A 57,671-nucleotide genomic window follows, 5' to 3' on the forward strand; every position below is an offset into this window, starting at 1 on the left:
TCCGCAGTTGCGCTTCACTTCGCTCGCCGTGATCAGCTTACGATGGGACTTGCACCCACAAGAGAACGCCCATGCTGGGCGCACCAAGCGAAAACGGGCCGCGATCTGGTCGCGGCCCGTTTTCAGCCCGTCGGAGCGGGGATGGCGGTCGCCTTGGCTTACTCGCGGACCAGGGCCGGCAGGCCCATGGCGGACCGGGCGATGTCCTGGCGGCGCAGGCCGCGGGCGGCGAGCTGGGTGTTGCTCTTGGTGGAGAGCGCGCTGTAGGCGGCGTAAGCAGCCGAGGCTTCCATCCAGGCGCTCACGAATTCGCTGATCGTCTTCAGGAGGCCCGAGGAGGTGCTGTCCGTGTCGAAGTGCGAAGAAGTGATGTAGGCCATGATGTCTCTCCAGCGTGTGTCCGTCGTTCGTTGGAGAGAATATAATTTGGTATACATGATACCAGATACGCAAACTACGCGAGGCCGCATGGCAGAAACGCATGGCTGCGCTCCTTATGGTTGCGGATTTTCAGCATGCTGGATTGTCAGCCACACCAACAGAAGCGCATCATCCAAGAATGAACCAGCCAGCCGTCACGGCCTCCCGGCTGACCCCGGCGAGGGTCACGGCATCGTTCGCGGAGAAGACGATCACCGCCTCGCCCACCCCGTTGGCGGCCACCGTGTAGCCCAGGCCCGCTGCAAGGGCGATGCGGTCGCCCGCCGCCGCGTCGAAGTCCGTGATGGTGTCCCGCCCGCCGCCGGCCGCGAAGACGAAGAGGTCAGCACCGCTGCCCCCGGTCAGCCGATCGTTGCCCAGGTCAGCGCTCAGACGGTCGTTGCCCAGGTCGCCTGACAGCCAGTCGTCGCCCTGGCCACCGAACAGCGTGTCGTCGTCGCGCCCGCCGAACAGCGTGTCGAACCCGGCGTTGCCGTACATCCGGTCGGTGCCAACGTTGCCGACCAGCAGATCGTTGCCGATGTCGCCGGCTAGGCTGTCGGCCCCGATATCGCCGTTCAGCAGATCGTCATCACGCCCGCCGTACAGGGCGTCGCTGTCGCGGCCGCCATACAGGCTATCGGCCCCGGCGTTGCCGAACAGCGCGTCAGTGCCGGCGTTGCCGAAGACCAGGTCCGCGCTCCCGTCGCCGCTCAGCGTGTCGGCCCCGTCGGCACCGCTCAGCGTGTCCGCGCCGTCCTCGCCCCACAGCCGGTTGGCGGCCGAGCTTCCGAGCATTCGGTCGTCCCGGGCTCCTCCCACCGCACTGACGATGCCGGGCAGAGCAAGGCTGCCGCCCAAGCTGCTCCAAGCCATGGCGGCGGAAAGATCGACCGTGATCCCGTCGGGCAGTTTCATGCCGCCGCCCATGCGCACCGCCGGCGCGCTCAGCCGGCTGGCCTTGCTGCCGACCGCGTCATTCTGGCCCAGGTCGAAATCGCCCGCAGTTAGGATATAGTTTCCCGCCAAACCCTGCAGTTCCACGGCGAAGTCCGTCGTCAGCTCTGTGCTGACGGTTCCCTCCACCATTATGGATGTTCCCTGCACGCGCCAGCGGACCTGCCCGGGAGCGGTGAAGGCCGCCTGATCGACAAAGGTGAAGCCCTGCTTGCCGGAGACCGTGAGCATGGCGTCAATCTCCGAGAGATCGATGCGATCGTTCTGGGTGTGCGATCCCTCCCCCCGGAAGTCGGCCAGCCCAAGCCCCGGCAGGAGCGTCGCCTGGGTGCTGTACACCGACCGGAACTCGACCGTGCGGCTGGTTCCCGCGGCGCCGTAGACTTCCCTGAGGCGCCCGCGGAAATCGGTGATCACGTCGTGCCGGGCAAGGGTGGAATCTGCGACGTCCGTGAAAGCGAAGCGGTCCGCCCCCGCCCCGCCGGTCAGTGTGTCGGAGCCGGCACCGCCATGCAGCAGGTCGTCGCCACCCCCGCCGGACAGCAGGTCGTCGTTCATGGTTGGGGTAGCAGCCGGTGTGATGGTGCTGTTTGTCGTGATGGAACGGCTGCCATAATAGTCGCCATACAGGGAGTCGTCGCCGAGCCCGCCGAACAGGCTGTCCTGTCCGGGATCACCGAACAGCTGGTCGTTCCCGACCCCGCCATCCAGCCAATCGCTCCCGCCGCCGGCCGTGATTCGGTCATGGCCCTCCTGCCCGAGCAGGATATCCGCTCCGAGCGCGCCGATCGGGTCGCCGCTCAGGGTGTCGTCGCCACTACCGCCGGCAATCAGATCGTGCCCGTCACCGCCGAGCAGGGAATCCGCCCCACCCATTCCAGACAGGACATCGTTGCCGCCGCTGCCGGACAGGGTTTCGTTTGTGTCGTTCCCGAGGATCTGCTGATCCGTGCCGACCGTGGCGGGGATCCAAGCATCGCGCAGAATGGCACGGTCCAGCGGCCCGGCATCGACAGTCCGGCCCATCTCGACGCTGGACGCCAGAACGCCCCGAACCGGCTCCCCGCCGGCTGTGTAGGCATAGAACCCGGTCGACAGCGGCACGGGTCCGCCAGCGACGGCGACGGCGTTCGGTCCGGTGAAATAAGGGGAGCCGTTGATGAAGGTGATGTAGCGGTCAAAGCCGCTGATGGCCGTGCCTGCCATGGCACCCGTGGCGGGAGCCCGGACGCCCTCCATGCCCAGAGCGTTGCCCAAGGCGCCCAGGATGACGGAAAAGGCGTCGTACTGGCCGTTTGGGACGGCTGCCGCCGACGCCGGGTTCGACGGGCCGGGCGTCGGGCTGTACCAGAGCGGGGCCGAGGGGTTGATGGAAAGGAGGATGTCGGCGGTCGCCGCTCCGTTGGCGTCCGTTCCCGTCCGCCATTCATGGGCAGCGCCCGGTTGCGTGACGTCGTAGGCTCCTGGGGCAAGGCCGAGAGCGCCGGCTTCGGCCGCCGTCACGACCCTCTGCCCCACCGTGACCACGGCCGGCGAACGTGCCGACGCCAGGGTGCCCGCGGCGGTCAGGCCGGTGTCGACCGCCACCTCAATGCTCGCTCCGGTCGGCATGAGCTTGTCCCAATATGCGAGCGCCGCCTCGATCGCCAGCCGCTGAGGCTCCGACGCTCCGGTCACGGTCACGACGGTCATCTTCTCATTCCCCTTGCCACCGCCTCTGGTTAGGGAATTATCATTAAGGATCCGCAAACATCGCTGGCCTGTCCTCCGCTGGACAAAGCCTAGGATGGGGTGCATAAGAAAATTTCATGGTCGGAGCTGAGCGGATTTCTCGATGAGAATGGCGTGCCTTTTCTGGTTCTACAGGGATTTCGAAACCTGCAAAAACCGGCTTTCGGCATTACGCGCCAAAAATCCTGGAATCAGTATTTACGGGCTCTATGGTGGTGACTTGGCCGACGCCGCAAACGCCGAAGCGCAGCTGGGTCCCTGGTTCGACGATCTTTACATCTTTTCGGAAGATCAGGACGGCTATTGGAAGTGGCGGCATGGCGACCGGATGATCGCAGCCTGGCACCGCGACCGCGGGCACGCCTTGCCCTGGGACACGATCGTCATCGTCCAATGGGACATGCTGCTTCTGGCGCCGCTGAAGCAGCTGTTCGCCGGCTTAGCGCCGGACCAGCTCCTGCTTTCCGGCCTTCGCTCCGCGCGGGAGGTCGAAAGCTGGTGGGGATGGCTGGAGGGCAGCGACCCCGTCAAGAGGCAGGACCGTGACGCCTTCCGGGCCTATCTGGCGGAGGCGCACGGCTATCGGGACGAGCTGCTGTGCTGCCTGTTCATCGTCGCTTGCCTTCCCCGGCGCTTCCTGGACCTCTATGTCGCCGCCGGCCCGCCGCTTGTGGGTTTCCTGGAATACAAGCTCCCGACCATGGCCCGGGTCTTCGGCATGGAGTTCTGCACGGACCATCCTTACCGGCCATGGTGGGCGAGCAATCCCGCCACGCGGAACGCGCCGCCGCGCGAGCGCCTGCTCAACGCCGTCGGCGAGGACATCGCCTTCGACACGGTGCTCGAGGAGATGGGCCGGCCGGACGGGTTGCGGATCATCCACCCGTACCGGCGTCCCTTCCCGAACCAGCTGCCGACTGGTCCCGCCGCCCGCGCCCTGCGGAAGGCCCGTCGGCTCAGGGAGTGGATAAACGACCGGACATCCTGACGGACGGGCTTTCTGGCGCTGTGTTTTCCAGCAGTTTCTCCACGTGCTGGATCTGGTTCTGATCGCCCGGTCCTGCCTTGGACCGGGCCCGTTCTAGCCATTCCCGCGCCAGGGCAAGGTTCGGTTCACCGAGACGGCCACGGGCGTTCAGCAGAGCAAGGTTGAGGCAGGACGGAACATGGCCTGTGCTGGCGGCCTTTTCGAACCAGAGAGCCGCCTGCTGGTCGTCGCGGACCACACCGAGCCCGCGCGAATAGAGGAGGCCGAGTGCAAACTGAGCTTGGGGAAAGTTCTGCTCCGCCGCCTTGCGGTACCACTCCGACGCCTCGAAGGGATCCTTCTCGACACCCTGCCCGGTTTCATACATGGAGCCGAGCCGCCATTGCGCCTGCGGGAAGTTTCCTACCCTGCAGGCGCGACGGTACAGTTCCGCCGCCTTGCGGAAATCCTGGGAAACGCCCTGGCCACGCAGGTACATGTTCCCGAGATTGAACTGGGCCGGCCCGTGATTCTGCTCGGCCGCCTTCTGGAACCAGCGCACGGCCTCGGCATTGTTCGCCGGCATGTTGGTTCCGCTAGCCAGCATGATTCCCATTTCGCTGGCGGCGTCCGCGTGCCCGTATTCCGCGGCGGCTTTTAGGTGATCGACGGCTGCTGCGGGATCACGTTCCAGCAAAGAGCCTTCGAAGAGAATCCGGGCGAGGACAAGGTGAGCCCTGGCATTCTTCCCTTCCGCTGAAGCCCGCAGGAGCTCAATCGCTCTGTCCTTGTCTCTCTTGTCCTCGGGCCCATACAGGAGATATTCGGCAAGGTCGAATTGCGCCAGGGCATGGCCGGACGCGGCGGCACGCTCAAGCCACAGCAGTCCCTCGGCCTCGTTCCGCTCGACGTTGACGCCGGCCGGGAAGAGGAGGTTGCGGTTGGAGCGCGGGTCGGCATCCTCCGCCGTGTAGAGCCGCAGGGGATCGCTGAAGTCGCGCACCTTGCCGAGGCCCTTGGAGTAGATCTGCCCCAGGAAATGCTGCGCGTCGGCATGCCCCAACTCGGCCGCCCGGCGCATCCAGACCACGGCGTCGGGCATGTTGCGAACCACGCCGCGCCCCTGCGCGTAGCAGCCGCCCAGCTGGAACAAGGCTTCGGGATGGTTGCGGCGGGCGAGGATCCGCAAGATCCTCGCCCCTTCCGCAGGCTGGCCCTTCGCGAAGGCCTCCTCCGATTGCTTGAGCAGCTTCGCGGTGCTCCGCAGCTTCTCGAACAGGCCGCCAAAACGGGACTTCGTTCCCTTCGGCCAGGATTGAAGAGCGTTGCGCTGTCCCCGGAGCAGGGCGCTCCGGGGTGTCTGGGTGGGTTGGCTCATGGCGGGAGGCGGCCTCAGGGCTCGCGCATGCTTTCGTTGAGGCTGCCCAGGAGCGGCTTCAGGAAATATGCGATGATGGTGCGTTCGCCGACCTTGATGTCCGCCGTCAGAGGCAGGCCTGGAACCAGGCGGAAGCCTTCCGGCACGTTGCGCAGGTCGGTCGCCTTCAGTTCGATCTTTGCCCGGTAGAAGAGACCGTCGCGTCCGGTAGCGCCGGGGGTTGCGGTCGCCTTGGAAATCTCGGTCTCATTGTCACGGCTGAAGGAGTCGTCGCTGATGTTCCGGACGATGCCTTCCGCGGTGCCGTGCTCCAGGTAATTGTAGGTGTCGAACTTGATAGCGACCGGATCGCCTTCGCGGATGAAGCCAATTTCCCGCCCGTTGATCTGAACCGTGGCCTCAACCGGCGCGTTGACGGGAACCAGGGTGAAGAGCGGCTCGGCCGCCCGGGCCACCGAGTTGACCGAACGGTTGGCCACCTCCAACACGACGGCGTCGACCGGAGCGGTCAAGGTGACCAGATCTTGGCGCTTCTTGGCCTTGTTCATCTGCTCGACCAGCACGTCGCGCTCGGTGCGCTGCTGGATCAGCTCCTGTGCGACCGTGTTCTTCCATTCCTGGACGAAGGCCTCACGCTGGGCCTTCAGGTCATCCAGCTCATGCCGGCTCTGCTGCTCGGTGCCCTTGGCGGCCGTGAGGTCGTTCTCAATGTCCAGGCGGCTCGCGGCGGAAGACAGGGCATTCAGCTTGCTGCCGATCTGGGCGGCCGCCAACTTGTTCCGGATGTCCTCGATCTCTCTCCACTTCTCGACCTGGGCGGTCAGGGAAACGATCTGGGCCCGGCTGCTGGTGAGGGTCGACTGAGCGCGCGCGATCCGTTCGTTGAAGCTGGAGAGCTGCGCCTTGAACTGGGCCTGGCGGTTGCGCCAGAGGCCGAGCTGGCCGAGCGCGACTTCCGCCGACAGGTTGGCCGGCGGCTTGTAGGTGGCCTCCTCCGACAGTTCGGCTTCCAACCGCGAAATAGCGGCCTCGGCCGTCTGCAGGCGTACGGCGATCTGCCCGCTTTCCGATTCCGCGAAGGTTGAATCGAGGGTCGCCAGGATCTCGCCGGCCTTCACGATGTCGCCGGCCCGGACATTGATGCTCTTCAGGATCGCGGTGTCGAACGGCTGGACGACGATAGGCGTCTCGGTCGAAACCAGCTTGCCGGTCGCCGACACCACGCGGTCGATCTTCGACACCGAGGCCCAGACGACCGCCGTGAGGATCAACGCCGTGGTCACGTAGAGCGTGGCTCTCGTCAGACCCGGTTCCGGACGGTTCTCGATTTCCGCGGTGTCCGACTGGAAATCGACAATCGCCCGATTGGTTTCCGCCTCTTCCTGCGGAGAAAGCTTGAGCTGTACGACGCTCATGACGCGAGCTCCAGATGCCGGTTCTGCTTGTACCAAAGATGCCGGTAGACGTCGCAACGACCGAGCAGGTCGCTGTGGCGGCCGACGTCGGCCACCTTGCCATGATCCAGGACCATGATGGCGTCGCATGGCACCAGCGACGACAGGCGGTGGGAGATGATGATCAGGGTCCGCCCCTTGGCGATGTTCTGCATGTTGGCCTGGATGATGGCCTCGCTCTCGGCGTCGAGCGCACTGGTCGCCTCATCCATGATGAGGATCGGCGGGTTGATCAGCAGCGCGCGCGCGATGGCGAGGCGCTGACGCTGCCCGCCGGAGAGGTTGGCGGAGCCCTCCTCAATCATCGTGTCGAAGCCGCGGGGCAGCCGCTCGATGAACTCGTCCGCACCGGCCAGGCGTGCCGCCTCGATCACCTCCTCCATGGGGGCGCCAGGCTTGGCCGCGCAGATGTTCTCGCGGATCGTGCCGCGGAACAGGAAGTTGTCCTGGAGGACAACGCCGATGTTGGTGCGCAGGTGGTCCAGGTCGATCTCGCGCAGGTCGTGACCGTCGATCTTGATCAGTCCCTCCTGCGGCTGATGCAGGGCCTGCAGGATGCGCGTGACCGTCGTCTTGCCCGATCCGCTGCGCCCCATGACGCCGAACATGTGCCCCTGGGGAATGGTGAAGGACACGTCGTTGAGCGCCGGCGAGGAGGCGCCCGGGTAGGTGAAGCGGACCTTAGAGAATTCCACCGTTCCCTTGATCGGGGCGCGCATGCCGCGGCCGGTCCGGCCTTCCTCGGACTCGTGGTTCATGATCTGCCCAAGCATGCGGATGGACAGGGAGACCTCCTGGAACTGCTGGATCATCTGGGACAGCTGGACCAGGGGGCCCGTCACGCGGCCGGCCACCATCTTGAAGGCGATCAGCGCGCCAACGAGCATGGAGCCATTGAAGATCATGTAGGCGCCGAGCCCCATCACGGCGACCTGGGTGATCTTGTCGATCGGCATGATCAACGACTGGGAAACCAGCGCGAAGCTGCCCAGCCGGAAGCGGTTCTCGATGGCGCGCGCGAGCTTCTGGTCCCAGGACTGGCGCTGACGGGCGTCGAGCGACAGCGACTTGATCGTCCGCATGCCCTGGATGGTTTCCACCATGAATCCCTGCAGGACCGCCTCGGTCTCGTAGAGATCGTTCATGCGGCGCTTCATGGGCGGCATGAACGCGATCATCATGATGCAGAGCAGCAGCGTCGAGCCCAGCACGATCATGGCCAGCGGCACGCTGTACATGAACATCATCGGAATGAAGACGATCAGCCCCACGCAGTCGAGCGCGACCGAGAAAACCTGGCCCGTCAGGAACTGACGGATGCGCTCGGTCTGCTGCATGTTCTTCGTCACCACGCCGGTGGACGAGCGCTCGAAGAAGTCAATCGGCAGGCTGACCAGCTTGGAGAAGGTCCGCATGCTGACCTGCGCGTCGATCTTGTTCGACGCGTACAGCATCAGATAGCGGCGCAGATAGGAGAACAGCGTCTCGAAGAGGATCGCCAGCATCATGCCGCCCATGAGGACGTGCAGCGTGTTGATGCTCTGGTGCACCAGGACGCGGTCGATCACGAGCTGCATGAAGACCGGCATGGCCATGGTCAGCGCGCTGAGCAGGATCGCGGCGACGCCGACGTCGCGGAAGATCCGCTTCTGCTGCTTGATCATGGGGAAGAACCAGGAGAAGCCGAAGGGCGGCTCCTCCTCGGTCGCGGCACCATCCTGCTTCAGCAGGATGGCTTCGCCGGTCCAGGCCTCCATGAAGCGCGCCTCGTCGACCGGCATCGGCGACGGATCGGCGGCCAGGGGGTCCTGCATCAGGATGATTGGAACGCCGTTCGCGACGTTGGCCCCAACGATCAGGACCGAATGGCCGTTGCGCAGGCGGGCGATGACCGGGAAGGCCCGGTCCAGCTTGGCGAAATGCCCCCAGCCCATGCGGACCGAACGTGCCTTCAGGCCGAGGCTGTCTGCGAGGCGAAGCATGAGCTTCGTGGACGGCTCGCGGTTGTCCAGCACATGGTCATGCTGCAGGCGTTCAACAGACGTGTTGACCCCACGCAGACGTGCGGCCTCCACAAGGCATTTCAAGGCGCTGTTCGGCCCAGACACGGGCATCTCCATGCTGCTCCCGAGCTAGTGCTCGGCTCGGACGTATAGGCTATCCCACACATTTACCAAGCAAATTAAAACATTGTAATGCATCCTTTTTAGGGCCTTCCGAGAGTGGAGGATGCCGACCACAAGACGCAAAGTGGCTACGATCAAGCCATTTGCGATTCAGCCAATCTCCCTACATCATGTTTAGGACGAAGAAGTGCTTAATTCCGACGAGACAGCAGCGCTACCGCAATGCGAATCCTAGTGATTGAGGACGATCCCAAGGCCTCTGCGCTGATGCTGAAGGGGCTTCGGGACAATGGACACGAAGTGGACCATGTCGCCGATGGCGAGGAGGGGCTGAAACAGGCGGAAACAGGTCTATACGATGCGCTGATCGTGGACCGCATGCTGCCGTCCCGGGACGGCATGGCCATCATCCGGGCTCTGCGCTCTTCCGGCAACGACACCCCTGCCCTCATCCTCAGCGCGCTGGGCAGCCTAGAAGACCGCCTGCACGGCCTGCGCAACGGCGGGGATGATTACCTGACCAAACCCTGCTCCCTGGGCGAGTTGATCGCGCGCGTGGAGATCCTCGGCCGCCGCCGCTCGGCACCGCCCGCCGAGACGCGCCTCAAGGTCGGCGACCTGGAGATGGACCTGCTAGCCCGGAAGGTGAAACGCGGCGGTCGCAGCATCGAGCTGCACCCCCGGGAGTTCAAGCTCCTGGAATATCTCATGCGCAACGCTGGCAACGTGGTGACTCGCACCATGCTGCTGGAGAATGTCTGGGAGTTCCATTTCGACCCGCAGACGAACGTGATCGAGGTGCATGTGGCCCGGCTGCGGCAGAAGATCGACCGCGACTTCGCAACCGCGCTGATCCACACCGTGCGCGGCGCCGGGTACTGCCTGCGTGCTTGACCGGCTTCGGCTTCGCACCATCACGGCCCGGGTGGGCCTAGTCTATCTCGGGCTCTTCCTGCTGTCCGCGCTGATCGTCTCGGGTGTCATCTACAAAGTGACGAGGGCCTTTCTTGACCGCCAAGCGGAGGAAAGGATCCTGGCCGAGGCCGATGGGCTGGTAAGGCATCATGAACGAGGAGGCCTGCCAAAGGTCATTGCGGTGCTGGAGGACCGCCTTCTGACGGTCCGGCCGGTCGACATCCTGCTGCTGAGCGACCCCAAAGGGATTCCGCTGGTCGGCAACCTGCCCGTCTTCCCGGCCGTGGCGCCGGATACCGAAGGATGGATTACCTTCCAGCCGCGCGGAACGGACGGAGAGCAATCCGGCGGGGAGGCACAGGCCCTGGGTATCGTCCGCGCCCTGCCAGATGGGCACAGGCTCCTGGTCGGGATGGATCTCGGCCGGCGATGGCAGTTCCGCAGCGAGATCACGAGCGCCCTGCTCTGGACCTTCCTCGTCGTGCTCGGCATTTCGCTCGCCGGCAGCGTCATCATCACCCGTCACTTCACGCGCCGCCTGGAGGTCATCAACCGCACCACGCGCAGGATCATGGACGGGGATCTGCACTCCCGCATCCCGCGCTTCCCGCATGAGGACGAACTCGATAGACTGGCGGCGAATCTCAACGGCATGCTCGACCAAATCGAGGATCTGATGGCCGGTCTGCGCCATCTCAGCGAGGACATTGCGCACGATCTGCGGACGCCCCTGAACCGTCTGCGCGGACAGCTCGAACTCGCGGTGATCGAGGCCCAGGACGGGGATCCCGTGCGCGACATGGTCCAGGAGGCGATCGCGGAGGCCGACCGGTTGCTGGACATGTTCGGCGCCCTGCTCAGCATCGCGCAGGCAAGAGCCGGCCATCAGCAGATGCCATTGGCCGACCTGTCCCTAGCCCCCATCGTGCGCCGGGTGGTCGAACTCTATGAGCCGGTGGCCGAGGAGCGGAACATCGGCATTCATGTTGACATCCAGGACCCTGCCCCGGTCCGCGGCCACGAGCAGCTTCTGGCACAAGCCTTGGCGAACCTCGTCGACAACGCGGTCAAATACACGCCCGAAGGCGGCCGCATCGACGTCATGGTGGTTCCCGGGAAGGAGCGGAACGCCACGGAGTTGATCATCGCCGACAACGGCATCGGCATTCCGCCCGAGGAATATGAACGAGTTCTCGGCCGGTTCATACGGCTGGACTGGAGCCGTAGCACGCCAGGCAACGGCCTGGGTCTCAGCCTCGTGGATGCCGTCAGCCGGCTGCATGGAGCAAAGCTCATCATGGAGGACAACCGTCCTGGCTTGAGGGTTAGACTGTGTTTTCCCCAGCATGTTCCTGTGTCCGGGCAGGTCATCGAACGCCTGACTTGATTGCTTCCCGGTTCCCCTTCGAACCCTAGGCGATGCAAGTTCACAAGGACTCTTCGCTGATCCCTACCTGAGTTAGGTCATCGTCAGGCTGCGCCATCCTTCATGGATAGGAGGGAAGGGTGTATCGCCTGGCAGAAATCCCTGAAATCTTTACCCGTCCTCCACAATGAAAACCATGCGATAGGGACTCAATCAAGCTATTTGTTATATAGGTTATTCCTTATTTGTATGTGTCACTACTTGCCAGTGGACGACTCGGAAAACCCCGATTCGAACGTCACTACTTGCCATGAATGCGTCACCACCTGCCACGCGACTCGGTCACCACTTGCCAGGGGAAAAGCCCGCCTGTCACCACTTGCCAGGGGAAAAGGCCTCCGAATCCACCGGATCGGCGGAGGCGTCACCACTTGCCAAACGTTCTGCCGACCGATGCCAGTTACCGGAGTCGCGGGACCAGGGCCGGAGTTTGGAGCCTGCCGCGGTTCCGGGCCCTTCCGGTCCCGCCGCCTAGCGCATCCGCCCCGGGCAAGCCCACCTGTCTGGAGGCAGGGCGACACCAAATGCCAAACTTGGCCTTCGCTTTATACCCCATCCGGGCGGCGTGGCCGGGGCGCTGTCACCAAATGCCAGACGGAAAAGCCGGGCGGCGGCGGGCTTTCCGGGCAGCTGTCACTAAATGCCAAACTCCGGCGACGGACTCGGAACCACGTACCGCCGATGCGGCGCCACGCGTCACCACCTGCCAAATGGCCGAAGATTCCCTCCTGTGCCATGCTTGCGGAAACTCTGAGGGGGCTTGCCGTGGGCGAGGTGCACGAGCTTATCACTCGGTATGGCCATCGGGCCGCGCGCGACATGGTGGCGGCGGAGGACCGCCGCTACGTCGACCTCGCGGCGGCAATCCTGGGGGACGAGCAGGGAGCGCTCGGCTATCTCTATTCCGGCTTCGCGATGACGGCCCTGCCGCACCGGCGCCTGGCGGACGACGGCGAGGCCTGGCAGCGCCAGAACGGGCGCTTCAACCTGATGGTCGAGCCGGGCTTCATCCCCGGCCTCGACGGGCGCCCGAGCCGCCAGGGCGTTCCCTACGGCAGCCGGGCCCGGCTGATCCTTCTCTATCTCCAGACCGAAGCCATCCGGACCAACTCCCCGGAGGTCCGTCTCGGCAACACGATGCATGACTGGCTCGACCGCATGGGCGTCAAGTCAGGCGGCAGCAGCTACAACGCAATCCGCGACCAGTCGCGCCGCTTGAGCGCCTGCCGGCTGACGGTGAGCTGGATTTCGGATGACGGGCGCAGCGGGTTCGAGCGCGCGAACATCGTTGGCGCCATGATGTTCGCCCCGAGCGATACCCGCCAAGGCTCCCTGTGGGACGAGACCGCCTGGCTGTCGACGGAGTTCTTCCAGGCCTTGCGGGACCATCCGCTGCCGGTATCCGAGACGGCTATCAAGGCGATCCAGAACAGCAGCGCCGTGATGGATATCTACATCTGGCTCTGCTACCGCCTGCGCTCGGTGTCCAAGCCGACCCTCGTGCCCTGGCCCGCCCTGCACCAGCAGTTCGGCTCCGAGTACAAGCAGATCCGCCAGTTCCGCGCCAAGTTCCTGCCCGCCCTGAAGGAGGCGCTCGCGGTCTATCCCGACGCCAAGGTCGAGATCGACGGCAACGGCATGCGCCTGCTGCCCTCGCGGCCGGCGGTGCCAGAGCGCCGGGTGTTCATGCTGTCGCCGGGCAGCGGTTCATGACGCGGAGCCCTCTCAGGAAGACTTGAACCGGCGGCAAACATCCCAAAAGGCCAAATGCCCCCTTGGGATGTTGCCCCCTTACCCTCCTGCCCCTCAGAAAAAGCGGCTGCGGAAGTAGTCGATGGTCCGCCTCAGTCCTTCTTCCAGGGGAACGGCCGGTTCCCAGGACAGCAGCTTGCGCGCCTTGCTGATGTCGGGCTGGCGCTGCTTCGGGTCGTCCTGCGGCAGGGGCTGATAGACGATGGACGACCGCGAGCCGGTCAGGCGGATGGTCAGCTCGGCCAGTTCCAGCATGGTGAATTCGCCGGGGTTGCCGAGATTTATGGGGCCGGTGACGGCTTCCGGGGTTTCCATGAAGCGTAGGAAGCCCTCGATCAGGTCGTCCACGAAACAGAAGGAACGCGTCTGCTGCCCGTCGCCGTAGATGGTGATCGGCTCGCCTTTCAGCGCCTGGACGATGAAGTTCGACACCACGCGCCCATCGTTGGGGTGCATGCGCGGACCGTAGGTGTTGAAGATGCGGACCACCTTGATCGGCAGTCCGTGCTGCCGGTTGTAGTCGAAGAACAGCGTCTCGGCGCAGCGCTTGCCCTCGTCGTAGCAGGCGCGCGGGCCGATCGGGTTGACGTTGCCCCAGTACTCCTCGGGCTGGGGATGCACGCTGGGATCGCCGTAGACCTCGCTCGTGGAGGCCTGCAGGATGCGGGCGCCAAGCCGCTTGGCAAGGCCCAGCATGTTGATGGCACCGTGCACACTGGTTTTGGTCGTCTGCACTGGATCGTGCTGATAGTGCACCGGTGAGGCCGGGCAGGCGAGATTGTAGATCTCATCCACCTCGACGTAGAGCGGGAGCGTCACGTCGTGGCGCATCAGTTCGAAGTTCGGATGCTTCAGCAGGTGCACGACGTTGTTGCGCGAACCGGTAAAATAATTGTCCACGCACAGCACTTCGCAGCCGTTTTCGAGCAGCCGCTCACACAGGTGAGATCCGAGGAACCCCGCGCCTCCCGTGACCAGAACGCGTTTGTTGAAGCTGCGTACGTGCATCGTTTCACCTTATCGGAGCTGTGCCGCGGAAATGCGAAAGCCCGCAGCAGAAAAGCAAAAACTCGTTTCAGAAGTACAGAGGTCCGTCGGCTCTGCCCGCAATTGTCCTTACCCCTGACGATGCCTTCCTCGTCCCCGGCTCCGGCCATCCGCAGGGCGAGCCGGGAGGACCGGAGCGATTTTCTTGGTCGAAGCCCCGCTTCCTCTCGCCGGGAGCAGTCCTGCCAGCTATTGGTATGCGGAGGATGCCATGTGCATCAATCTCAAATTTGTTCAGAAAGGCCGTGAACCCTGCTGTTCAGCCGTGGCCTGCCAGGGCTGCCTTGAGCCTCTCCCCGACATCGGCAAGGACGGGTTCCCAGGCGCCGAGCGCGGGCTGCCGGAAAAGATGTGCGGTGGGGTACCAGGGCGAATGGGCACAGCCGCGCATCCACCGCCAGTCGGGATCGGCCGACAGCAGGATCCACACCGGTTTGCCGAGCGCGCCGGCCAGATGAACCACGGCCGTATCGACCCCGATGACCAGATCGAGACCCGCCATAACGGTGGCCGTGTCGGCGAAATCGCCGAAAGATTCTCCATGCCGGATGACGCGCCCTCCCCCCTCAACCCGGTCCAGATCGGCCTCGGCCGCTCCCTTCTGGAGGCTGTGGAATTCCAGCCCCGGCAACGCCAATAGGGGGGCCAGCCGTTCGACGGGTAGGGAGCGGTGAGCGTCATCCGGATCCTCCGCCCGTCCGGCCCAGGCCAGCCCGACGCGGATGGGGCCGCGGGCACCGGACGTCGGAGCGCTTCCCTCCTGCCCTGCCCCCAGGTAGGGCACCCGGTTAGGCACCGTGTCCCTACCCGTCCGAAAGATCCTGGGCAGGCTCATCAGCGGCGCATGCGCCGCGTAGGCTGGGATCCGCTCTCCTTCGGACAGAATACCGTCGACACCATCGAGCCCCGCCACCAGGCGCCGGAGCACGGCCGGAACAGCCAGAACCACGCGCGCGCCGCGTGCCGCGGCCAGGGGCACATAGCGCGAGAACTGGATCGTGTCGCCGAATCCCTGTTCGGCATGGAGCAGCAGGACCCCGCCGTCGAGCGGCCGGCCGTCCCAGAACAGGTCCCAGCGCGGAACCCAAGGCGTCGGTCCCTTCAGGTGCCAACGCTGCTCGTAAAGGCAGAACCCTTCCCTGAGGTCGCCGGCCGCCAGGAGGGCCATGGCGAGATTGTACCCGACGCGCGCGTCCTGCGGGGCGAGCGCGTGGGCCTTGCGGAACTGGGCCAAGGCATCCTCCGGCCGGCCGGCCTTCATCAGGCTGACCGCCAGGTCGCCATGGGCAGCCGGGTGGCCGGAGGATGCGGCGGCGGCGAACAGCCGCGCCGCCGCCACGTAATCGCGCCCGAGATGATGCAGGACGCCCAGCCGGTGCAGGGCCTCTGGGTGCCGGGGGTCCTCCCGCAGCAGGGCGCGGCATAGGGCCGCCGCCTCGGCCAGGCGACCATCCCGGCAACAGGCGTCCACTGCGGCAGACAGGTCCTTGCTGGTGGGCATGCGGCGGGGTTCCCTCAAGCGCCGACGGACTCCAGGGTGGGCTTCGGGCGCACCGCCAGCCCGTCCAGATGGTCGCCGAGCCGCAAGGCGAGGGCGATGATCGTAAAGGTCGGATTCGCCCAGCCGGAGGTCGGGAAGACCGCGCTGCCCGCGACATACAGGTTTTCCACCCCATGCACCTTGCAGTCGCGATCCACTACCCCGCGCGACGGGTCCTCCGCCATGCGCACTGTTCCCATGTGATGGTAACCGCCGATGGAATGAGCGCTGATTAGGGGATCCGTGCGCCAGAGCACCGCCGGATCCTCCAGCCAAGCCGCGGGCACCGCACGGCCTAGCCCGAGCCCCCGCAGCGTCGTGTCCATCGTCTCCACTAGAACCCGCACCGAATGCTTATCGAGTTCCGTCAGGCGCCAGTGCAGGTCCACGCGCGGCATGCCAAGCGCGTCGCGCCCCACCTGCAGGAGGATGCGGCTGTCCGGATTGGGCGCCTGCTCCGCCCGCACGATCATGGCGATCTGCCGCGCGCCGGACTTCGCCAGGAGCCAGGGGCGCAGCGGGTCCGTCCGCTCATGCACCCACAACGCGGCGTCCTTCACGGAGCGCCACAGGCGGCGGTTGCGCGCCGATGGATTCAGCCGGTGCTTCATCGAGTTGTAGGTCCTCATCGCCCAGAACTGCGGGTCCCGCTCTCCCTGCCGGGCGCCGAGCGTGAAGGCCGAGTTGAGCGTGGCGAGGCGCTGCTGCGCCGCATCCTGCAGCCCCAGCAGGGCGGCGTGGCGCGTGCCGCCGATGCGGTGCGTACGGCCGAAGGCGGCCAGCAGCGGCCAGGCGGACGGGGTCTCCAGCCGGCCACCGCGGGCGTGCGGGTGCTCCATGAAGAAGCGCCCCACCAAATCGTTCTGGTTTCCGATCCCGGCAGGGGCGACGTCGTTCGAAACCAGCATCAGGCGTGGGGTCTCGATGCCGCCGAGCGCCAGGACAATCTGGCCGGCCCGGATGACTGCCTGCTGCCCGCCGACGTCCTTGACCGTGACGGACAGGATGCGGCGCCCGTCCTGCGACAGGGTCAGCCCCGTAGCGGTGGCGTGGGTCAGCAGACTCGCCCCCGCGTGGCCGATCACGTCCCCCAAGTTCGGCAGGGTAAACCGGTTCATCCGGTCGTCGAAGCTCCAGCAGCCGACGCGCAGGCTTTCGGTGTCGAGCGCCCGCAGCATGGGGAATCGCTGCATCAGGGCGTCGCGCCCGGCGGACGGAGCGGCGATCTCCAGCACCTCGGCCGCTTCGCGGTAGTAGCGCGCGAGATCCGCCGGCCCGATGGGCCAGCCGCTGTGCGGGACCCAGGGGCGCCGCTCGAAGTCGATGGCGTCCAGTTCGGCGCAGCGGCCGCCCCAGATGGGCGTCGTGCCACCGACCATGCGCAGGTTCACGCTGTCCAGGTCGTAATAGGGATGTCCGCTCGAGGATCCCGCGGCAAGGTCCTGCACCTCGGCCTCGAAATCGGCGCCCCCGCTTTCGACCAGCAGGACCTCGTGGCCCCGCGCCAGCAGCCGGCGCGCCACCGTGATGCCCGCGACCCCTGCACCGACGACGCAGACCGGGACGTCGAAGGTTCGCGGCTCGGCAATCTCCCTCAGGTCATACAGCATTGGTACCTACTGGGTGCGGAACGCTGGTGCGCGTCATGATGGCATGGCGTAGCACCTTACCGTGCGGTCACGCAGCCTGTATACCTTACTGCCCCGGAATAGGAACGGCGTCCGCTCCGCTCCCTTCCCGAGACCGCAGCCCGAGGCTCTCCAGCATCCGGTCGATGCGCACGTCCCAACTCCATTCCGCCCGCATCTGCGCGGCCGCCCGCTCGCCGAGAGCCCGCGCGGCGGTCCGGTCAGCGTAGACGCGCTCCAGAGCCTCCACGATCTCGTCGACCGAGGACTCGCCCCAGCCTTGGGTACCCATGCCGTCCGGGTCGGCCTCGACGGGCGCCTGCACCCGCAGGGGATAGCAGGCCACGTCTGCGATCAGGTCGAGATGCCCGGTGTTGGCGGACAGGATGGTCGGAACGCCGCAGGCCAGGGCCTCCATGGCAACTAGGTTGGTGCCGCCCTCACAGCGGTTGGGGAAGAGGGCGACGTCCGCCTGGCGCAACAGCTTGCCCATCGCTGTGTTGGGAACCGCCGGCACGATCTGGAAGGATCCTTCCGGCAGCCCGTTGTTCCGCAGCCATCCGGCCACATCCACCTGCCCTGCCGCATCCAGTTGGGGAGCGCTGTCCAGAACGGAAGAACGGGCCATAGTCCGAGCCAGGGTTGGCCAGGGACTGACCCAGCCTGTTATGAGCAGGGCATCCGGATGGCGCTCATGAAAGCGTCGGAAAGCGGCGACGGCGATGTCCTGCCCCTTGCGGAATTCAAGCTTGCCGCCGGAATAGACGATGAAGCGGGCCTGGGCATGGGCACGGGGAGGACCGGGGTAAAAAATGGTCTCATCAATGCCCTGCGGGCAGACGTCCACCTGATCGAGTCCGGCCGCGCGCAGCACCTTGGCCGTCCAAGTGGCGCCGGCCGCGATCCGTGCGAAACGCCGGCCGCGGTCCAGGGCTTCCGGCCCCAGATTGGTGTCTTCGAGAAAGACGATGGCAAGGTTGGGTGCTCCGCTGATGGACGCCGTGGCCGGTGCTCCGAATAAGCCGTTGCCCAGGCCGTGCAGCATCGGAAAATTGCCGCGCACCGGGCTGGCCGGGTCCGGACGGTTCTTCAAGGCCTTGGCGGTGGACGCGGCGCTTGTGCTCAGCCGTTCGAGAACGGCGGCATCGAACGCGTTCCGGTCGACGGAGGACAGGGGATAGAACGGCACCGGGTCCAGGTCGCCGCGGGCCAGCATGCGGCGCGCGATGTGAAGACCAAGGACGCCCCATCCGGAAAAACTGCCGAGTTGCCAAAGGAGGCCGACCTTCCGGATCGCCCCCTCGCTGTCCAGCCTCACCTTCGTCGGCAGCATCAGGCCATGTCCTTCACGGGCCTCGGCAGCTCCTTTGCCTCAGGTCCGCCGCTTCCATTGGACTCCGGTTTCTTCACCAACCCCTCATTCCATCGACGATGATGCGTTCTCCTAGCCCATCTCGTTCCGCAATGCGACCATACTCTCTCGCCGGCCTTTCTTGACAGTCCAGCGGGGGAACGATCATGGTCGGCCCACTTCTCATCGACCATCTGATGGCGGCTCCTTTCCATCATGCGCATCCTCATCACGATCCCGCACTATTTCGGGCCGCCGGATCCGGCTTCGAATGACGCTTCCTACGGATCGACCAGCCGTGACCCGGCAGTCCGCATTGCCGCCCTACGGGCCGCCATCATCTCCTGCCATCGGCATTTCGGTTACCAGGGCATGATGTACAGCGAAGGCACGAACCGGATCGTGCGCCCTGCAAACGTTGGTTTCGCCACCTCCGTCGATGTCGTGGTGTTTACGACCCAAGGCCGCCATCTGCTGGAAAATCTCGGCCTGCCGAGCGGTTTCTTCGAGCACCGGTCCGTCGATGCGGATCCCATGATGATCGGGTTCGAATGCCATAAGGAGTTGGCGAACCGGCTTGGGCAGTATGACTACTACGGCTACATAGAGGACGATCTGGTCATCACCGACCAGAATTTTTTCGATAAGATTTCGATGTTCAACAAGTCACACGGAGATTCCTGCGTTTTGTTGCCGAATCGCTATGAAACGGCCATGCCTTCCATGTTCAACAAGCTCTACATCGATCGCGTCACGTTGCCGTATTTGCCGCGCCTCAGCACCGAGCCAGACGACCGCCGAACCATCCAAGGACAATTCCTGAACCGCCCTCTTCTCTTCGAGCGCCCTTCGAACCCCCACTCCGGCTGCTTCTTCCTGGACGAGCATCAAATGAGGATATGGCAGGCGCAACCTTTCTTCTTGGACAGGGACGCGAGCTTCGTCGGACCTTTGGAAAGCGCCGCGACCCTCGGCATTATGCGCAGCTTCAAAATCTATAAGCCGCACGAATCCTGCGCGAATTTCCTAGAAATCCACCACGCCTGCAACCGCTACTTGGAGCGCCAAATCAAGACCGTACCGAATTTCTGAAGCCACGCGGGGAACCGGTCGCGGATCAGGAATCAATTCAAGACGCAGCCGTTCGGGAGGTCGGCCAGGATCGCGTGCCATTGCTCCGCCACTGCGGACGGAGTAAATTGATTGCGGATCAGAGCTTGGCCATCGGCAATGCGCGAGGGGATCTCGGATGAATGCGCCAGAGCCCAGGCGATGCCATCCGCCAACGCTTCGGCCAGCACCGCAGATCCGGCGAAGGTCTCATAGCTCGGCAGCGGAAAAGCCACGGGCAGGCGTCCAGCCCAGAGGGCCGAGGCCACACGGTTTGCCGACTTGGCTTGCTTTTCCTCGGTCGGAAAGCTCGGCACGACCACTAGATGGCAGTCTTGCAGGGCCTCATGCATGGTTTCCGGCGACCAGGGCACGCACCGGATCGGCAGCCCTTCACGTTGCGCAGGAAATCGCGCCCCGACCTGAGCCGACAGCTGGGTAACGACGGTCAGCGAAAGCGGCACCTCGTGATGGAAGCGGTCCAAGCCGGGAAGCGCAGCATCCAAGGCATCGAGATTGGCAGGTTGCCCGAACCACAGAAGCCTCAAGGCACCCCCCTGCGTTCGTCGAAAAGCAGGAGGAAGCGCATCCCCTTCCACACAATCGGGGATGATCGAGACGGGCACATCCGAACCCGCACGCAAGCGGTCGGCCAGAACCATGCTTGGAACCGTGCAGACGTCCGCCAGTTTCAGCAGTCCGGCATAGCTGTGGTTCAGGGGATCCAGCTGGTAATCGTCACACAGGTCGACGATGATTCGTTGCCCCCGTTCCTGCATGATCCGCACCAGAGGGGTGATGTCGGCAAACTGCTTGCCGATGATCACGGCCTCAGCGTCGTGCAGATCCGGTGCGTCCAGCCGGCCGGCCAAGGTTTCCGCCCGTACGATGGCGATACGGTGTCCTTTACGGACAAGGGCCGTAGCCGGCTCGATGCAGCGCAGCCGATGGCTGGCGAGGGGGGAGAAGAGACGCCCGCCTCTCTGTCCCAAGCTGCCTGACAGAATCCAACAGAGACGCATGGAAAGCAGGACGGTTCTCTTGATCAGGGCTTCCTTGCATAAACCATGTCGCGGTCTTATTCCAATCGCGCATGATCATCAAGGCTCCCCCTTTCCCCCAACCTCAAACCGGCCCCTCTCTCCTCGAAACGGCACAAAACCGCCTTCAGGTTGGAGACGTCACACAGGCGGAATATTGCTGCCGGCGCTTCCTGCCGGATGCCCCGGCTAACCCCGAGGCCCTGCATCTGCTTGGGCTGATCGCGTTTCAGGCCGGGGATACGGCGCGTGCCCTACTAGCCTTCGGGCGGGCGGTGGCGGTGCGTCCAGACCATGTGCGGGCTCATGCCAACCGGGCAGGCGCCCTGCAGCGGCTGGGTCATCATGAGGCCGCGCACCAAGCCTGCCTTCGGGCACTGGCCCTCGACCCGGCGCTACCAGCTCTCCAGCAGAACCTCGGCGCGTTGCTGCGGGAACTGGGGCGGGCGGAGCAGGCCTTGAAAGCTTTCCGCAGATCTGCACGGCTTGCCCCCCAGAATGGCGCGGCCTTCCACGCGCTCGGCAACGCCTTGCGGGGAATGGGCCGGCTCGACGAAGCTATGGAAGCCTATCAAAGGCTGATCTCCCTGCATCCCGCCGCCGCTACGGCTCATGGCAATCTCGGAGTCATGCTGCAGTTCCAGGGCCGGCTGGTTGAGGCTTCGGCATGCTATGCCCGTGCGCTCGCTATCGACCCCTCTTACGCCGAGGCGCGCAGCAACCTGGGGCTCGTGCAGCTTCTGACCGGCGATCTGGCGGCTGGCTGGGTGAACCACGCGGCGCGTTGGGAAACCGGCGACCGTGCAGCCAGCCGGCGGGACTTCCCGCTTCCGGCTTGGAACGGCGCTCCCCTAGCCGGCAAAAAGCTTTTGGTCTGGGGGGAGCTAGGCGTCGGCGACGAGATCCTGCTGGCCGGCATGGTCCCGGACTTAGCGGAGCGGGGAATCGGGTGCGTGCTGGAGACGGCACCCCGGCTGGTGCCGCTGTTCGCGCGGTCCTTCCCAGATGTGGAGGTCGTGCCCCGCACCGCACCGCCCGACCCAGCGACCGGACGGGCGGAGCTTGCCGCTCATTGCGCGCTTGGCGATCTCGGGCGTCGGCTGCGCCCAGACTTCGACAGCTTTCCCCGCCGGCCCGCCTACCTCGCCGCCGATCCGGAAAAGGTGCGGGTCCTGCGGGCCCGCTACCGGGCTGAAGCCGGCGACAATCTCCTGGTCGGGATTTCCTGGCACTCGGCCAACCCTGACCATCGCGACTTCAAGAGCGCCCCCCTGGAACTGTGGCAGCCGATCCTGGAGCTGCCAGGTATCACCTTCGTCGATCTGCAGTACGGTGACCGTTCGGCCGAGCTGGGCGCCGTCCGGCGGAAATTCGGGGTCACGATCCTGCGGGACGCCCTGATCGATCCCCTCGCTGATCTCGACGGCTTCGCCGCCCAGGTCGCGACGCTGGATCTGGTGATCTCCATCAGCAACACCACGGTCCATGTGGCCGGCGCGCTCGGTATCCCGGTCTGGACGCTTCTGGCGCGGCAGACAGGGTTCCTGTGGTGCTGGTTCACAGAGCGGGAGGACAGCCCCTGGTATCCGTCCATGCGGCTGTACCGGCAGCGGACGGCAGGCGACTGGACGCCTGTTCTCGAGCGCGTGCGCGGGAACTTGGCTCGGCTGCTGGCCGCGCGATGACTGCCGTCATGCCCGCCCCTTGGCGATGGTGTCTGCCAAGGCCCTGAGCAGCCTGTCCCGGCTCTGGGCCGCATTATGGCGCTCCCGGTAGGTCTGTTGCCCGTTGGCGGCCAGCCGATGCCGCAAGGCCGGATTATCGCGCAAGCGGGCAAGATTCTCGGCCAGCTTTTCGGCATTCCCGACTGGCGACATCAACCCGTTCCAGTCATGGCGGATGGTTTCGGGAATCGGGCCGTAATCGCTGGAAGCGACAGGCAGCCCGACCTGCAAGGCCTCCATTATGGCAAGCGCCACCAGGTCATCGCGTGTTGGGACCGAAAGTGCGTCGCAATGCTGCAGATACGCGGCGACCTGCTCTTCCGTCTTCGGACCAGCGAAGACGATCCGGGTTTTCTCCTCCGCAGTCAGGGAGGGACTGAAGTTCGGATGGCGCGGGCCAACATAGATCAGGCGAACGGCCGGATCCGCTAGCCTGCGCACGGCGGCCAGCGTCAGGTCGGTCCCCTTGCGCAGCTCAACCGCGCCGAGCTGGAGGATGTTGAAAAAGCCCGGAACGACCTCCTGCGGTCGTGGACGGGGGCTCGGGTCGACTGCGGCACCGTTCTCGACGATGGTCCAGTTTTCTCGCGTCAGCCACTCCCGATAGACCTCCGTTGCCTGCCAACGGGTGGGGAACACGATGGTCGTGGCCGCCGCGAAGGCTTCGGGAGAGAAACGGCCGGCGCGAACCATGGCGGCCCCAAACTGCGGTTCATGGATCCACCACAGAACGGGGCGCCGAGCCGCGCACCGCTGGAGCAGGTGCCCCGTCAGGAGGGAATTGCACAGCACGACGTCATAGGAATCGAGAGCGGCTTCCGTCATAACCCTGATCCCGGCCGCCTCATAGGCTCCTTTCAGGGATGGAGGGCCAAGCTGCCCCCACAGTAGATCGGCCGAATGCTCGGGCGTGACGGTTTTTAGGAAGCGGTACAGGCAGAGCGATGAGCCCGAATAGTCCAGATTGCCCGATACGGCCAGCATCCTCATGCTCATCTCCCCCGGCCCAGGAACGGGCTCTCTACCAAATTTGCTCGATCACGTGACCGGAACGCAGGATATGAAAGAACAGCGGAAGCGGAGCCCGCCATGGTCAGAACGCTATCCGAACCGGACCTCAAGCAGGCCACATTTGACGAGCCAACCCACGGTGCGGGCGGCCCGCCTACGCAGGTCGGGGGCGAGTAGGCCGGTCAGCTCCTCTAAGCTGCGCTCCTGCCCCTGGGCGTGCCGCAGAAGGAGTTGGACGCTCTCGGGCGGAAGCAGCGTCCCCGCGCTGAAAGTGTTCATTCCGGCCACGAGAATGTCCGTGAGCGCCTTCTCCGGATCGGCATGCCCGCAGAAAAGACGGGTGTCCAGGCCCATCTGGCGGGTGGCGAAGCCGTGGAAGACCAGGAAGGGATCAGCCCGCAGGGGAAATGGCTCGGCAGCGGGCCGGAGGGGGGCAATTTCCTCGGCACTCGCGCGCAGTTGAGCCAACTCGCCCCACAGCGCCTCGTAAGCGGCGATCACGACGGACCAGTCGAAGAGCGCGCGGGCTCGTTTCCGGCCGGCCTCCCCCATGCGCCGGCGCAGTTCAGGATCCTCGGCCAGCCGCAGGAGCGCATCGCCGGCGGCTGCAGCGTCGACCGCCGTCGCCTGACTGGCGGCACCCATGTAGCGGTCGGAACTGTCCACCTTCATCAAGGCGCGATAAGCCAATTCCTGTCCGCTGCCCGGCAGCGGGAGAAGGGTCGGGATGCGGAATCCGACCTCGCCGTCGCTGATGGTGTCCTGGTATCCGTCCCAGTCCGACACGATCACGGGCAGCCCGGCGGCCATGGCCTCAATGGGAGTGAGGCCGAAGGTCTCCTGTATGTTGTCGGACAGTGACATGAAAACGTCCGCGCCGAACCAGGGAGCCAGACCATGGGCGGGATCGGTCCCATCCAGGATGATGGTGTTGACGGATGGGCAGTAACGCCGGGCGCCCTCCTGGAATTCCCGTTCGATTTCGGCGTTGCTGGCCGAGCCGGTCAGCACGAGATGAAGCTTGCGGTGCATCCGTGCCTGCGTCTGTTCGCAGGCCTGGAACATGGGTAAGGGGTGAGCCTTAGCATGAAATGACAGGCGGCCGTAGAACAGGACCACGACATCGTCCGGGCCGATGCCGTGGCGCCGCCGCAGTTCCGCTCCCAGTGTGCAGTTCTCGGGGGTGCCAGTGAAGCGGTCGCAGTCCACGCCCAAGGGTATGACCGGCATTTGCACGGGAGAGTGGGCTTGGCCGCCGAAGCGCGTCTGCAGGTAGTCGCCCCAGCTCTCCAGCACCGCGCTGATAGCGGTCCGGGCCGGATGCGACGTGACGATGAGCGCGTCCCAGGGCTGGAGCGGCGCAACCATGTAATCGCCCAGCGCGTCCATCACTCCCGGCGTGCAGATGGTGTGCGTCACTCCGCACAGGCTGTAAGCGCGCTGATCGGAAAACCGCCGCTGCCAAGCATACTCGCCAAGAGTCGGCCCCGGAAGAAACAGGCAACCTGGTTCGGCGAGTTTCGCCAGATTGGACGTGGCAATCCATGATACCGGACGGGGACGACCGGCCATCCTTTCAACGGTCTGCGCAAACTCGACGGCCAGCCGCCGCTCCGACGCGTAGCAATGCAGAGGCATGGCGTTGTGATGACGGGACAGGGCCGCAAGAAAACCTGCACCCGCGGAGTGCCGGCCCTTGAGATCCGAACGGGCAATGGAGAAGGCGTCCGGGTGATAGTAGATGGCAGCGGTCGAGGGCATGGGAGCCTTGTTTCGGACAGAAGTTGCACGGAACGGAATGAACAGCCCTCAAGGTGTCCGGATCATGGCCGCAGCTCCGGCACACGCTCGAACAGCCGGGCGTCTAGTTCCGCCTTGCGGTCCAGCAGGGACTCATACCAGGACAGCCGCTTGCGGAAATGCTGGGCCAGCAGACGGTGGCCCAGCACGTAACCGTAGGCGCGGTCGGCAATGCCGCTGCGTGCCGACGGATCGACGACCAGCTGGTTCAGCCGGTCATGGAATTCCTGGGGGGTGCGGAACAGGACACCCGTCACGCCGTCCTCGACCGAGCCACTGTAAACGGTGGGGCTGGCCAGGGCCACGACGCCATGGGCCGCGCATTCGATGAATTTCAGGTCGGACTTGCAACGGTTGAACAGTGTATCGTTGAGCGGCAGAAGCCCGATGTCGCACCGCCGCAGGATCTCGATGTAACCGTCATAGCCGCAGGTCGGCGTAAAGCTCTTGTCGTCGGTCGCGAGCGCGTCGAAGAAGGCGCGGTCATGCACGACCTGCACGTCGATCCAGCCCCGGTGCTCGGCCAGGAGGCGGTTCAGCGGCTCCATCAGGGCGTGCCAGTCACTGCCCCTGTTGAAGGCGCCGAAGAACAGGGTCGTCCGTCCGTTCGGGCGCGGCGGACGAGCTGGCGGAAGGGCGGAGATCTGGTTGGGGAAAACGGCGAGTTCCGGGTTGAAGGGCCGCAGCTCCTCGGCCAGGACCTCGGTCGAGGTCTGCACCGCGTGCACGCCGCGGAAGGTGAGATGCCCGAACTCGGTCATCGCCGGCCAATGGCTCGGGTGATCGTCGAATTCCGAAATTAGGAGATAGCCCTGCCGCAGAGCGGCTTTCAAAGCCGGCACATCCCGTGGACCGTAGATCCTCCGCTGAAGGAGCACGATCCGCCGTTCGCCCGGCAAAGACTCGAGCGAACGAATGTGCTCGACCGAGGATTGGGTCCTCACCCCGGGCACGGTCGCCAGGAAAGCGTTCGGCAGGTCAATGCGCGTGTCGTTGCAGCCTCCGGCCGGCCTCAGCGTCATGGCGTTTAGGAGGAGGCGCCGGAACCCCTCCATCCGCGTGGCCTGAACGATCAGATGCGAAAAGCCGTCCGCACCGCCAGAGGACACCATGAAGCCCTGCGCCACGAGCAGCCCGCTTCCCGCCAGGGCCGCCTGGAGCGCGTCCATCAAGGGCAGGCCTGCCTTGTCGGCACGCAGGCGCTCGCAGGCCGACCGGGGAAGCACGAACAGAACCGAGGCGCCTGGCTTCAGATAGGGCACGAGAGCCCCGACCGCCGCGAAGGGCGCCGGCAGGGCCAGGAAGACCTCGTGCAGCACCAGGCAGTCGAACTGCGGCTGCGCCGGACCCAGCAGGGCTGAAGGCTCGGCAAGCGGCCGGTCCTCCGGCAAGGGCAGGACGGCGAAGCGGATCGCCGGATTACGCCGCCGGACCAGGAGCGCCACGGATTCGCCCGGCCGGCAGAGTTCGAACACAGCGCGGCTGTCCGGCGGGATCAGCCCTGCTAAGCGGCCGGCAACTCTTCTGAACGGGGCCTCCGTGGAGGAGGCCGGAGCGCTCGGAGCGGCGCTCACGCCCGTCCCCGCACCATGGAGTGGATAAGGGCCATCTGTTGCTTCAGGCAGTGGGCGAGATCGTATTTGCGCAAGACCGTGCGGCGCCCGGCGCGCGCGATCCCGGCGAAGGCCTCGCGGTCCTCCAGCACGGACACCACCTGCTTCGCCACGGCGTCGGGCGAGAAGAAGTCGACCAGGAAGCCGTTTTCGCCGTGGGTGATGACTTCCTCGACCGGCTTGGTGCGCGAACCGATGACCAGCGCTCCGAGCGACATGGCTTCCAGCATCGACCAGGACAGGACGAAGGGATAGGTCAGATAGACGTGCGCCGAGGTGACCTGGAGCATCCGCGTGAAGCGGTCGTAAGGCACGTAGCCTAGGAAGAAGACCCGTTTCGGATCGACCGGGACCTCCGCCAACATCTTCTCCCGCCAGTTCGCCGCGTCGGCGGGGCCGCTTCCATAGCTGACCCCGTCGCTGCCGACGATCAGGATCTTGGCGTTGGGCCGCTCCTCGCAGATGCGCGGCACCGCGCGCATGAGGGTGGGGAAGCCCCGATAGGGTTCCAGGTTGCGCGCGACATAGGTCACCACCTCATCCCGCCGGGTCAGGACCGTGCCGTCCGGCAGTTCGAAGGAGGCGTCGGGATCTGGTTGCAGGCTCGCGGTGTCCACGCCCTCGTGGATGACCGTGATCTTCGGGTGATAGACCTTGGGATGAACGCTCCGCTGCCAATGGGTGGGCGACAGGCCACGGTCGCAGGATTCCAGCGACAGCAGCAGGTGCGTGTTCCGGATCCGCGAGCGCAGGATGCTGTCCATTTCCGGCGGGCTAGACGGATCGAAATCGATGTCCTGCCCACGTGCCTGGTAATAGAACTCGCAATGGTTCAGCAGTGGAGTTCCCGGGAACACATCCTTGACGAACAGCGCCTCGCCCCAGCCGGGATGGGTGATGACGATGTCCGGGATGAAGTTCTCCGCACGTAGCTGCAGCAGGACGCGAGCGACCGCCTGTCCGTGCAGGACCGCGTCCTCCGCCCGGTATAGGTATTGATGGATCGTCTTGCCCGGTTCGCGGGACAGCCCGTAGCTGATGCGCTTGACTCGCGGGATGTCCCGGTCCTTGCGCTTCGTGATGAAGACGACCTGATTATCGGGATTTTGGGCGAGCTTCGCGGCCAGGTGCTTGTATTGCCCCGGCATGTTCTGATGGATGAAAACGATTTTCATGAGAGGCCGGGTAAGAGGGTCATCGGAGCGGATGGCGGGACGCGCCCATAACGGCGAGGTGATCGGCAACGGCGCGGACGACGCCAAGCCAGTCGCCAGGAGCGGCTTGGCGGAACAGCTTGGCCGTAGGATACCATGGACTGTCGGAGCGATCCAAAAGCCATCGCCAATCCGGGGAATAGGGCAGCATGATGCACACCGGCCGGCCGAGCGCGCCGGCGAGATGCGCCACCGACGTGTCCACCGTCACGACGGCATCCAGTTGCCGGATGAGGGCGGCGGTATCGGCCATGTCGCCGATCATTGGGCCAAGGTCCAGGACCGGACGCTCCGTCGGAGCCGCCTCGGCCAATTCTGCGCCTCGGTTTCCCTTCTGAAGGCTGAAGAAGGTTGCCTGAGGAATATCCAGAAGCGCTTCCAGAGCGTCGCGGCCGAGCGAACGCTGCCGGTCGTTGCGATGGGCGGGATCCCCTCCCCAAACCACCCCGACGGCCAGCGTGCCGGGCCGGGCCGCCGGTCGGAGCGGAAGGTCCGGCGCCCGCAGATAGGGCACGGAGGCGGGAATGCTGTCCAACCCCGTCCGGAACACGCGCGGAAGGCTCATTAGCGGCAGATGAAGATCGAAAGGCGGCAGGGGATCGCCGCTCTCCACGATCCTCGCATCCGGAAAACTGACAGACAGGAGCCGGCACAGAGGCGGCTGGCACTCAAGGATGAGATGCCCCTCGATCATCGGCAGATAGCGGGCAAAGTGCAGCGTGTCACCGAGCCCCTGTTCGGCGTGCAGCAGCAGGACCCGGCCGTTCAGCGGTTCCCCGGCCCACAAGGGTTGCGCGAAGCCGCGCGGCTGGCTTTCGGCAAGCTTCCAGCGCCACTCGTACTCCTCCCAGCCCTCTTTCAGGCGCCCGGACACCAGCAGCGCAAGCGCCCGGTTCCAGTGAGCGGAGGTGTCGCCGGGTTTCGCAGCTAGCGTGCGTTCGTATTGGGCAAGGGCTTCGGGCAGCTGGTTCAGACGCTGGTAGGCCATCCCCTGGTTCACGGCGGTGTCGATGAAAGCCCCGCCGGCTGCGACGTTGGCGATGCCGTAGGCGCGCAGCGCCGGAATCTCCCGGCGGCTCCGCAGATGCAGGTTGCCCAAGCTGCACCAGTATTTGACGCGATCCGGCTGCAGGGTGACGGCGCGGCGGTAGAAGGACAGCGCCATGTCTGGTTGTTCGGCTCCGACCAGCAGGTTGGCGTAGTTGAAGGCCGCTTCCGCCTGGCCGGGCTCGAGGTGAAGCGCGCGGCGGTAGCTCCGCTCCGCGCGATCCGATGCGCGGATTCCCTGCTGGGCGGTGCCCAGATTGGCATGGAAGCGGGCGGCGTGCGGGGCAAGCGCCACGGCGCGGGAGAGCCTTAGCACAGCCGCATCGCCATTCTTGGCGATCAGGGCCGCCAAGCCATGCAGATGATGAGCCTCGGCGCTGTCCGGAAAACGGTCCGCCAAGGCGCGGCAGGCGCTTTCCGCGGCCTCCGGCCGGCCTGCCTGGATGAGGGCCAGGACCTCCCGCAGAGCCGCCTCCAGCCCGGAGGGAGTGATGCCCGTCATGCTGGACTCCCGCTCATCCCTTTTGGGAATCACACCAGCGCGCCCACATGTCGCGGTAGGCATTTTCCATAGCGCGGGCAAAGGCCGGGCCGTCGCACAGCGGCGACTTGGCCATCCGTTGGCGCAACGTAGCCCGCAGTTCCACCAGCCGGTCGAGGTCGCCGGCAAGGCGGGCGGCGACTTCCCCGAACTGCTCAGGGCCATTCGCGACCAGTTCGCCCAACCCTACCGCGTTCAGCACGCTGGCGCCATAGCGGCCGCTCGTCCGATCGCCGGCCATGCTGATGACCGGCACCCCCATCCATAGAGATTCGCAGGTCGTCGTCATGCCGCCGTAGGGGAAGGTGTCCAGGGCAATGTCGATGAGGCCGTACTGGGCCAGATGGTCTTCCTGACGCTCGTTGCCGCTGGCGAGGACGATGCGCGACAGGTCGGCGCCTGCCCGGCGGAAACGGCCCAGGATCGCCTCACGGGCTTCCTCGCTGCCGATGTGGCGGGATTTCAGCAGGAGTTTCGCATTGGGCACCCGGTCCAGCGCAGCTGTCCACAGCCTAGCGGTGGTGTCGGACAGCTTGGCAAAGTTGTTGAAGGAGCCGAAGGTAATGATGCCGTTGGTCCGCGCTGGCAGGGAGGTGGGCTCGGGCGCCTCGGGCGGACGGAAGCAATGGGAGATCCGGGGAAGGGTGTAGACCGTCTCCGAAAAAAGTTCCGGCGTGCCCTCCGGAGTGAGCCAAGCATCGGATAGGCGGTAGTCGATGGTGGACAGGCCCGTCGTGCCGGGATAGCCCAGCCAAGTCACCTGCACGGGGGCCGGCTTATGAGCGAAAGCGATCAGGCTGTGGCGCGCGGTGTGGCCGGCCAGATCGATGAGAACATCGATCTGGTCCTGCCGGATCAGCTGGGCGAGATCTGCGTCCGGCAGGCCGTTCACGTCGCGCCAAACATCGATCTTGGCCTTCAGCCTCTCCGTCACGCCATCCGGTCGGTCCAGATTCGCGTAGGCATAAATTTCGACGGCTTCCCGGTCGTGATGCTCCAGGAGATCCATCAGGAACCAGGCACAGGAATGGGCCTTCAGGTCGGGCGAGACGTAGGCGATGCGCAACCGCCGGTTCGGAGAGGGATCATTCCGGTGCTCCTGCCGGAAACGGCGGAGCGGCTCGCCGTGGCGGATGTCCCATTCCCGATGGATGTCATAAAGCCGTCGAGGCGAGACATCATCCGTATACTGGCTGTAGAACAGGACGTTGCTGCGGCAGCGGTCGTTTTCCGGCTGCGCCAGCAGTAACCGCCCCATCAGCTCCACAGCTTCCCGGCTCTTTCCCAGGGCAGCAAGCACCAGCCCATAGTTGACATAAATGGGTAGGAAATCTTTGTTCAACGCAAGGACCGTCCGGCAAACAGCAGCGGCTCTTTCCGGGTTTGAATGTTTCTGATAGAGAGCGGCAAGGTTAAGATATGCCGTATACTTCTTCGGGTTGAACTTTATGGATTTCTTGTAAGCCTCAATCGCTGGGCGAATCTGGTGCGTGTGGTGCAGGCACAGGCCCAGAAGGTACCACGCGTCGGCATTTTCCGGCTCAAGCTCTATGAACTTCTGGAGGAGCACGATCGCTTCGGCATTGCGCTTGAGATGGTGCAGGCATCCCGCATGTGGGATCCAATCCTTCAAGGCATGCTCTTCGCGTGCGTACAGCTGTGCAAACATGGCCAGAGCCTTCGCCCAATCCTTCCGTCCGAACTGAGCGTGAGCAAGGTTGCGCATCACCTCCGTTTGCCTAGGAGCGATGGCCAGAACCTGTTCGAAGCAAGCACAGGCTTCCGAATATTGCCGATTTTCGTGATAAGCTAGACCAAGAGCGTTCAGGGCCGAGATGTCCCTTGGTGCGAGCGAGGCTGCCAGTTGCAGGAGCGGGATCGAAGCCTGGGCTGTGTTCGTCAGGGTGCCAATTGAGCCCAGGAGAACTAGGCTCTCCACCACCGACTGGCCAGCTTTCAACACGTTGCGGCACTGGGAAGCAGCTTCCGCGTGACGACCGGCTTTGAAAAAAGCTTTCGCATCAGCCAAGGGATCGGGCGAAGTTGCGAGGGCCGCCGGATTGGAACGCGAGGTCATCGTGAAGAAAGCCAGCATTGAACAATTAAGGCAGCACCTTAAATACGCGAGCGTTCTAAGGCAATGAGGATGCGGGCAGACAGGTGTGCCAAAGAACAGCCCCCCATGCTCGGTCTCGTTCAAAACGTGCAGAGAGCCGAGTGAGCTTGGCGATAACAATATCTGCGAGTTCGGCTCCACTGCCGGACCGCTTTGCCTTACCCAGGAGCTGTTTCGAAACCGCCGCGCACGAACATTAGGGCACGCCAGGAAAGAACATGAATTGGTTCGCAACTACCTCAAACAAAAAAGGGCAGGCTTTCGCCTGCCCTTTTCCGTCTTACCAAACAGGTTACGAGATGATGATGAAATCAGTCGCGTTGACCTGAGTGACGCCGTCCAGAGTAGCGACGGTGACGCGGCCCGTGGTGTCGCCCGCGTTCGCATCGTAGTACAGGATGCTCGAGGTGGTGTCGAAGATCAGGTACTGGCCCGGGGTTACCGTGGCAGCACCCAGGTTCGCACCACGGGCAAACTGCGTCGACAGGTTTGCGTTGTCGAGAGCGCCGAAGCCGGTCAGGCCGATCTTGTCGGTGCCGGTCGCGAAGCCCGCGATCACGGCGCCAGCCGAAGTCGACTCGAACACCAGGACGTCGGCGCCGTCGCCGCCTTCCAGACGGTTGCCGGTGTCATTGCCGCCGTACAGCGTGTCGGCACCAGCGCCACCGATCAGCGTGTCGTTACCGGCGTTGCCATAGAGACGGTCGTCACCGGCATCGCCGAGCAGGCGGTCGCCAGCGTCGCCGCCGAAGACGGTATCGGCACCGGCGCCACCGTAGATGGTGTCAACGCCTGCACCGCCCACGATGGAGTCAGCGCCGGCGTTGCCGAACAGCAGCGTGCCGGTAGCATTGCCAGCAGCCGTGATCGTGTCGTTGCCGTCACCGCCGTAGATGGTGTCGGCGCCGATGGTGCCGCCCGACAGGAGGTCGTTGCCCAGATCGCCGAACAGAAGGTCAGCACCGCCACCCGTCGTGCCCGAGTCGCCGGTAATGGTGTCGTTGCCGCCGCCACCATAGATGGTGTCGCCAGCGTCACCGCCCAGAATGGTGTCGTTACCGGCGTTGCCGAACAGCAGCGTGCCGGTAGCATTGCCAGCAGCCGTGATCGTGTCGTTGCCGTCACCGCCATAAACGGTGTCAGCGCCAGCGGTGCCGCCCGTCAGGAGGTCGTTGCCCAGATCGCCGAACAGGCGGTCGCTGCCGAGGCCGCCGTCCAGGCTGTCGTTGCCCGCGCCACCATAGATGGTGTCGGCGGCGTCGCCGCCGAGAACAGAGTCGTTGCCGGCATTGCCGAACAGCAGCGTTCCAGTGGCGTTCGCGGCAGCGGTGATGGTGTCGTTACCCGCACCACCGTAAACGGTATCGGCACCCGAGACAGCGCTCAGGGAGTCGTTGCCCGCGTCACCGAAGAGCAGGTCGTTGCCCAGGCCGCCGACGACAGTGTCGTTGCCCGCGCCACCGTAGAGGGTGTCGTTGCCGTCGTTACCGAAAACCGAGTCGGTGCCGGCGTTGCCGAACAGCAGATCGGCCGTGGAGGCGCCCACCAGCGTGTCGGAGCCGTCGCCGCCGTAAATCGTGTCAGCACCAACGGCGGTGATGACGTCAGCAGCGCCGAGACCCAGGATCAGGTCGTCGGTGGAGGCCGACGTCAGGGTGTCTTCGCTCTCAGTGAGAGTAAACGTTGCCATTTATAGCCCCTTCAACCAATAAACCGGTTCGTTTGGATCCAAGGGGGGCCATGTCATAGACACAGCCCTGGCGAGCCAGGCCGATAGACCCTTGAACTGTGGATACGCATAAGGGGTGTTCGGAAAAAAGGCAAGCGCATCGGGCGCCATACGCTCCAGCTGAACTCCGCGTCGTACCCATAGGCTAAAATTGTTGCAAATCCGCCACTTAGTTGGAGCGGGGGCGAGCGGGCGAGGGGGCGCCCCCGCCGAAGGTCCCAACCATGCCGTGATGCTTTAGCCTAGGGCTTGAACTGCAATAGGTTTTGTGGCGCGGAGGCGCTCCCCTTCATCCGGGAACCGGGACGCGGCTATCACGACGCGCCGTTTGCGCACCAGCGCCGCCACGCGCCGCGCAGCGCATCCTCCATACCGCGCGAGAAGCCTGCTCCGTCAAGGAGGGGGGAACGCAGCACCCGTGCCCTCATTCCGGCGCGCAGGGTGGCCAGCCGCGCGGAGTCACGGCACAGCGCCGCCGCGATGCTCACATACTCTTCCGCCGACCGGGCGATCAGCTCATCGAGCCCCAACAAGGACAGGAAATGCGCACTCTGCCGGCCGGCCGGCGTGTCGCCCGGCCATGCGACCATGGGCACCCCCATCCACAAGGCCTCACAACTCGTCAGCCCGCCGGAAAAGGGTCGCGGGTCGAGCGCCACGTCCATGTCGCCATATTCGGCCAGCATGGCCGCGTGCGACGACCAGCCGCGCAGATGGATCCGTTCCGGCTCCACCCCAGCGGCAGCGAAACGCGCCCTGATCCGGCCCCGCACCACGGGATCGTGCAAGGGACGCGCCTTCAGGAGCAGCCGGGCGTCCGGCACGGCGGCGAGCAGACCGGCCCATAGGGAAACCGTCGCGTCCGACAGCTTCGCCAGGCTGTTGAATGAGCCGAAAGTCACAGGCCCGCCTCCCGACGAGGGGGGCGGAGCGACGGCGGGGGCCTGTTCCGGCGGCTGATAGCAGAACCGACCGTGCGGAAGGGGGATCAGCCTTTCCTCGAACCAGGACGCGGCCTCGGGCGGTATCTCTAGGCCGCCACCGATGAGCCCGTCGATCGTCGGCATGCCGGTCGTGTGCACATAGCCCAGCCACGTCATCTGCACCGGCGCCGGCCGGCGGGCGAAGACCGGCAGACGGTGCCCCGCCGTGTGGCCCGACAGGTCGATCAGGATGTCGATGGAGTCCGCGCGGATCGTCTCCGCCAGCAGCTCGTCCGGCAAGGCGGCGACCTGGCGCCAGCCCTCGACATGCCCTTTCAGCGCGCGGGTCATCGCATCCTCGTCGGGCTGGCTGGCGTAGCAGACCAGCGCCAAGCGGCTCCGGTCGTGCGCGGCGAGGAACGGCGCCAGAAAATAGCCGACCGGGTGGCGTTTCAGATCCGCCGAGACGATCCCGACCCGCAGACGCCGCTCCGGATCGCGGTCGTTGGGGAAGGCCGGGGGTGTCCGGGGCAGAAGCGGGGCGGCATGCCGGTCGTGCCAGGCACGGTGGGCGGCGCGGTGTTCGGCCGGGGTCACGCCGGGCCGGTACTGGCTCGCGAACAGAAGGTTGCTGTGGGCCTTGCAGGCGTCCGGGGCGAGCGCGAGCGCACGGCGGAGCAGCCGTTCCGCCTCCCCGACCCGGCCCTCGTTGACCAGGATGGTGCCGAGATTCATCGTCAGGCCGGCCGCCGCCGGCTCAAGGGTCAGCCCGATGCGCAGCGCCGTTTCGGCCCGGCTCTGCTGCCCGACCGCGGCGGCGGCCATGGCGAAGGGGCCCCGCTGGACCGGGTCGCCGGGCTGCTCCCGGACCGCGGCCTCGAAGGCGCGCAGGGCGTCGAGCCAGTTTCCCGCCGCCTGGGCCTGCTCGCCGATCCGCCGCCAGGCCGGAACGAAGACCGCGCCCGGCAGGTGCGGGCCGGCCGCGCGCGCCGCGCGGAGCATGGCGGCGGCGGCCACCGGCCGGCCAAGCCGCAGCAGCGCGTCGCTCCGGTTCCTCAGCGCCGTTACGTGCGCCGGCTCCAGCAGGACGGCCCGCCCCGAAGCCGCGGCCGCAGCCGCGTCGTCCCCTTCGTCGCTCAGGACCAAGCCCAGCAGGACCCACAGGTTGGCCCGTTCTGGCGTCCGTTCCAGCCGTTCCCGGCAGAGCCGCCCGGCCTCGGCAAGCCGTTCCTGCCGACGCAGACCGTCGATCAGGATGAGGTCCAGTTCGGCGCGGCGCAGGCCGAGAGTGAGCGCCCGCCCCGCCGCCGCCGCCGCCGCCGCATGCTCCTCCCGCCCGTAGAGGAGGCGGGCGCGCAGCGCATGGACGGCGGCCAGGGACGGATCGAGGCTCAGCGCCGCCGCGCAATCCATCAAGGCCTGGTCGGGCGTTTCCCGCAGCGCCCGCAAGGCGGCCCGGTTTCCCCACGCGTCCGCATGGTCCGAACGGGCCACCAGGCTGCGCCCGAGCCAAAGACCGGCCTCATCCGGATCGCCGCGCAGCTGGTGGGTCAAGCCTATCCCCATCAGCCCTTCGGCCGATGCGGGCTCCCGGACCAGCAGGGCGATGCAGAACCGCCCGGCCTCATCCGGCCGGCCGGCCCGCAGATGATCGCGGGCGCTGATGAACCAGATCGGGTTGGTGTCTTCGGTGTGCATTCTGATCGTCGGAAGAGGCCGGGAGAATGCGGTTGATACGCCCGCACAGGCGGGCGTATATCACGGTTCCCCCCTGCTCTCATGCCAGCATTCCTTCCGCAAGGAAGGCCGGCCGGATATTGAGCCGGCCTCGTCGAAGGGCAGGACGTTTTCTGTAGAAGCTCCAGGGATGAGAAGCCAGAGCCGTGTCGTCTGAAGAAGATAAGCGACTGGACGATCTTTACATTCTGGCACGGCGCCATTTCGACGAGGGAAACCTGCCCGAGACCGCGCGGCTGTGTCACGAGGTCGTGGACCGGAAGCGCACGCATGGCCCCTGCCTGCAGCTCCTGGGGACCCTGGCCCATCGCAGCCGGCGCTTCGGACTGGCTTCGGACTACTTCCGCCACGCCGCTGCGGCCATGCCGGGCGATCCCGTTCCCCGGAACAATTTTGCGACCGCCCTCAAGGATTGGGGCCGTCCGCAGGACGCCGAACGCCAGTTCCGCGCGCTCCTGGCGGAGACGCCGGGCTTCCTGGCGGGCCATTACAATCTTGGAAACCTGCTTCAGCACCGGCATCGCTTCGGCGAGGCGATCGCCTGCTACCGGCGGGCCGTCGCCCTGGATCCGGATTGCGTGGACGCACATTGGAACCTCGGGCTGAACCTGCTGCGCGCCGGCCGTTTCGCGGAAGGATGGCCAGAATACGAATGGCGGTGGCGCCGGCCCGGCACGCCGGTGGAGCATCGCGGCGCCCCGGACTGGGACGGCAAGCCCCTGAACGGCCGGACCCTGCTTTTGGTCTGCGAGCAAGGGCTGGGCGACACGCTGCAATTCCTTCGCTATGTCGGGTTGTCCGGTCGCCTCGGCGGCACGGTGATCCTGCGCTGCCAGGCCGAGCTGCTGCGTCTGCTGCAAGGCCATCCGGGCGTGGACCGCGTCCTCTCGACCCGGGAACCGCTGCCCGCCTTCGACGTTCAGGCCTCGCTGATGAGCCTGCCCAGGCTGTTCGGCACCAAGCTGGACAGCATCCCCGCCGAAACGCCCTACCTGGCGCCGCCAACCGGGCCGGCTCCCTCACTGCCGGAGGGCGGGTTCCGGGTCGGGCTGGTCTGGGGCAGCTCCCCCACGGATCCGTCGCGGAGCTGCCCGCTCGCCGCCCTGAGGCCCCTGAGCCGGCTTCCGGACCTGCGGCTCTTCAGCCTTCAGAAGGGACCCCATGCCGGCGATCTGGCAAGAACGCCGGGGGCGGAGGTCATCTTCGACCTGTCGGACCGGATCGGCGACATGGCCGACACCGCCGCCTTCATGCAGCAGATGGACCTGATCATGACGGTGGACACGTCTGTGGCGCATCTGGCGGGCGCGCTCGGCCGGCCCGTCTTCATCCTGCTGCCCCATCTGGCGGATTGGCGATGGCTGCTCGATCGGGACGACAGTCCGTGGTACCCGACGGCGCGCCTGTTCCGCCAGACGGCGCCCGGAGACTGGAACGAGGTGGCGGCCCGCGTCGAACAGGCGCTGGTCCGGCGCATTCACGCCTGGAGAAACGGCCGATGACCTCCGAGACGAGCGCGCAGCCCGCACGTTCCCTGCTTCAGCAGGCGGCACTTCTTCAGCGGCAGAACCGCATGAACGAGGCGGCAGCCGTCCTTTCCGAAGCGAGGGCTCGCTTCCCGCAGGACACGGACGTGCGGTTCGCGATCGGCAATTTCCTCTTCGCCCGGGGGCAGGCAAAGGCGGCGGCGGCCCAGTTCCGGCAGACCCTGGCTCTGGAGCCGGGGTACGCGCAGGCGCACCACAATCTCGGCATCGTGCTGAAAAGGCTGGGGCAGTTGGCCTGCGCCGCCGCGAGCCTCACCCGCGCCCTGCGCGTCGATCCCACTCTTGCGGGCTGTCAGGCAGCGCTCGGCGACGCCCTGATCGCTCTGGGCAATCGGGAAGCGGCGCTGCCGGCGCTCCGGCAGGCTGCGCTGCTCAAGCCGGACGATGCGCGGAGCTGGATGATGCTGGGCTATCTGGCCAAGGGCCGGGATGAGCTGAACCGCGCTGTCGGTGGTTTTGGCCGCGCCGTCGCGCTAGCCCCATCCAATATCACGGCACGGCTGGGGCTGTGCATGTCGCGCCTGCCCACTCTTTACGACCGGCCCGAGGAGATCGCGGAAGCCCGTCGGCGCTACCGCGCGGATCTGGAGGCCCTGGCAGCCTCGGTGCGGTTCGACGAGCCGCAATCCGTTGCGGCCGCCGCGGAGGCCATCGGCAGCTTTCAGCCCTACTATCTCGCTTACCAGGAACAGTGCGACCGGGACCTTCAGGAGATCTACGGGCGCTTCGTTGCCCGCGTCATGGCCGCGCGCCATCCGCGATGGGCCGACCGGCCGCCGATGCCGCCCGTGACGCCGGGCGAGCCGCTGCGGGTTGGGATCGCATCGGGCTTCTTCCGCTGGCACACCATCTGGAAGCTGATGATCCGCGGCTGGATGGAGGGGCTGGACCCGTCCCGCATCCAACTGTACGGCTATCACACCGCCGGCGCGCGCGACGCCTGTACCGACCGCGCCCAGGCCCGCTTCCACCGCTTCACCGCCGGCCTGCCGTTCGAGAGGATGTGCGAGGCCATCCGCGCCGACGACCTGCATGTCCTGATCTATCCGGAAATCGGCATGGACCCGATGGCCGCGAAGCTGGCAGCCCTGCGGCTGGCGCCGGTCCAATGCGTATCATGGGGGCATCCGGACACCACCGGCCTGCCGACGGTCGACTGCTTTCTCGGCAGCGACCTGATGGAGCCGGAAGGGGCCGAGGCGCATTACACCGAGCGGCTGGTCCGCCTGCCCGGCCTCGGCATCGCCTACGCCCCCTTGGAGGTGGCGGCGGAGCCGGCCGACTTCGCCGCTTTCGGCGTGCGGCCGGACGCCACCGCCTACCTGTGCTGCCAGTATGTGTCGAAGTACCTGCCGCAGCACGACGACGTTTTCGCGCGCATCGCGGCGTCCGTGCCGGACAGCCAGTTCCTGTTCATCAACCCGCGTTCCGACGCCCTGACTGCGCGCCTGCACCGCCGCCTCGGGGAGGCCTTCGCGCGCCGCGGGCTCGATGCCGGCCGGCATGTGGTCATCCTGCCCTATCTCTCGCCCGGGCAGTATGCCGCGCTCAACCGGCGGGCCGACGTCTATCTGGACAGCATCGGCTGGTCCGGTGGCAACACCACGCTCGAAGCGGTCGCCGAGGGGCTGCCGGTGGTCACCCTGCCGGGAGCGCTGATGCGCGGCCGGCACAGCGCTGCCATTCTGAACCGGATCGGGGTCACCGAAACCATCGCCGGCGACCTCGATGCCTATGTCGCCATGGCCGTTCGCCTGGGCACGGACATGGGCTGGCGCCGCTCGGTGTCGGCCCGCGTGTCCGCGGGATGCGGGTTGATCCATACCGACGACCGGCCGTTGCGGGCGTTGGAGACCTTCCTGGAGCGTTGCGCCGCCGGACCGGATTGACCCTGCCGCAGAAACGGCTTTTCCGTCCTCTGTTTGCTTCAAGGCCACGGCCTGACTCCGTGGCTTGGGCGCTTGGCTGGTGACGCGGCACTCTGTTACTGATACGCCCCTGCGACGGCCGCCGGTGGTGGCCGTGTCGATGCGAAGATCTGGGCGAGTTAAAACGATCATGGTCTCATTATCTAACTCCGCTGCGGCTGTGCAGCCTCGCGACACGTTGCGGATCGTTCAGCTCGAGACTTTTTACCGTCCCTACCTGGACCGCTTCTATGCGGCGCATCCCGAGGTAAAGGCCCTTTCGTTCCAGCAGCAGACCCGGGCGCTTCTGGACGATGGTTTCAGCGCGCTGCACAACATCGTGCCCTATCTCGAACCGCTGGGCTACGAAGCGCACTTCATCATCGGCAACTGCGGCCCGACGCAGACCGCCTGGATGCGGGAACGGGGACGCCCCATTCCGCCACCGGCGGCGGCTTTCCACGATATCATTCGCCAGCAGATCGACGAGATCGATCCGGATATTCTCTACTGCAGCGACAGCACCTCGTTCGACAGCCGCTTCATCCGCACCTTGCGTCGCCGGCCTCATCTCGTCATGGGCTGGCATGCCGCACCCATTCCCCAGGGCACGGACTGGTCGGATTTCGACGTCCTGCTGTCGGGCTTGGCCGGCATCCGTGACATGGCGGTGCGCCTGGGAGCGAAGGCCGGCGAAAAGTACATGCCGGGCTTCCCGGAATGGATCGCTGACCGGATCGGCGACGTCTCCGAGAAACATGACGTGCTGTTTGCCGGATCCTACACGCCGGTGCAGCACGCGCGCCGCAACGAACTGCTCGGTCGCATCGCCGAAACGGCGGAAACCGGTGCCTTCGACTGCGCGTTCCATCTGTCCGGCCCTGCAGAGGGACTGCCGCCGGCAATCGCGCGGCATCGCCGCGAGGCGGTGTTCGGCGTGGCCATGCACCAGGCGTTGCGCACCGGCCGCATCGTTTTCGACTGCCGCAGTTCGATGGCCGCCCTTGGACCTGATGGTCGCATCTACGACATTGCCGGTGCGGAAAGCGCCAACATGCGCCTTTTCGAGGCGACCGGCAGCGGTGCCTTCCTGTTGACCCACCACTACGATAATCTAGAAGAATATTTCCGCATCGGCGAGGAAATCGAAACCTTCCACACGGAAGGTGAGATGTTCGAGAAGATCTGCTACTATCTCGATCGGCCCGAGGAGCGTCGCGCTATCGCCGAACGCGGGCGGATGCGTTGTTTGGCAGAGCATGGGATCAGCCACCGCATTCATGCCTTCGACGAAATCGTGCGCCGCCATCTGCCAGCTCGGTCATCCACCGGCACGACCGCTTCCTTGCAGTCTCCGGAGACCGGCGCCACGATGGCGGAACATTGCTTCTGTACCTATTTCGACAGCGGCTATGCTCCCCGTGGCTTGCTAATGCTGGAGTCGCTGCTGAAGCATGCCCCCGAAGCACGCGTCTTCGTGCTCTGCCTCGACGACAAGGCGGCGCGCATCGTGCGCGAGCGTCAACCCTCGGCACGGGTCATCACCCTATCCGATCTGGAAACTTTCGATCCCGACCTCGCAGCCGTTAAGCAAAGTCGTTCGGCAGTGGAGTATTACTTCACCTGCACGCCCTGCCTGCCCCGCTATGTGCTGTCGCAGGTCCCCAGTGCGGTTTCCGTGACTTATCTCGACGCTGATTTGTTGTTTTATGAGTCGCCCCAGCGGGTCTTTGCGGAGATAGGCGCCGCATCCATCGCCATCGTGCCGCACCGGTTCGCGCCAGCCCTCGCCGACCGTGCCCGTTTTGGCATCTACAACGTGGCATGGGTTACGTGGCGCAACGACATCGAAGGCCGGCGCTGTCTTGAGGACTACCGGCGCGATTGCCTCGCCTGGTGTTATGACCGTCTGGAAGATCAAAAGTTTGCCGACCAGAAGTATCTGGACAATTGGCCGCTGCGTTACCGATCGATCCATGCCATTGCTGGAAAGGGAATGAACTTAGGACCATGGAACCTTGACAACTACAATTTCGAGGCTCACGAAGGAACATTGCGCATTGAGGGTGAACCGCTCGTCTTTTATCACTTCCATGGACTGAAGCAGGTCGGCGCCGCGGCATGGGACACCGGCTTGCGGCATTACGGCGTTCGTAACGCTCAACTCATCACCGAAACCCTGTATCGCCCCTACGTCAAACAATTGACGTCGCTTTTTGGAGAATTGGCGCAGGCCTATGGTTTGCCGGTTCCGGGTGACCGCCGCTTTGGGCCGGGCGCCAAACAGGCTGCCGCGCCCAACGCCATCTCCACCGGGCACACGATCATCGACCGCCAGCAGGCGCTTGCCATCACCGGCGAGGCTTGGCATTTCCCGGACGTGAGCGAGCGGCAGGACGCCGCCTACATCCCTCTGCTGCAGGCCATGCATGCGGGCCGGGTGCGCGTTGATCTTGCCGTGGCCGCAGAGGCCATCCGCGCAACCGCCCTCCCCCAACCGGAGTTGCTGGAAGTGGGCTGCGGCAGCGGCTACTACAGCGAAGTGTTCGGGCATCTCCTGAACGACAAGGTCCGGTATACGGGTTTGGATTATTCGCAATCGATGATCGACATGGCGTGTCGGCGTTATCCGAAGGCGCATTTTTTGCAAGGTGATGCGACAAACCTCCCGTTTGAGGATGGCAGCTTCGACATCGTCTTCAACGGCGTGTCCCTCATGCATATTCTCGGCTACCGCGATGCCATTGCGCAGAGCCGCCGTGTCGCAAGACGCTTCTGCGTTTTCCACACGGTGCCCGTGCTGATGAACAGGGAAACCACTTACCTGCGCAAGCTCGCCTATGGCCGCCCTGTCGCCGAGGTCATCTTCAATGAGCAGGAACTGTTGTCGCTCTTCAGCGCAAATGGCCTTGCGCCAATAAGGGTCTGGGACAGCATGCCCTACAATCTCCAGGGATTGCTTGGCGAGCCGACTGGCTCCCGGACATACCTATGCGAGATCGCGTGACCGTGTGCTGGCCTGGATGGAAGCCGCATGGTTGAAAATAGCCAAGGTGCTCAGCGCATCGAGCAAGGAGCGGGTGTGAGCGACGCACTTTCAAAAGCACCCCAGCCTCGGCACCATGATGCCTTATGGCAGAACCGCAGGGTGCTGATCACCGGTGGGCTGGGCTTCATCGGTTCGACCCTGGCGCGGCGCCTAGCCGGGCTTGGCGCCGACGTGCTGGTGGTGGACAGTATGGTCCCGGAGTATGGCGGCAACCTGTTCAACCTCGACGGCTGCGAGGGACAGGTCCGCACCAATATCTCCGACATCCGCGATCCCTACAGCATGCGCCATCTGGTGGGCGACCGCGAGCTGGTCTTCAATCTCGCGGGCCAGACGTCGCATCTCGATTCGATGCATGACCCCTTCACCGACCTCGCCATCAACTGCACGGCCCAGCTCAGTCTTCTGGAGATCTGCCGCAAGCACAATCCCGCGGCCAAGATCGTGTTCGCCAGCACGCGCCAGATCTACGGCCGGCCGCAATACCTGCCCGTGGACGAGCGGCACCCGCTGAACCCGGTGGACGTCAACGGCATCAACAAGATCGCCGGCGAATCCTATCACATGCTGTACAATCAGGTGTACGGGCTGCGTTCGACGGTGCTTCGGCTGACCAACACCTATGGGCCGCGCATGCGGATCAAGGATGCGCGCCAGACTTTTCTGGGAGTTTGGCTTCGCGCGGTGATCGAAGGGCGCCCGTTCGAAGTGTGGGGCGGCGAGCAGCTGCGCGACTTCACCTATGTGGATGACGCGGTGGACGCGCTGATGCTCATGGCCGGGAATGATGCGCTCGACGGCAAGGCCTTCAACCTGGGGGGCGACGGCATCGTCAGCCTGCGCGAGACGGCCGAGACCCTGGTGAAGGTGAGCGGCGGCTCCTTTGCCATCCGCGAATTCCCGGCCGAGCGCAAGCGCATCGACATCGGCGACTATTATGGCGATGACGGCGCCTTCCGCGCCGTAAGCGGCTGGACGCCCCGCGTCTCCCTGGAAGAAGGGCTGCGGCGCACCGTCGCCTTCTATCGTCAACACCTGGACCGCTATCTCTAGGAGCCCCGCGATGGACGCTTCGTCCAAAATCCCGCAAACCGATCCGAAGGCCGGCTATCTCGCTCACCGGGACGCTATCGACGCAGCGATCCACCGCGTCCTGGAGAGCGGTTGGTACATCCTCGGCAGCGAGGTGGAGGCCTTCGAGGCCGAGTTCGCCGCCTTCGCCGGCACTCGCCATGCGATCGGCGTCGCCAACGGCACCGACGCACTGGTTCTGGCCTTGCGTGCCGTCGGGATCGGCCAGGGTGACGCCGTGGTGACGGTTTCTCACACGGCGGTCGCAACCGTGGCCGCCGTGGAGCTGGTGGGCGCCACGCCGGTGCTGGTCGACATCGACGACGCCTATGGAATGGATCCCGCCGGCCTCGAGGCGGCGCTACGGGATGATCCGACGGGTGGTCGCATCAAAGCGGTGCTTCCAGTGCATCTCTACGGCCAGGCGGTCGATCTCGGCGCCGTGCTGGACATGGCGGAGCGCCATGGGGTTGTGGTGGTCGAGGACTGTTCCCAGGCGCACGGGGCCACATGGCAGGGGCGTGGTGTGGGAAGCTTCGGTGCCGCTGCCGCGTTCAGCCTTTATCCGACCAAGAACCTGGGTGCGCTTGGCGACGGCGGCATCGTCACGACCGGCACGCATTCCATTGCCGCAGCGTTGCGCGCCCTGCGGCAGTACGGCTGGCAGGACCGCTATATCAGCGAAACCACCGGCCAGAACAGCCGCCTCGACGAGCTTCAGGCGGCGATCCTGCGCGTCAAGCTCGCCCATCTGGAAGAGGCGAACGCCCGCCGCCAGGCGATCGCCGCCGCCTATGACCAAGCGCTTGAAGGACTGCCGGTCGAGCGCCCGGTGCGGCGTTCCGGCGCAGGGCATGTCTTCCACCAGTATGTCGTCGCCCTGGATGACCGCGAAGGCCTGCGCGAAGCATTGCGGGCACAGGGTATCGCCAGCAACGTCCATTATCCGACACCGGTGCATCTTCAACCCGCCTACCGTGACCGCGTCCCCTTGGGTCCCGGCGGGCTCCCGCGTACCGAGCGCTGTGCCGGCCGCATCCTGAGCCTGCCCATGTTCCCGCAACTCGCCGATGCTGCGGTCGAGCGTATCATCAGTGCTTTGCGCAAGGCCCTTGCACGCTAGACCTGACAGGTGGTGAGTTCCATGATGGTGGTAAGGCCTCAAAGATCATTTTTCTATCCTCGCTTGCCCCCTTGTGAACTCACCATCTTTCCGCTGCCGTCCTACAGCAACCACGCTCATACACATCAGCAACACCATCCACCTTTCTCACTGCAGCCTCACGAAGCTACAAAAATATGTATAACATTCCATTCCTAAGTGGCATATTCGGCGCACTGTCAAGGCCATAGGACTTAGAGCATGTCTAGACCGCATCAATCCTTGAGAACCGCTATGCAATGTATGTGGACTCTGGAGAATGAATTTGGACATCTGAATTCAACATTAACAGGTCGACCCATTGATGCAAAAGGGCGACCTATTCCTTGGTATACCTACCCAGCTATTGAGTACATAGAAAATTTGGACTTTTCTTCTTGCTCTATCCTGGAATGGGGATGTGGAAACTCAACACTGTTTTGGGCTCCCCGCGCAAAGGAAGTTCTCAGCATCGAGAGTGATGAGACTTGGGCAACCGAGATCAAGAAGCAAGCCCCCAACAACTCTCAAATTTTTGTCCGTCATTCAGAAGAAGAATACATTAAAAACCCCTTTGATGGGAAAAAATACAATTTAATAGTAATAGACGGAAAATACAGATCCTCCTGCGCCAATAGCGCATTAGAATTTTTAGAAAGTGGCGGATTGATTATATTGGACAACTCCGATAGGTCGCCAAAAACTGCCAAGAAGCTTCGAGAATTTGGGCTTCTTCAAGTTGATATGTCAGGATTTGGGCCAATAAATTATTATACTTGGACAACTTCATTCTTTTTCTCTGGAAAGTTCCGCATTCCTCGCAAGAATCCGGATTTACCGCCTGCGCCAATTGGAGGGTTGAAAGAAAACGATGACTAATGAAAATGGAAAATGCCCATCTGCCGCACTGGCATGTTTTAGCAGTAAGCTCCATTCAATTTTCTTTTGAGGAAAACCATGACGAAAATCAACATCAGGCGCTCGGCTTTTGAGGATGTCATCCGACTAGTATCTGATGAGTTTCTGAATTTCTCTTTTTCTCAAGAAGGAGAAGATGTTCTATTTGATAGAATAACAGAGGGAAAAATTACAAAGGGTTTTTATGTGGATGTCGGCGCCCATCATCCGCGGCGGTTTTCTTCGACTTATTCTCTATATTTGAAAGGATGGTCTGGTATAAATATCGAACCAAATCCTGAATTAGCATCTCTGCTCAACCTCGAAAGGAAAAGGGATATCAATATAAACATGGGTGTCTCGAATGCCCGTGGCTCAATGAAGTACTACATGTTCAAAGAACCAGCACTTAACACATTTAGCGAGAGTAGGTATGAGGAACTGAAGAGTGAATGGGAGCTTTTAGAGACAAAGTCTATAGACGTTTTGCCATTGTCAGAGATATTGAATAATTATCTGCCGCAAGGAAGAAGAATAGACTTAATGAATATTGATGTCGAGGGATTAGACATAGAGGTGATTAATTCTAATAATTGGGAAAAATTTTCTCCTGATTACCTTCTGGTTGAGGATAGGGTAGATATTCTAGAGATAAGAAGCAGTTATATTTTTAAGGCGCTCAGCGAATTTGGCTACATTCCCATTTCAAAACTTGACGCGACTTTTTTGTACAAAAAGACCAGGGCCGTCTAATGATGTTTTTCTCTTGCAAAAGGCATGAGGCTTAAAATGGGTTATGGATTCTCTGGTTTGTATACTTCCTTTGAGGAAGCACTTGCACAATGCGCCGGCTACGAGAACGACGATGTCGTGCAATCTATAATTGAGAGAGGTTTGCAGCCTCAGGGCGCTACAGAGAGACTGGCAGAACTAGACTCCCTGTTATTGTCTGCGATGCTTTTTTCTATAAGTCGGCTTCGGAAAGCTCATATTTCTGTTCTGGATGTTGGCGGACAGATCGGCAGCCATTATCATACGGTACAGAATTGGACCGACGGTGCTTTTAAATTCGAGTGGGACGTTCTCGAGACAAAGGCACTTGCGGCAGAGGCTGCCAAAAATTTTACAAAGCAAAATCTTAATTTTTACGGAGACTTTAAAGAAATTGTTAATAAAAATTATGATATTGTTCTGGCCAGTGGATCAATTCAGTGTCTGGACAAGCCAGAAGAGTTCTTCTCTTCCATATCCAGCCTCAATTACCGGTTTATGATAATAAACCGTTTCCCTCATCTTGTCCATCAAGACAAGCATGCTGGAGATTTGGTCAGCATTAATACGGTCCCTCTTGGCGTGTATCGGAACCAGGAAAAAGCCTATCCATCCTGGTTTTTCTCTTTGCGCAAATGGAACTCTTTGTTCCTGAAGAAGCATATCATTCGTAGTCAATGGCGAGATAGTTTCGATGGCATTCACAAATTAGGCGATGATACCGCGGGGGCCTTCTTAGGGGTTCTTCTTGAGAAAAAATGATCTATTCGGGGTGTGATGGTCGGCTCTTCTTTGTCGCGTTGTTAAAACGGAAACCTCAGAGTCACGGACCAGAGAAAAGAGATTGAACATGGCGGTTCTGATACTATCCATAGTGGAGGCCCCTCAGGCATTTATGGGCAGGCCCTGTCCGCTCCCCGACCCGCGGCAGTGCCCCTCCACGGGACCGTTCCGCCATAGCAAAGAGCGTGACAACCGCGCTTTTTCCATCATTCCGACTCAAGGCCCAACAGCAGGGCTACGTTCAAGTCCAGGCTCGCCCACGTCTCCGGAGTACCCGCCATGTCCAGGGCCTTGCTCCGCAACGCCTGCAACTCAGCAGGCCGGGACGCTAGGCGTACGGCCGCTTCCACATAGTCCGATGACGTGGATGTGAGAACCGCACCAAAGCCCTTCTCACGGAACAGACCCGTGCTCTGGCGGTTGCGCGCGGCGTGTCCCTCCCGCAGCAGAACGGGGCAGCCGGCCGCGATCGGATCCATCATGGAGACGGCGCCGCTGTAGGGGAAGCTGTCCAGGTAGAGATCCGCCTTGCGCAGAATGGCCGCGATGTGGTTTCGCGACGGGAGCGGCGCCAAAATACGTATCCTCTGCGGCGAAACCCCATGCCCCCGGAACAGCGCGTTGAGATGCCGGACGAACAGCTCGCGCGGATAATAGTCCGACCAGTTCGGGTTGAAGGGATACAGCAGGAGGGTGCTGTTCTGCGTCCTGCGGAGGATCTCCGCCCAGGCATGCAGGAGTTCGGGAACCAGCTTGTAGAAGTTGGCGCCCGACGCGAAAAGAATCTGCTCGTCGCGCACCCCGAGTGCGGCACGGGGTACGGAAACCACCTCCGGCGAAGGCTCGCCAGCGAAATCATAGCGGTTGATCGATCCCGGGATCAGAACAAGCCGTTCCGTGTATTCGTCCTGCGCTCCGGCGGGTTCGTTCAGCTCGCCATTGATGAAGCGGTCGATCGACCGGAAACCAGACGTCGCCGGATTCAGGGTCAGGGAAATCTGGGTGCGCGCAAGCCGGCAGGCCGACAGAAGGACCATGGGCGAGGTGACCGCCGTGATGTTCGTCCCGATGAGCATGATGTCGAGATCATCCCCCCGGATGAGGCTCACCATGTCGGGAAAGGGCTTTCCGCCAAGCACCACGAAGCGATCCGAACGCTTCCGCGCCTCCTGCTCGACGGGATGTTCCGCCTTGCTGCCCATCGCGTAGAAGACGATCTCGAAACGGCTGCGGTCCAGCCCGTTGACATGGGCGAAGGTCGCGGCCGTTTCCGCTCCCCCGAACCAGGAGCCGCGCAGGACGCCGACACGGATGCGCTCCCCCGCCGGCCGGGAAGGAAACGCGTGTCCGGTTTCAAGGCCGTTGAATTCCAGATGGCTTTCGATGATCTCCGCGCGCGCCTGATACAGGGACTTCAAATTGCGATCCGAAAAGTATCCGGCCAGGAACCGGGCGTGCTTCGTGAACGACGCGGCCAGCTGGGCACGATGCGCCTTCGGGGCATCGCCCTTCACGAAACTCCGGATGGCTGAGCTTGCCTTCTCGATGTAGGCCGAATGCGCATCCGCCTCGCCAAGCGCAACGAAGAACTCCGGCTCGGCGAAGAGAATGCGAACGGTCAGCTCGTAAAGATGGACCGGAACCTGGGAGAAGTCCGGGATCCACTCCGACTGGTGGGCCGGAAAATAGAGGCAGAAGGCCGCCATCGAGGCGATCTGCGGATCGCCGGCTCCTTCGGCTTCGGCGATCCGCTTCAGGGCGGCCTCGGCGATCCGCTTTTCCTCTCCTGTCGGAGCCAGGGTGCGGATGCCGGACCTCATTACGGAGATGAGGGTGTCGGCGCCCTTGGCCTGGGAGAGTTCATGAACCCCCTCCTCCGCCAGGTTAAGCAATCCCTGTGCCACGACGTTGCGGTCCCGCCGCAGGAGCGCCTCATCGATCAGGGAGCCTGATTTCATGTAGGCGGTCAGGGAAGCGGTCAGGGCACCGAAACCGTTGGCGTTCATGGAATGACTGCTTTCAAACTGTGTGGCTGGAGAAACCCAGAAGGCGTTACGATCCCGCCGGGGTTTCCTGTAACACGTTTGCCCGGTACCAGGCGTGGGTGCTCTCGATGCCCTCGCGCAGGCCGATGCGCGCCGTCCATCCCAGCGCCGACAGCCGGCCGACATCGAGCAGCTTGCGAGGCGTGCCGTCCGGCTTGCTGGTGTCGTACACGAACTCTCCCTCGAACCCGACCACCTCGGCGATCAGCTCGGCCAGTACGCGAATGGTCACGTCCGTCCCGGTGCCGACGTTGAGGGGCACGTCGCCCGAATAGTTCTGGAGCAGGAAGACGGACGCGTCGGCGAGGTCGTCGACGTGCAGGAACTCGCGTCGTGGCCGGCCGCTGCCCCACAGCTCCACCGTCCCCAGCCCCTCGCGCCGGGCGCGGTCGATCTTGGCGAGCAGCGCCGGCAGGACATGGCTGGAGGTCAGGTCGAAGTTGTCGCCGGGTCCGTACAGGTTGGTCGGCATCAGGGAGATGAAGTCGCACCCGTACTGTCGGCGGTAGGCCTGGCACAGCTTGATGCCAGCGATTTTGGCGATGGCGTACCACTCGTTGGTCGGTTCGAGCGGCCCGGTCAGCAGCGCGTCCTCGGTGATCGGCTGCGAGGCCATCCGGGGGTAGATGCAGGACGAGCCCAGGAACAGCAGCTTCGCGACACCGGCCTGTTGGGCGGCGTGGACGATGTTGGTCTCGATCGCGAGGTTGTCGTAGATGAACTCCGCCGGACGGGTGGAGTTGGCGAGGATGCCGCCCACCTTGGCCGCCGCGACGATGACGGCGTCCGGGCGCTCGGCCTCCATCCAGGCCTCGACCTCCGCCTGGCGGCGCAGGTCGACCTGCGCCCGGCCGGCGGTCAGGACGGTGCAGCCCTCACTCGCGAGGCGGCGCACCAGGGCCGACCCGACCATGCCGCGGTGCCCCGCCACCCAGACGCGGCGGCCTTCCAGGCGGAACGGGGCCTCAGCCGTTGTTGCCATAGCGGGGAGCCTCCAGCTTGAGGGCCTGCAGGTCGGATTCCACCATCTCGCGCACCAGTTCGGGGAAGGGGGTGCTGTGAGTCCAGCCCAGCTTCTCGCGCGCCTTGCTCGGGTCGCCCAGCAGCAGGTCCACTTCGGTCGGCCGGAAGTAGCGCGGATCCACCTCGATCAGGGTCTCGCCCGTCCGGGCATCTAGTCCCTTCTCCTCCACGCCGCTGCCGGTCCAGACGATGCGGCGGTCGATGTGGGAGAAGGCCAGCTCCACGAACTCGCGGATGCTGTGCGTCTCCCCGGTCGCGAGCACATAGTCGTCCGGCTCCGGCTGCTGGAGCATGCGCCACATCCCCTCGACGAAGTCGCGGGCGTGGCCCCAATCGCGCTTGGCGTCCAGGTTGCCGAGATAGAGCTGCTTCTGGCGGCCCAGCTCGATGGCGGCGACGGCGCGGGTGATCTTGCGGGTGACGAAAGTCTCGCCGCGCGTCGGCCCCTCATGGTTGAAGAGGATACCGTTCGAGGCGTGCATCCCATAGGCCTCGCGGTAGTTCACCGTGATCCAGTAGGCGTAGAGCTTGGCGGCCGCGTAGGGGCTGCGCGGGTAGAAAGGCGTGGTCTCGCGCTGCGGGGTTTCCTGGACCTTGCCGAACAGCTCCGAGGTGGAGGCCTGATAGAAGCGGACCCGGTCATTCATCTTCAGGATCCGGATCGCCTCCAGCAGGCGCAGCGTGCCAATGCCGTCGGCGTTGGCCGTGTATTCCGGCGTGTCGAAACTCACCTGCACATGGCTCTGAGCCGCGAGATTGTAGATCTCGGTCGGCTGCACCTCCTCCACCACGCGGATCAGGTTGGTGGCGTCGGTAAGGTCGCCGTGATGCAGCACGAAACGGACGTCCGGCTCGTGCAGGTCGCGGTACAGGTGATCGACGCGGGCGGTGTTGAAGGAGGAGGAGCGGCGCTTCAGCCCATGGACCCGATAACCCTTGGAGAGCAGCAGCTCCGCGAGCATGGCGCCATCCTGGCCGGTGGCTCCGGTGATCAATGCGACCTTGTCTGACATCCACTCTTCCTTCGGTCGGCCCGGGGCGGCCGGTTCATGGGGCCGCTGGGCACGGCTTTCACCGCCTTCTAATCCACACTCGGCAGGAGGCGTCAAGCCGCGCGGCATTTCGGTGCAGTCAAGATGGCCGAATTCCCTTCTACCCGAACAGCCAACCGCCCCTTTGCCCTTCCGGTTATCTTTCTAGGAGATGACAGATGTCTTATCCAGGTCACAAGAAGGCTAGCAAGGCCAAGCCTCTCAAGATCATGGTACGTCTTGCCCATATACCCTCTTGCCCTCTTGGGCATCCAACCAATAGACCTTGCCGCCAATTGGCCTCTTGCCCGCATCGACCGGCGCCACGTAGAGTCCCGCCCGTTCATCCTTCCCGACGACCGCCACCGGAGCCGTCCCGTGATCACCATCGCTCTCGCCAGCAACAAGGGCGGCTGCGCCAAGACCACCACGGCCTGCGCCGTCGCGGCGGACTTGGCCCTCGACGGGCTGCGCGCCTGCATTCTCGACTGCGACCCCAACCAGCACGCCGCCGCCTTCGGACGGCGCGCCCAGCTGACCGGCTTCACGGTGGTGCCCAACGTCGGCGAGGAGAACATCATCGGGGAGATCCGCAACGCCCGCAGCGGCTGCGACTTCCTGATCCTCGACCTGCCGGGCGTCGCGTCGCGCCTGACCATCCTCGGGATCGGCAAGGCGGCCTTCGTCGTGGTGCCCTGCCAGCAGTCGGCCCCCGACCTGCGCGACGCGTTGCGCACCAACCACCAGATCGACGAGACCGGCGACATCGGGAACCGAACCATTGGGCGGGCGCTGCTGTGGACCCGCGTGCCCTCGGGCTTCGAAAGCCGCGTCGCCAAGCAGATCCGCACCGACGGCGAGGCGCGGATGCCGGCCTTCGCCGCCAGCCTGATGGAACGCACCGCCTATAAGGAGATGCTGCTGACCGGCGTCCCCCCCCGCGTGTCGGAACCGGACAGCGCCGCTGCGGCGAACGTCCAGGCCATCAAGACCGAACTCCTGAACCGGCTGGCGACCCTCGACGCCGCCGCACGCAACGAGGCCCACGCATGACCAGGAACCGTGGAGTTCGCCCGCCCCTGCCCTCCGCCTTCGACGACGAGGACGTGGCACCGGCCCGCGCCAACGCCGCATCCCCCGCCCGCCCGGATCTCTCGGCCTTGGCTGCCCTGGCCGACAGCCTGGACGATCAGCGCCTGCTGGCCGGGACCGACCAGGTCGCCGCCACCATCGGCCTGCCTTCCCTCAGGCCGCTCGGGAACACGGAGCCTGCGCATCCAGCAGCACCAGCGCCGGCCGCTCCTCCGCGAGAGCCGACGGAGGAGTTCAAGGTGACGGTACCGCGCTACCTGAACCGGCAGCTCGCCGCCGTCGCGGCTGACCGGCGCGTGACGAAGCAGTACTTGGTTCTGGAGGCGTTGCGGGCGGCCGGATACCGGCTGGACGATGCCGACCTGCATGAGGACGGACGGCGCTACCGCGGACGGCGGACGGCGGAGCGCGACGGCCGAGGATCAGCCTGACGGCTTCTCACCCAACAACCCGAAAGGGCAAATAACCCTTTGGGCTGTTGGGCAGGGGCGCCTCTGCTCCTGCCGTCTGCGCCGGCGGAAGGGTGGCGCCCGGAACGGGAGGCAGCCCCCCTGCGGAGGTTCAGGACGATTTCACCCGCTGTTCGGCGTGCAGCATGCGCCCGCGCTCCTCGAACCACTCCCCGGCATAACCGCAGTTGCGATAGCTCTCGAAATAGGGACCGCCGTCCGTGTAATGGAGGTTCGACAGCTCGCTCAAAACGGCGGGGGGGTCATAATCGACAAGGTGGTTCCAGCGGTGGGGGATATCCCCGATTAGCGCGTCGCTCTCCAGCCATTTGAACTGATGAAGCTCCAGGCCCGACGCCCGATTGACATAGTCCAGCGTCAGGGCCGCGCATTTCGCGTTGTTCATCAGCATGACGCTCGACCAGTTCTTCTTCGGGTACTTGGTCTGAGGCTGACCCAGGAACTTCGTCTCCTCCTTGGGCACGTGATGGTGCTTCACCACCTGCACCGCGAAGCGGTCGTCGCGCAGATCCCACAGCTTGGCGATGTCGTCCACCATCAGCATGTCGCAGTCGAAGAACAGCGACCACCCCTCGTAGCCGCAGAGATGGGGCACCAGAAAGCGGGAGAAGGAGAACTCGGTCGATTGCTTGGGATCACGCTCCCGCTGGAACAGGCCGCCGAGCTGCGTCAGGGCGAGTGGCGTGATCGAGACAGGACGGCTCGCGCGGGTCTGGATGCTGTGCGAGAAGACATGGAAGGCGACGGTCTCACAGGGATCATAGCCGATAAACACGCGGATCATGTCCAACCTCGATGGATAAAGCCGGGTGAAGCTACACCCATGAACGCCCCCGGACAACGTACGCCGGGTCCATCCAAGACCTGGCACAGGCGGGGGCTGGCTTGTCACACAAGAGGCCCGCAGCATGTCGCCCACCCTCTTACCCAAATAACCTTTTGGCTGTTTGGGTAAGAGGGTGGATAGGTGAATGAGATCTCGCTCATCCTGGCTAGGCCAGGAATTCCCGCCAGAAAGCCACTAGTTCCGCCTCCATTCGGGCAAGGGTGTAAGCCGCGGCCGTCATGCGCCCGGCGGCGATCCGTGCCGCCGCGGTGCCGTCGACCACGGCCTTGATGCAGGCATCCAGTTGCTCGGCAGCAGCCTCCAATTCATCCTCCGGTGCCCAGAACCCGTTCTGCGGGGCGGCATACTCACGGCCACCGATGCCATCGAAGCCTGCCACGGCACAGCCGCAGGACATCGCCTCCAGAGCCGACATGCCAACCCCTTCGAAACGGGCCAAGGACAGGAATATGGCGGAACGTCCCAGCACCTCCGTGACCGTCGCCTCTGGCGCCCCCTGCAGAATGGCCCAGCGGACCTGCCTCCATCGAGGATTCGCACGCAGAAGATCCCGGATAAAGTCATGCTCAATCGGACGTTTCCGGGGCATGACGGCGATCTGCAGTGCTTTTTCCAATGGGCGGAATCGTTCCTGGTCAATGGAAAGATGCACCGTGGCAACCGGCAGGCCAGGAAACCGGTGTCGCATGAAAGCAGCGATGACCTCTCCCGTCGTCACCGCCGCTGAAACGCCGAACTCCCGATAATCCGACGCGTCCCCCAAGCCCTTGGGAATGTAGAAATGGTTCTGACACAGCACGACCTTGCGGGCAGCATGGCCAGCCCAGGACCGCAGGGTGCCATTGACGTCCTCACCTATCACCAGAACATCGTCGGCACCGGCATGAATGTGCCGGGCGGCCAGGATCGGAACGTCTGGAGCTGGGAACCAAGTGGGAGGCTCGGCGACGTTATGGACGATGGACGCATCGAACCCATGCCGTCGCAGGGCTGCCACATGCTGGTAGGCAACCTTGATGCCGCCGTTCATGCCGCTTTGCGACGTCAGGAAGTAAATACGCTTGGCCATGACCGTTCGATTCAGGAAAGGGGCGCCCGAGCACGGACGGACATCGTTGCTAGGACAGCATCCTGCCTGCCGGGCCGGGTTGCAGGCTAGCGCATCCGCCGCTCCTTTGACACGGCGGCCATGCCTCTTCCGTGAAGGCCGCTCCAGCCAAGCGCCCTTTTGCCCATTTGGTTGTTTGTGAACTTGCCCTATTGAGTGAAGCCTTTGCTCCGTCGGCGGTGCCAGCCTTCCGGTTTTCTCCATGATCCACCCAATCAAACCCTCTGGGCATGCGGCCTCTTGCCCAAGCGGCCTTTTGGCAGCCGTTTCATCGGAAAAGCCGGCTGGCACGCCGCCAAACACGTCGAATGCCCCCGATCCTGATGCGCGTTTGCCTGATGTGCAGTGACTTGCCCACTTAACGCCCAGCCGGGAGGAAACTCAGATCGGCCGCCCAGAACCGCTCGCCGGCCTGCCCGGCGATGTCCTGGACGACGCCGGCCTTGGCGAGCTGCTCGGTGAGCAGGTGGGCGCCCCGCAAGGAGAGCCCGAACCGCTCGGCCCAATCGCCGGCGACCCGGCTCACGGTGAAAGCCGGGCGCTCGTGCAGCCAGGGCAGCAGGTCGGGCAGGCGCGAGTTGCTGCGCCGGGCCAGCGGGGCGATACGCTCCTCCCAGCGCTCCTGCACGAGGTCGAGGTGGCGCAGGCGCTCGAGTTCGTGCCCCACGAGGTCCTGGACGGTGCCGAGAAACCAAGCGGTCCAGGCGGCCTCGGTTCCTTCGAGCGCCAGCCGGTAGCCGGTGACGTCGCGCGCCAGGGCGGGGGTGAGGGCCGGCCAGGCGAAGTGCAGCCGGCAGGCGACTTGGATCAGGCCCGGGGCGGCGAGCCAGACGACGATGCTCCACCAGGAGGTCTCCGTGCGGCCGGCGGTCAGGGCGGCGATCGCGTCGTCGTCGGCGTGGCCGCGCCGCTCGGGGCGGCCGGGGTCGGGGCGGCGGGCGAGGCCGCGGATTGCCGCGGCGGCGCCGAGCAGGCCGGGGTGAGTGGCGAGCGCCTCCTCCACGGCCGCCAGAGCGGCGCGGCCATCGGCGCGGCGGGCGTCAGAGGGCGGCACCGGGCGCCCGAGCTGCGCGACGTTCCAGCGACGGTGCAGCTCGTCGAGCCAGCCCGAGGTCCAGGGCGGCAGCGGCCGGGCTACGGGCGTCGGCACCGGCTCCTCCTCCGGGTCCTCCCGGTCCGCGTCCATGCCGTCCAGGTCAACGCTGTCCAGGGCGGCGATGGCGGCGCGCGTGGCGGCCACGAGATCATCGGCGGTGCCGTCCGGGCGCGCGCGGTGGGCGGTGGGCCGTGGTCCGGGTGTCGGGTCGGGCGTGGCGGTCGCGGTCAGGCCGAGCGGCAGCTGGGCGAGGAGGCCGCTGAGCAGGGCGGCGCGCAGGGCCTCGCCGTTCGCCTGGTCGGGGGCGGCCAGGGCGCGCTGGAAGTCGTGCGGGTCGAGCCGGTGGCCGTCGAGGTGGACGAGGGCGGCGGCGGCGCGGCGGGCGGAGTCGCAGCGGGCGCGGTGTCGGCGGGCGGGGTCGCTCAGGGCCTGGTCGAGGCGGCCCAGCGCGCGCTCGGCGGCGAGCAGGGCGGGCAGCAGGGGATCGGCGCGCATGGGGTCCCGGCGGAAGGGAGGAAAACGGGCGAATGTAGCGATCTTATATTGCTGCATGGACATCGCGCATCCGAAAAGCGGGGGTCTCCGATATCGCTGCGATAAGGACACTTATCACCCCGATAGCAAAGCCTCGACCCACCGGCGCCGGCGGGCTACCCTGGCCGCCGCCCCCGTCCCGCCGCGAGCCCCGCCATGCCACCCCGCTCCCGCCCTCCGTCCCTCGCCCCCGCCCGGGCCGCCGCTCCCGGCGCCGGGCCGCCGGCCGCCGCCGGCGCCGCGCCCATTCCCTTCGCCCACCTGCCGACGCTCTCCGCCGCCGACCTCGGCCGCCTGCGCGCGGCCATCGCCCAGCCCATGGCCGCCGCCACCCGCCGCGCCCGCCTCGGCGACGCGGGGCTTTTCGTCCGCTGGTGTGCCCAGACCCGAAAGACCGCCCTGCCGGCCAGCCCGGAGACGGTGGTGGCTTTCCTCGCCGCGGCCGCCGCCGACGGGCGCTCCCCAGCGACGTGCCGCCGCTACCGGGGCTCCATCGCCTGGTGGCACGCCGCCGGCGGATTCCCCAACCCCTGCGCCACGACGGCGGTGGGGGCACCCCTGCCCGAGGCGGACCTGTCCGACCCGGCCATGGCGGCGCTGCGCCACTTCCTGGCGGTGGCCCAGCGCGGCCTCGCCCCGGCGACCCTGCGCGCCGTCCGCGCCGACGCCCGCGTCTTCGCCGCTTGGTGCGGCCGGCACGGCCTGCCCTGGCTCCCCGCCGCGCCGGAGACCGTGCGCCGCTTCCTCCAGGACGCCGGCGCCTCCCGCACCCCGGCGACGGTCACGCGCTACCTCGCCTCCCTTGCCCTGCTGCACCGCGCCGCCGGCCACCCCAGCCCCACCGACCACTGGAGCGTCGCCCTCGAGCGCAAGGGCCACGCCCGCGACCGCGGCGCCGCCCAGCGGCAGGCCACCCCCCTGACCGACGCCGTGCTCGATCCGATCCTCGACCGGCTGGCCGG

At 64.8% G+C, this 57,671-nt stretch carries 41 protein-coding genes (1 of these 41 running past the window's edge); 17 read left to right on the top strand and 24 right to left on the bottom strand.

Going from position 1 to position 57,671, the window contains the following annotated elements; translation table 11 throughout:
- Positions 1–158 precede the first annotated feature (158 nt).
- Together JUB11_RS22250 and JUB11_RS22255 are read right to left on the bottom strand one after the other, a co-directional pair.
- Positions 159–380, bottom strand: coding sequence for a hypothetical protein (locus JUB11_RS22250; protein WP_207460949.1), 222 nt, complete (start codon positions 378–380; stop codon positions 159–161).
- 169 nt (positions 381–549) lie between these two features.
- Positions 550–3,069 (bottom strand): hypothetical protein, encoded by a 2,520-nt coding sequence (locus tag JUB11_RS22255; protein ID WP_207460951.1) that lies wholly within the window; start codon positions 3,067–3,069, stop codon positions 550–552.
- Between the two features lie 259 nt (positions 3,070–3,328).
- Here JUB11_RS22255 and JUB11_RS22260 point away from each other — a divergent pair, with 259 nt between their 5' ends.
- The gene (locus tag JUB11_RS22260; RefSeq protein ID WP_207460952.1) at positions 3,329–4,096 is read left to right on the top strand and encodes a hypothetical protein; all 768 of its coding nucleotides are present in this window, start codon (positions 3,329–3,331) and stop codon (positions 4,094–4,096) included.
- Here the strand turns inward: JUB11_RS22260 and JUB11_RS22265 are convergent.
- From JUB11_RS22265 to JUB11_RS22275, 3 genes are read right to left on the bottom strand one after another with little or no spacing between them, the layout of a single operon-like run.
- Positions 4,065–5,453, bottom strand: coding sequence for an SEL1-like repeat protein (locus tag JUB11_RS22265; RefSeq protein ID WP_207460954.1), 1,389 nt, complete (start codon positions 5,451–5,453; stop codon positions 4,065–4,067). The two genes, JUB11_RS22260 and JUB11_RS22265, sit on opposite strands and share 32 nt — an antisense overlap.
- A gap of 14 nt (positions 5,454–5,467) precedes the next feature.
- Positions 5,468–6,868: an HlyD family type I secretion periplasmic adaptor subunit gene (locus JUB11_RS22270; RefSeq protein WP_207460956.1), complete on the bottom strand. Its 1,401-nt coding sequence runs from the start codon at positions 6,866–6,868 to the stop codon at positions 5,468–5,470.
- Positions 6,865–9,015, bottom strand: coding sequence for a peptidase domain-containing ABC transporter (locus JUB11_RS22275; protein ID WP_348771489.1), 2,151 nt, complete (start codon positions 9,013–9,015; stop codon positions 6,865–6,867). Before JUB11_RS22275 ends, JUB11_RS22270 begins: the two co-directional genes overlap by 4 nt.
- Before the next feature lie 240 nt (positions 9,016–9,255).
- Between JUB11_RS22275 and JUB11_RS22280 the strand changes: the two genes are divergently transcribed.
- The 3 genes from JUB11_RS22280 (at position 9,256) to JUB11_RS22290 (ending at position 13,087) form a co-directional block, all read left to right on the top strand.
- Positions 9,256–9,927, top strand: a complete 672-nt coding sequence (locus JUB11_RS22280; RefSeq protein ID WP_207460960.1) for a response regulator transcription factor — start codon at positions 9,256–9,258, stop codon at positions 9,925–9,927.
- Positions 9,920–11,335 (top strand): ATP-binding protein, encoded by a 1,416-nt coding sequence (locus JUB11_RS32895; protein ID WP_207460961.1) that lies wholly within the window; start codon positions 9,920–9,922, stop codon positions 11,333–11,335. The genes JUB11_RS22280 and JUB11_RS32895 overlap by 8 nt, the downstream gene beginning before the upstream one ends.
- Positions 11,336–12,109: 774 nt before the next feature.
- Positions 12,110–13,087: a replication protein RepA gene (locus JUB11_RS22290; protein ID WP_211112597.1), complete on the top strand. Its 978-nt coding sequence runs from the start codon at positions 12,110–12,112 to the stop codon at positions 13,085–13,087.
- 93 nt (positions 13,088–13,180) lie between these two features.
- Here JUB11_RS22290 and JUB11_RS22295 read toward each other — a convergent pair whose 3' ends face one another.
- The 4 genes from JUB11_RS22295 to JUB11_RS22310 all read right to left on the bottom strand — a co-directional run bounded on the left by JUB11_RS22295 (position 13,181) and on the right by JUB11_RS22310 (position 18,674).
- Complete coding sequence (locus JUB11_RS22295; protein WP_207460963.1) at positions 13,181–14,134, bottom strand: UDP-glucuronic acid decarboxylase family protein; 954 nt, start codon at positions 14,132–14,134, stop codon at positions 13,181–13,183.
- Positions 14,135–14,432: 298 nt separating this feature from the next.
- Entirely contained in the window at positions 14,433–15,674 is a 1,242-nt protein-coding gene (locus tag JUB11_RS22300; RefSeq protein ID WP_207460965.1) for a tetratricopeptide repeat protein, read from the bottom strand.
- 14 nt (positions 15,675–15,688) lie between these two features.
- Positions 15,689–17,323: a GMC family oxidoreductase gene (locus tag JUB11_RS22305; RefSeq protein WP_207460967.1), complete on the bottom strand. Its 1,635-nt coding sequence runs from the start codon at positions 17,321–17,323 to the stop codon at positions 15,689–15,691.
- Between the two features lie 85 nt (positions 17,324–17,408).
- The gene (locus JUB11_RS22310; protein ID WP_207460969.1) at positions 17,409–18,674 is read right to left on the bottom strand and encodes a glycosyltransferase family 4 protein; all 1,266 of its coding nucleotides are present in this window, start codon (positions 18,672–18,674) and stop codon (positions 17,409–17,411) included.
- A gap of 234 nt (positions 18,675–18,908) precedes the next feature.
- Here JUB11_RS22310 and JUB11_RS22315 point away from each other — a divergent pair, with 234 nt between their 5' ends.
- A complete protein-coding gene (locus JUB11_RS22315) occupies positions 18,909–19,784 on the top strand; it encodes a hypothetical protein (protein WP_207460971.1) in 876 nt (291 codons plus the stop codon).
- Between the two features lie 32 nt (positions 19,785–19,816).
- Here JUB11_RS22315 and JUB11_RS22320 read toward each other — a convergent pair whose 3' ends face one another.
- On the bottom strand, positions 19,817–20,674 hold the full coding sequence (locus JUB11_RS22320) for a hypothetical protein (protein WP_207460972.1): 858 nt from the start codon (positions 20,672–20,674) through the stop codon (positions 19,817–19,819).
- A gap of 221 nt (positions 20,675–20,895) precedes the next feature.
- Between JUB11_RS22320 and JUB11_RS22325 the strand changes: the two genes are divergently transcribed.
- The gene (locus JUB11_RS22325) at positions 20,896–22,527 is read left to right on the top strand and encodes a tetratricopeptide repeat-containing glycosyltransferase family protein (protein ID WP_207460973.1); all 1,632 of its coding nucleotides are present in this window, start codon (positions 20,896–20,898) and stop codon (positions 22,525–22,527) included.
- Between the two features lie 6 nt (positions 22,528–22,533).
- Here JUB11_RS22325 and JUB11_RS22330 read toward each other — a convergent pair whose 3' ends face one another.
- From JUB11_RS22330 to JUB11_RS22365, 8 genes are all read right to left on the bottom strand, one after another.
- Positions 22,534–23,556, bottom strand: coding sequence for a glycosyltransferase family 4 protein (locus JUB11_RS22330; RefSeq protein WP_207460974.1), 1,023 nt, complete (start codon positions 23,554–23,556; stop codon positions 22,534–22,536).
- A gap of 111 nt (positions 23,557–23,667) precedes the next feature.
- A complete protein-coding gene (locus JUB11_RS22335; RefSeq protein ID WP_207460975.1) occupies positions 23,668–25,338 on the bottom strand; it encodes a glycosyltransferase family 4 protein in 1,671 nt (556 codons plus the stop codon).
- Positions 25,339–25,400: 62 nt separating this feature from the next.
- Positions 25,401–26,951 carry a glycosyltransferase gene (locus tag JUB11_RS33410; protein WP_207460976.1) on the bottom strand — a complete coding sequence of 517 codons (1,551 nt, stop codon included), beginning with the start codon at positions 26,949–26,951 and terminating at the stop codon, positions 25,401–25,403.
- The gene (locus JUB11_RS22345; protein ID WP_207460977.1) at positions 26,948–28,165 is read right to left on the bottom strand and encodes a glycosyltransferase family 4 protein; all 1,218 of its coding nucleotides are present in this window, start codon (positions 28,163–28,165) and stop codon (positions 26,948–26,950) included. Before JUB11_RS22345 ends, JUB11_RS33410 begins: the two co-directional genes overlap by 4 nt.
- A 19-nt stretch (positions 28,166–28,184) precedes the next feature.
- Positions 28,185–29,816 carry a tetratricopeptide repeat protein gene (locus tag JUB11_RS22350; RefSeq protein WP_207460979.1) on the bottom strand — a complete coding sequence of 544 codons (1,632 nt, stop codon included), beginning with the start codon at positions 29,814–29,816 and terminating at the stop codon, positions 28,185–28,187.
- The gene (locus tag JUB11_RS22355; RefSeq protein ID WP_207460980.1) at positions 29,767–31,887 is read right to left on the bottom strand and encodes a tetratricopeptide repeat protein; all 2,121 of its coding nucleotides are present in this window, start codon (positions 31,885–31,887) and stop codon (positions 29,767–29,769) included. Before JUB11_RS22355 ends, JUB11_RS22350 begins: the two co-directional genes overlap by 50 nt.
- Before the next feature lie 313 nt (positions 31,888–32,200).
- Positions 32,201–33,598, bottom strand: a complete 1,398-nt coding sequence (locus tag JUB11_RS22360) for a calcium-binding protein (protein ID WP_207460981.1) — start codon at positions 33,596–33,598, stop codon at positions 32,201–32,203.
- A gap of 353 nt (positions 33,599–33,951) precedes the next feature.
- Complete coding sequence (locus tag JUB11_RS22365; RefSeq protein ID WP_207460982.1) at positions 33,952–36,258, bottom strand: tetratricopeptide repeat protein; 2,307 nt, start codon at positions 36,256–36,258, stop codon at positions 33,952–33,954.
- A gap of 185 nt (positions 36,259–36,443) precedes the next feature.
- Here JUB11_RS22365 and JUB11_RS22370 point away from each other — a divergent pair, with 185 nt between their 5' ends.
- The 8 genes from JUB11_RS22370 (at position 36,444) to JUB11_RS22405 (ending at position 47,442) form a co-directional block, all read left to right on the top strand.
- Positions 36,444–37,799 carry a tetratricopeptide repeat-containing glycosyltransferase family protein gene (locus JUB11_RS22370; RefSeq protein ID WP_207460983.1) on the top strand — a complete coding sequence of 452 codons (1,356 nt, stop codon included), beginning with the start codon at positions 36,444–36,446 and terminating at the stop codon, positions 37,797–37,799.
- Complete coding sequence (locus tag JUB11_RS22375) at positions 37,796–39,733, top strand: tetratricopeptide repeat protein (protein ID WP_207460984.1); 1,938 nt, start codon at positions 37,796–37,798, stop codon at positions 39,731–39,733. The genes JUB11_RS22370 and JUB11_RS22375 overlap by 4 nt, the downstream gene beginning before the upstream one ends.
- A 217-nt stretch (positions 39,734–39,950) precedes the next feature.
- Positions 39,951–42,758 carry a glycosyltransferase gene (locus tag JUB11_RS22380; RefSeq protein WP_247887246.1) on the top strand — a complete coding sequence of 936 codons (2,808 nt, stop codon included), beginning with the start codon at positions 39,951–39,953 and terminating at the stop codon, positions 42,756–42,758.
- A 141-nt stretch (positions 42,759–42,899) separates the two neighbouring features.
- On the top strand, positions 42,900–43,853 hold the full coding sequence (locus tag JUB11_RS22385) for an NAD-dependent epimerase/dehydratase family protein (protein ID WP_348771490.1): 954 nt from the start codon (positions 42,900–42,902) through the stop codon (positions 43,851–43,853).
- A 10-nt stretch (positions 43,854–43,863) separates the two neighbouring features.
- Entirely contained in the window at positions 43,864–44,994 is a 1,131-nt protein-coding gene (locus tag JUB11_RS22390; protein ID WP_207460986.1) for a DegT/DnrJ/EryC1/StrS family aminotransferase, read from the top strand.
- Positions 44,995–45,234: 240 nt separating this feature from the next.
- Entirely contained in the window at positions 45,235–45,891 is a 657-nt protein-coding gene (locus JUB11_RS22395; RefSeq protein WP_207460988.1) for a hypothetical protein, read from the top strand.
- A 78-nt stretch (positions 45,892–45,969) separates the two neighbouring features.
- Positions 45,970–46,662: an FkbM family methyltransferase gene (locus JUB11_RS22400; RefSeq protein WP_207460990.1), complete on the top strand. Its 693-nt coding sequence runs from the start codon at positions 45,970–45,972 to the stop codon at positions 46,660–46,662.
- Positions 46,663–46,698: 36 nt separating this feature from the next.
- A complete protein-coding gene (locus tag JUB11_RS22405; RefSeq protein WP_207460992.1) occupies positions 46,699–47,442 on the top strand; it encodes a methyltransferase, TIGR04325 family in 744 nt (247 codons plus the stop codon).
- 227 nt (positions 47,443–47,669) lie between these two features.
- Here JUB11_RS22405 and JUB11_RS22410 read toward each other — a convergent pair whose 3' ends face one another.
- From JUB11_RS22410 to gmd, 3 genes are read right to left on the bottom strand one after another with little or no spacing between them, the layout of a single operon-like run.
- The gene (locus JUB11_RS22410; protein WP_207460994.1) at positions 47,670–49,469 is read right to left on the bottom strand and encodes a hypothetical protein; all 1,800 of its coding nucleotides are present in this window, start codon (positions 49,467–49,469) and stop codon (positions 47,670–47,672) included.
- 46 nt (positions 49,470–49,515) lie between these two features.
- Positions 49,516–50,490: a GDP-L-fucose synthase gene (locus JUB11_RS22415; RefSeq protein WP_282189137.1), complete on the bottom strand. Its 975-nt coding sequence runs from the start codon at positions 50,488–50,490 to the stop codon at positions 49,516–49,518.
- Complete coding sequence (gene gmd / locus JUB11_RS22420; RefSeq protein ID WP_207460996.1) at positions 50,474–51,544, bottom strand: GDP-mannose 4,6-dehydratase; 1,071 nt, start codon at positions 51,542–51,544, stop codon at positions 50,474–50,476. Before gmd ends, JUB11_RS22415 begins: the two co-directional genes overlap by 17 nt.
- Before the next feature lie 396 nt (positions 51,545–51,940).
- Between gmd and JUB11_RS22425 the strand changes: the two genes are divergently transcribed.
- Both JUB11_RS22425 and JUB11_RS22430 read left to right on the top strand, forming a co-directional pair.
- On the top strand, positions 51,941–52,615 hold the full coding sequence (locus tag JUB11_RS22425) for a ParA family protein (RefSeq protein ID WP_207460997.1): 675 nt from the start codon (positions 51,941–51,943) through the stop codon (positions 52,613–52,615).
- Complete coding sequence (locus JUB11_RS22430; protein ID WP_207460998.1) at positions 52,612–53,085, top strand: hypothetical protein; 474 nt, start codon at positions 52,612–52,614, stop codon at positions 53,083–53,085. The genes JUB11_RS22425 and JUB11_RS22430 overlap by 4 nt, the downstream gene beginning before the upstream one ends.
- Before the next feature lie 130 nt (positions 53,086–53,215).
- Here JUB11_RS22430 and JUB11_RS22435 read toward each other — a convergent pair whose 3' ends face one another.
- The 3 genes from JUB11_RS22435 to JUB11_RS22445 all read right to left on the bottom strand — a co-directional run bounded on the left by JUB11_RS22435 (position 53,216) and on the right by JUB11_RS22445 (position 56,670).
- Complete coding sequence (locus JUB11_RS22435) at positions 53,216–53,908, bottom strand: hypothetical protein (protein ID WP_207460999.1); 693 nt, start codon at positions 53,906–53,908, stop codon at positions 53,216–53,218.
- A gap of 208 nt (positions 53,909–54,116) precedes the next feature.
- Positions 54,117–55,040: a glycosyltransferase gene (locus JUB11_RS22440; RefSeq protein ID WP_207461000.1), complete on the bottom strand. Its 924-nt coding sequence runs from the start codon at positions 55,038–55,040 to the stop codon at positions 54,117–54,119.
- Between the two features lie 397 nt (positions 55,041–55,437).
- Positions 55,438–56,670, bottom strand: coding sequence for a hypothetical protein (locus tag JUB11_RS22445; protein ID WP_207461001.1), 1,233 nt, complete (start codon positions 56,668–56,670; stop codon positions 55,438–55,440).
- 195 nt (positions 56,671–56,865) lie between these two features.
- Between JUB11_RS22445 and JUB11_RS22450 the strand changes: the two genes are divergently transcribed.
- A protein-coding gene (locus JUB11_RS22450; protein ID WP_207461002.1) for a tyrosine-type recombinase/integrase crosses the window boundary here: on the top strand, positions 56,866–57,671 show its 5' portion. 610 nt of this gene lie beyond the right edge of the window; the window shows 806 of its 1,416 coding nt (coding positions 1–806); it begins with the start codon at positions 56,866–56,868; its stop codon lies beyond the right edge, outside the window.

Source organism: Azospirillum sp. SYSU D00513 (genome assembly GCF_017356015.1).
In the GTDB taxonomy this organism is placed as follows: Bacteria; Pseudomonadota; Alphaproteobacteria; order Azospirillales; family Azospirillaceae; genus Azospirillum.

Bases quoted from the DNA above. Each gene is read 5' to 3' on its own strand.
- JUB11_RS22250 (WP_207460949.1), bottom strand. From the start codon at position 380: ATGGCCTACATCACTTCTTCGCACTTCGACACGGACAGCACCTCCTCG.
- JUB11_RS22255 (WP_207460951.1), bottom strand. From the start codon at position 3,069: ATGACCGTCGTGACCGTGACCGGAGCGTCGGAGCCTCAGCGGCTGGCG.
- JUB11_RS22265 (WP_207460954.1), bottom strand. From the start codon at position 5,453: ATGAGCCAACCCACCCAGACACCCCGGAGCGCCCTGCTCCGGGGACAG.
- JUB11_RS22270 (WP_207460956.1), bottom strand. From the start codon at position 6,868: ATGAGCGTCGTACAGCTCAAGCTTTCTCCGCAGGAAGAGGCGGAAACC.
- JUB11_RS22280 (WP_207460960.1), top strand. From the start codon at position 9,256: ATGCGAATCCTAGTGATTGAGGACGATCCCAAGGCCTCTGCGCTGATG.
- JUB11_RS22290 (WP_211112597.1), top strand. From the start codon at position 12,110: ATGCTTGCGGAAACTCTGAGGGGGCTTGCCGTGGGCGAGGTGCACGAG.
- JUB11_RS22295 (WP_207460963.1), bottom strand. From the start codon at position 14,134: ATGCACGTACGCAGCTTCAACAAACGCGTTCTGGTCACGGGAGGCGCG.
- JUB11_RS22300 (WP_207460965.1), bottom strand. From the start codon at position 15,674: ATGCCCACCAGCAAGGACCTGTCTGCCGCAGTGGACGCCTGTTGCCGG.
- JUB11_RS22305 (WP_207460967.1), bottom strand. From the start codon at position 17,323: ATGCTGTATGACCTGAGGGAGATTGCCGAGCCGCGAACCTTCGACGTC.
- JUB11_RS22310 (WP_207460969.1), bottom strand. From the start codon at position 18,674: ATGCTGCCGACGAAGGTGAGGCTGGACAGCGAGGGGGCGATCCGGAAG.
- JUB11_RS22315 (WP_207460971.1), top strand. From the start codon at position 18,909: ATGCGCATCCTCATCACGATCCCGCACTATTTCGGGCCGCCGGATCCG.
- JUB11_RS22325 (WP_207460973.1), top strand. From the start codon at position 20,896: ATGATCATCAAGGCTCCCCCTTTCCCCCAACCTCAAACCGGCCCCTCT.
- JUB11_RS22330 (WP_207460974.1), bottom strand. From the start codon at position 23,556: ATGAGGATGCTGGCCGTATCGGGCAATCTGGACTATTCGGGCTCATCG.
- JUB11_RS22335 (WP_207460975.1), bottom strand. From the start codon at position 25,338: ATGCCCTCGACCGCTGCCATCTACTATCACCCGGACGCCTTCTCCATT.
- JUB11_RS22345 (WP_207460977.1), bottom strand. From the start codon at position 28,165: ATGAAAATCGTTTTCATCCATCAGAACATGCCGGGGCAATACAAGCAC.
- JUB11_RS22350 (WP_207460979.1), bottom strand. From the start codon at position 29,816: ATGCCTACCGCGACATGTGGGCGCGCTGGTGTGATTCCCAAAAGGGAT.
- JUB11_RS22355 (WP_207460980.1), bottom strand. From the start codon at position 31,887: ATGCTGGCTTTCTTCACGATGACCTCGCGTTCCAATCCGGCGGCCCTC.
- JUB11_RS22360 (WP_207460981.1), bottom strand. From the start codon at position 33,598: ATGGCAACGTTTACTCTCACTGAGAGCGAAGACACCCTGACGTCGGCC.
- JUB11_RS22365 (WP_207460982.1), bottom strand. From the start codon at position 36,258: ATGCACACCGAAGACACCAACCCGATCTGGTTCATCAGCGCCCGCGAT.
- JUB11_RS22375 (WP_207460984.1), top strand. From the start codon at position 37,796: ATGACCTCCGAGACGAGCGCGCAGCCCGCACGTTCCCTGCTTCAGCAG.
- JUB11_RS22390 (WP_207460986.1), top strand. From the start codon at position 43,864: ATGGACGCTTCGTCCAAAATCCCGCAAACCGATCCGAAGGCCGGCTAT.
- JUB11_RS22395 (WP_207460988.1), top strand. From the start codon at position 45,235: ATGTCTAGACCGCATCAATCCTTGAGAACCGCTATGCAATGTATGTGG.
- JUB11_RS22400 (WP_207460990.1), top strand. From the start codon at position 45,970: ATGACGAAAATCAACATCAGGCGCTCGGCTTTTGAGGATGTCATCCGA.
- JUB11_RS22405 (WP_207460992.1), top strand. From the start codon at position 46,699: ATGGGTTATGGATTCTCTGGTTTGTATACTTCCTTTGAGGAAGCACTT.
- JUB11_RS22410 (WP_207460994.1), bottom strand. From the start codon at position 49,469: ATGAACGCCAACGGTTTCGGTGCCCTGACCGCTTCCCTGACCGCCTAC.
- JUB11_RS22415 (WP_282189137.1), bottom strand. From the start codon at position 50,490: ATGGCAACAACGGCTGAGGCCCCGTTCCGCCTGGAAGGCCGCCGCGTC.
- gmd (WP_207460996.1), bottom strand. From the start codon at position 51,544: ATGTCAGACAAGGTCGCATTGATCACCGGAGCCACCGGCCAGGATGGC.
- JUB11_RS22430 (WP_207460998.1), top strand. From the start codon at position 52,612: ATGACCAGGAACCGTGGAGTTCGCCCGCCCCTGCCCTCCGCCTTCGAC.
- JUB11_RS22435 (WP_207460999.1), bottom strand. From the start codon at position 53,908: ATGATCCGCGTGTTTATCGGCTATGATCCCTGTGAGACCGTCGCCTTC.
- JUB11_RS22440 (WP_207461000.1), bottom strand. From the start codon at position 55,040: ATGGCCAAGCGTATTTACTTCCTGACGTCGCAAAGCGGCATGAACGGC.
- JUB11_RS22445 (WP_207461001.1), bottom strand. From the start codon at position 56,670: ATGCGCGCCGATCCCCTGCTGCCCGCCCTGCTCGCCGCCGAGCGCGCG.